This is a genomic window from Anaerolineales bacterium (genome assembly GCA_015075625.1).
In the GTDB taxonomy this organism is placed as follows: domain Bacteria; phylum Chloroflexota; class Anaerolineae; order Aggregatilineales; family UBA2796; genus UBA2796.
Genome location: JABTTZ010000002.1, coordinates 230,687 through 288,357, shown reverse-complemented (window position 1 = coordinate 288,357; position 57,671 = coordinate 230,687). Strand labels below are relative to the sequence as shown.

Sequence of the window (57,671 nt, the reverse complement as noted above, 5' to 3'; positions counted from 1 at the left end):
GATCCATCGCCTCTTGGACAATGCCTGGACACTCCGCGTAATAGGGATTGACCGTCTCCCGCGCTTGGAAGTAAACATCGGGGTTTTGCGCTGTCCCGCGCAGTACGGGGCGGTCGGGCGAGAGGGCGCGGGCGCGGTGCGCCAAAACAAGGGAATCATCGATCATTGCCCGCACGTCATCATCGTCGAGCAAATCGATTTTGGCAATCTCATGAGAGGTGCGAAAACCATCGAAGAAATGGATGAATGGCACACGCGCTTTGAGCGTCGCGGCATGGGCAATCAGGGCGAAATCCTGCGCCTCTTGGACAGAATTTGAGGCAAGCAAGGCAAAGCCAGTAGCACGTGCCGCCATAACATCACTGTGATCGCCAAAGATGGATAACCCCTGCGCTGCCAGCGAACGCGCCGCCACATGAAAGACGGTTGCCGTCAGTTCACCAGCAATCTTGTACATGTTGGGGATCATCAAGAGCAACCCTTGCGAGGCGGTGAAGGTCGTCGTGAGCGCCCCTGCCTGCAACGCGCCGTGAATAGCGCCGGCTGCGCCACCCTCGCTCTGCATTTCAACCACGCTTGGAACGGTGTTCCACAGGTTGCGCTGCCCGTTGGCTGCCCATTCATCTGCCCATTCGCCCATAGCCGATGAGGGCGTAATCGGGTAAATGGCAATCACTTCGTTCAGTTTAAAGGCAACCCTCGCCACAGCTTCATTCCCATCAAGGGTGATAAACGTTGGTTCACGCATCGAGCGACCCTCCTATAGCATTTTTTAGGGAGATTGCTCCCTTATTCGTTGATCGCATTTCTCATCAGGCTGTATGTGTTGATGCGGGAGATGGTGCTGGTCAGGCGACAAAAACCATTCAGCCCGCAGTCCTTGTAAGAAGGCTGATTGCAGTCCAATCAGCGAAGCTACTGCAATAATTCCGCCAACTCATCCATTTGCCGCAAATACTCGAACACGCGATTCGCTTCGGTTTCATCAATAATACTCAGGGCAAAGCCGACATGAACCAAGACATAATCACCGGGCTTCGCCTCTGGCACATAGGCAAGGTGAACATCCTTGAAAATGCCGCCAAAGTTGACTTTCCCCATGCGCATAAGCGGGGGATTTTCATCAACACTGATTAATTGACCGGGGACGGCTAAACACATGGTGTGATCCTTTGTCGCCCTGCCGCCACAATTTGCCCTAAGGCAATGCCTCCATCGTTGGGGGGGATGCACTGCGACCAATAGGGGCGAAAGCCATCGTTTTGTAAGCGGGCGATGCTGCTTTCGAGAAGTCGTTTGTTTTGGAAACACCCGCCGCTCATCACAACCTGCTCAATCTGGTTTTGCGCGGCGACGGTGGCGATCAAATCAACGAGCGTCCGGTGAAAGGCGACGGCAATCTCCCCTACGGGAACGCCCGCCTCCAAATCAGCAAGAACAGCCTTGATCATCGCGCCCCACTCCAAGATGGTTTCCTTTATAATGCGCCCACTATGCCCCTTTTCGATAGTGACAGGCGTCACAGGAAAGGGATACCATCTGTCAGTGGTTGTCCCCTCAGCGGCAAATTCCAACGCCATCGCTGCTTCCCCCTCAAAATGAGCGCGGCTGCACAAGCCAAGCAGCGCAGCAAGGGCATCAAAAAGCCGCCCCATGCTGGAAGTCTGTGGGGCGTTTAGCCCGCGTTCCCACGCTCTGTACAAAAGCCTTAGCTCAGACGGCGCAAAGCCAAGGATGCCTCCCCATCGGGCGCTCTGGGCGTCGGGGCGTGGTTCGCCATAAAGCGTAAAAAGCAGGCTCAGCGCGGCGCGGCGCGGCTCGCGGATTGCCCCTTCGCCCCCCAACAGTTTGAAGGGGCGCAGATAGGTGCGGCGTTCAAACGAATTTGGCGTGATCTGAAGGAATTCACTGCCCCAGATCGTACCATCCGTCCCATAGCCCGTCCCATCCCACGCCACGCCCAAAATCGGTGCAGATAAGCCATGTTCCGCCATGCACGCCACTATATGGGCGTAGTGGTGCTGCACATGAACGAGTGGTACCTGAAGCCGCTGTGCTATCTCTTGGGCAGCCTGTGTGGAGCGGTAATCAGGGTGTGCGTCACAGGCAATTTGGGTGGGGGGCTGCCCATAGAGGGTTTGCCAATCCTGCAAGGCGTGGTGGAAGACGGCAAGCGTTTCCGGCGTATCCAGATCGCCCAAATGTTGGCTCAGAAAAACCTGCTGACCGACGCTGAGCGCCACTGTATTTTTGAGATGCCCCCCCACCGCCAGCGTCACGGGCTGATCTTCTGGGAATTCAGGGAGTTCGATGGGCAGTGGGGCATAGCCCCGCGCCCGCCGCAAAACACACGGTGTTCCAGCCATGATACGTGCTACCGAATCATCGATTGGACGGGCAATGGCGCGGTTATGGACGAGGAAATAATCAGCGATTTCCTTCAGCCGTTGAAGTGCCTCGTATGCGTCGCTGCATAGCGGCTCGCCCGAAAGGTTTCCGCTGGTCGCCACAACGGGAAAGCCTAAATCCGCCAGCAGCAAATGATGTAGTGGTGTATAGGGGAGCATCACACCGAGGTATGGGTTGTGGGGGGCTAGACTAGGGGCAAGCTCATCGCAGTCTACCAGCTTCAAGCGCCGCAGCAGTACAATCGGCGCTTCGGCTGAGGTGAGCAAGCCTTCTTCGGCAGCCGACACCTCACAGAGCGCCTGAGTCTGCGCCAACGAGGGGATCATCACAGCGAAGGGTTTTGTGAGGCGTTGCTTCCGTTTGCGCAGCCGCCGCACAGCATCCTCATTGCGGGCATCGACCAGCAGTTGAAAGCCGCCCATCCCTTTCAGCGCCACCACCGCCCCCTTGCGGAGTGCCTCTGCCGCCATGCGCAGCGCCTCATCGTGAGTCGCCATGACCTCGCCCGCCCGATCCCAAAAACTGAGATGGGGTCCACAGTGGGGGCAAGCGTTCGGTTGGGCATGAAAGCGCCTATCCAGCGGGTTCTCATATTCGGCGCGGCACGCCTCGCACATGGTGAAGGCGCTCATCGTTGTGTAGGGGCGGTCATAGGGCAAGCCGCTGATGATGCTGTAGCGCGGTCCGCAGTGGGTGCAGTTCGTAAAGGGATAGCGGTAGCGGCGGTTCGCCGGATCGCTGATCTCCCGCAGGCAGTCAGGGCAGGTGGCAAGATCGGGCAGGATGATTGTGGATCGGTTCCCTTCGCTATGGCTCTCGTGGATTTCAAACAGCGCCACGCCTGTTTTGTCGCCCATCCCTAAGGGAGGGATATTTTCTACGGTGATGCGCTGGATGCTGCTATGGGGGGGCTTTTGCGCCTCAATCTGAGTAAGGAAGGTTGCTAGGATGTCGGGGGGCGCTTCTGCCTCAATCACTACGCCCTGTGAGGAGTTACTAACCCATCCCGCCAGCGCATAGGCGTTGGCAAGGCGGTAGATGAAGGGGCGAAAGCCCACCCCTTGCACCGCCCCCCGTACCAGCACTCGCCATCGTTCAGGCATGGTTACTATCAACGGCGTCCACCGTTTCCGCGATCACTTCCACCAGTTCAAGATCGTGCGCTTCGCTAATCTCGCGCACAGCCCCACACTGTGGGCAGATGAACATATGCCCCACCAGATCATCGCTGGTCACATCGCTGCGGTGACCGCAGCGACAGGTGACGTTCAGGACAGAAATATCTACCACTAGGTCTGCCCCTTCCAGTGGCGTGTTGGCGCTTAGAACGCTGAAGGTCTGGCGCAAAACATCCTCGGAAAAGGCACTGCTGCGGCGAAAACGAACCTTACCTACGCGGGTGACACCTTCCCGCTCAAGCTGGCTGAGAAGTCCTCGAAGGATGTTCTCGGTAACGCCAAATTCGTGCATTGGGATAGCCTCGCTTTCAGATGATCGATCAACGTCGGTAAAACAGACTCCACTGCGGCGGAAAAGGTCTGCCCTAAGGCAAAGGTTTCCCCCGTGACGGTGTACACATACGCCACCGGACGGCGCCCATAGAGAGACTGAGCGCTTTCCAACAGTGCCGCCGCATCAAGGTGGTGGGTAAAGGCGGCTGACGTTGTGCGGAGAGGTGGTGCGGTGGGGGGTAGTATCTGGCAGGTGAGCGTCCCGGGCGTTTCGCCAGCGCTATAGGCAGCATCAACAAAAATGACACATTCGGCGCGGCTGATTGGCTCGGCAAGTTCCGGTGTCAGTTGATAGACGATCTGGTAATCGACTTTATCTGCCAGTCTTTGCTCGGCTTGCGCTGCCAACTGCTCAACGGCATACGGACCAAGCCCATCGTCGCTGCTGAGGGGATTTCCATAGCCAATGACGAGGATCATCGTTTCACCTCATCAAGCACCTTGCCGTCTGCGCTCAAAAGTTGAAGGTGGAGCGGCATTTGCCCTATAGCGTGGGTGGAACAGCTAAGGCATGGATCAAATGCCCGGATCACCGCCTCCACGCGGTTGAGCATCCCTTCGTTCAGCCGTGCGCTGTCCACATAGCGCTGCGCCACTTGGAGTACCCCACGATTCATCGCGAGGTTGTTGTGTCCGGTGGCGATAATCAGGTTGGCGCGGGTGATCAGCCCGTTGTCATCAATTTCGTAGTGGTGAATCAGCGTCCCACGTGGCGCTTCGCTGACACCCACCCCATGATGACGATTGGGCGAGGCATACACCCGCACCCGACTATCCAAAATGTCATGCTCGCGCAGAAGGCGATCCATCGCCTCTAGGCTGTAGAGGATGTCGATCAGGCGGGCATAGTGATAATGAAACGAACTCGTGCGATCTTGTTGGCGGAATTCATCAAGGGCTTCATCGGCAAGAGGCGTTCCGCAGCGCTTGACAATATTCAACCGTGCCAACGGACCCACGCGGTACATCCCCTCTGGGTAGCCAAGCGGCTTGTAATAGGGCGATTTCAGATAGCTCTGCCGTTCAACGGCTTCGGCAATCACCGTTTGGTAGTCTTTACCGTCCACTTCGGCAACGAGGACGCCCGCTGAATCAACAAACCGCAAGCGCCCATCGTACATTTCAAGGGTGTCCTCCGCGTTTGCCAGCCCCAAAAAGAGGCTTGGAAAATTGGCGAAGTTCTCAATCTCATCATGGTAACGCGCCAGCGTCTCTTTGAACCATGCCAACGTTCGGCGGGCAATGAGCAGCACATCGGGGATCATCGCCAAGAGCGTCTCCCGCTTTTCGCTGGAGAGCGCCTCGCTGACGCCGCCCGGCACCACCCACCCCGGATGAATCCGTTTGCCGCCTAAGAGTTCGATCACCTGCTGCCCAAATTGGCGCATCCGCACACCATCGCGGGCAAGTTCGGGATGTAACGCCGCTACGCCAAAGAGGTTGCGCTGCTGTGGATCGGCATCCATCCCCAAAAGAAGGTCTGGCGAGGAAAGGTAAAAGAAACTGAGGGCGTGCGATTGGATAATTTGGGCAAGGTTCATAATCCGCCGCAAATGGATTGCTGGTCTGGGAATGGTGACCCGCATCAGAGCATCACACGCCTTTGCCGACGCCATCAAATGGCTGACGGGGCAAATCCCGCAGATACGTGCCATGAGTGCGGGCATCTCGTGAAAGGGTCGCCCCTCACAAAATTTCTCGAAGCCGCGCATCTGGGTGACATGGAAGTAGGCATCTTGCACCTTGCCGGCATCATCCAACTGAATGGTGATTTTTGAGTGACCTTCAATCCGGGTGACCGGATCAATAACAAGTTGACGACTCATAGGGGGTGATCTCCATGTGCCGCTTGGTGAGAGCGTTCGGTGTCATTTTCCAAATCGAGTACGGGTGCTTAGATCGGGCGTTCGTCCCGCCAAGACCTCGCTCAGGGCATAGTAAATGGTGTCCGCCGAGGGTGGGCAGCCGGGAACATATAAATCAACTTTCACAACGGCATGGACAGGGCGCACAAAGGGCAGCAATATTGGCACACCCTGATCGGGCAGCAGCGGATGAAGGAGATCGCTTTCAAGGTATGCCCGCTGGATAACTGCCCCCACACCAAGTGGATTGCGCAGCGAAGGGACATTGCCCGTCACGGCACAATCGCCAAGCGAGATGAGGTATCCGGTGTGCGCACGGACATGCTGAATTTTATGCAAGTCCTCCTCGCTGCTCACCGACCCTTCCACCAAGGTCACATCGACGTGATTGGGAAATACCTTGTGATCGACTAACGGGCTGTACACAATCTCCATGTGGGCGGTCAGTTCTAGCAGCCGCTCATCCAGATCAAGGAAGGACATATGGCAGCCGGAGCAACCATCCAGCCAGATTGTTGCCAAACGCTTTTTTGCTGTGGGCGGCGTCGCAAGAGGGGCGGTCATGGCTATTTCTTCCTTTCCCGCATACTGACCAAGTAGGGCAAAAAGTCCTTGCGCTTTGTCATTTCGGCAACGGCTTTGCCCTTTTGGAAAAGCGCTCCGGTGGGGCAGACTTGAACGCACTTTCCGCAGCTTGTGCAGGTATCCGATGTTCCCCATGGTTGGTTCAGATCGGTGATCATCTCGCTGTGAATGCCCCGTCCGGTGATGTCCCAGGTATGAGCGCCTTCAATCTCATCGCACACCCGCACGCAGCGCGTACAGAGAATGCAGCGGTTGCCATCAAAGGCAAAAAGATTGTGCGAGGCGTCTACACCCCGCTTGGGAGAGCGGTAGGCGAGATCGATATGGTCAAGCTGAACGGTCTGCGCCATGTCTTGCAGTTCGCAATGCCCGTTCGAGACGCATACAGAGCAAATGTGATTTCCTTCGACAAACAGCATTTGAACAATCAGCTTGCGGTACGTCGCTAGACGGGGGCTGTCCGTCTGAATGTCCATCCCCTCTTGAATCAGGGTGGCACAGGCGGGTTGCAATTTTGAACTCCCTTTGATTTCAACGAGACACAGCCGACACGCGCCAACGTCCCCCAACCCATCGAGGTGACATAAAGTGGGAATGAACATGCCGTTTTCGCGGGCAATGTCCAGGATTGTTTCATCATCACGCCCGCTGACATCCCGATCATTGATCTTCAGTGTGACAATCTTTGTCATGCCCTTGCCCCCTCCCGCGTCTTGATCTTGCAAACGCCTGCCGGACAGCGTTTTTCAACAATATGGGCGAGGTATTCCTCTCGAAAATAGCGCAGCGTGCTTTGAACAGGGCTTGGCGCACCTTGCCCCAACCCGCACAGACTGGTTGCCTTCACCATCTCACACAGCGTTTCGAGCATGGCAAGGTCATCAAGGGTTGCCTCGCCATGCGTAATCTTCAGGAGCAAATCGTACATTTGGGCTGTGCCGACGCGGCAGGGGATGCACTTGCCACAGGATTCTGTCATGCAAAATTCCATGAAATAGGTGGCAACATCGACCATGCAGGAGGTTTCATCCATGACGATCATGCCGCCCGATCCCATGTGCGATCCGGCTTGCTGAAGCGATTCATAATCGACGGGGCTATCCAAAAGGGCGGCAGGCATACAGCCGCCAGAGGGACCGCCCGTCTGCACGGCTTTGAAGGCGCGGTTATTAGGGATGCCGCCGCCAATCTCATAAATGATCTCGCGTAGGGTGATCCCCATAGGAACTTCGATGAGTCCGCTGTTGTTGATCTTCCCCGTCAGCGCAAAAATCTTTGTCCCTTTGCTTTTTTCCGTGCCAATCTGGGCAAACCAATCGCTACCATGCGTGATGATCTCTGCGATATTGGCAAAGGTTTCCACATTGTTGATCAGCGTGGGATAACCGAATAAGCCGGAGGTTGCCGGGTAGGGCGGGCGCGGACGCGGTGTCCCCCGCCCCCCTTCAATAGAGGCGATCAGCGCCGTTTCTTCCCCGCAGACGAACGCCCCTGCCCCCATCCGAATATCGAGATGGAAATTGAAGGGTGTGCCGCCGATGGCATTGCCAAGCAGCCCCAATTTTTGCGCTTGGCGAATTGCCAGCCCCAAACGCTTCACCGCCAAGGGGTATTCTGCCCGCACGTAGATGTAGCCGCTGTCTGCGCCGATGGCATAGGCGGCAATGGCAAGCCCCTCGATGATCCGGTGCGGATAATCTTCCATGACACTGCGATCCATGAAAGCGCCGGGATCGCCCTCATCGCCATTGCAAATAACGTATTTGTGTTCGCTGCGGGCTTTGGCAACCGTACTCCACTTGAGTCCGGTGGAATAGCCCGCCCCGCCGCGTCCGCGCAGCCCGCTGCGCGTGACTTGTTCAAGCACTTCGGCGGGCGTCATTTCCGTCAGGGCGTGGAGCAGAGCAGCATAGCCGCCAACGGCAATATAGGCTTCAATCCGTTCGGGGTCTATCTTGCCCTCAAGATTCAAGACAACTTTCTTTTGGCGTTGGAAAAACGCCGTGTTCTGCGTGTCAATAAGCCGTTCAAGCGGCGCTCGATCAAGGCGTTCGATGATTTCCGGCGCGTCGTCGGGCTGTACGTGCTGATAGAGTGTCCCCTGCGGCTCAACCACAACCATCGGACCAGAGGCGCACAAGCCCTGACAGCCCCCGCTGACAACGTGGCAGTGTGGTTTTTGATCCTGATTTTCCACTGCCTGTTCCAACGCAGCCTTCACCTGATCGCTGTGTGCCGAGAGACACCCTGTTCCCATGCAGACAAAGAGCCGGTGCTTCGCGCTTTGCAGCCGTTTGGTTTCTTCCGCTGCTAGTTGATGAAGGTCTTCTGTGTTCAAGGGGTAAGCCACTCCTCAATCTTGGATACCGCCTGTTGGGGGCTGATTTTGCCGATCACATCGCCATCAAAAGTGGCGACAGGGGCTATGCCACACGTCCCCAGACAGCGGGCAATGACCAACGACACTTTTTTATCTGGGGTGGTTTCGCCGGGGGCAAGGTGGTTGGTGCGTTGAATTTCCGCCAAGACCTCGGCGCTGCCTTTGATGTAGCAGGCTGTCCCTAAGCAGACTACACAGGTATGCTCCCCTTGCGGCTTCATAATGAAGACGTTATAGAAGGTTGCCACTCCATATACGCGGCTGAGAGGAATCCGCAAACTGGCTGCGACGAAACGCAGCGCCGTCGTATCTAAATAGCCAAAGGCGCTTTGAACAGCGTGTAAGGTTTCGATAAGGGCTTCTGGGGCAAATCCGTGATGGCGCATTTTCGCCACCACAAGCCGCCACCGTTTGTCGTCAGGGTTGGGAATGGGTATTTTGGGGTCCATACGGGTATTCCGTAAAGGTAATTCGTGGTAAACGCCAGCCGAATATGGCAAGGGCATCATGGCGCATGTGCTGAGGCGTCACATGCCTTTACGCTTTTAGTATGGAGGAACTAAGGCGGCGCACACAGTGCGGGTCATCATCACTTTAAACGCCAAATGTCATGACCCACCCGGAGTGGTTCAGAACAGGTCAGACTGGGGATTAGGGTTTCCAAGTCCCGCAGGGGTGGCTACTCATAGCCCGCTGCTTTAGCGGCGGGCGCTCACGGACGGCGATGGGCGCAAGGCATGGCGCCCCTACGGGAATTACAATGTCAACAGAGCCTAGTCGTCCGTCAGAAAGGTGATTTTATGAACCCCAAACCCTCTCTGCCCCCTTTCCTCGCAGACAGAGAAAGGGGGAGAATGCCTTCTCCTCAGATATTTACGGGAAAGGGGTTAGGGTTTTCACGCCCCATCGGGGTGGTCAAGCTTTAGCCCGACGATTTATAGCGTCGGGGTCACTCATCTCACCCCTTCACCGCACCGGACGACAGACCGCTAACGATCTGCGACTGCAAGGCGATGAATATTAAGATAATCGGCAGCGTCCCCAAAAGCGCCCCTGCCGCAAAAACCCCCCATTCCGTCGTGAAGCGCCCGGAGATGAAGTTTGCCAAGCCAACGGCGAGCGTGTAGCTCTCTTGATCGCTGATCAAAACACGCGGCAGCAGGTAATCGTTGAACGTTCCAATGAAACTCAAGATCGCCGTCACCGCCAAAATTGGGCGTACCAGTGGCAAGATCACTTGAGTGAAGGTCACCCAATGGGTTGCTCCGTCCACCTGTGCCGACTCATCCAGATCGCGGGGGACGGTATCGAAGTAGCCTTTCATCAGCCATGCGCCCGCTCCTAGCGCCCCCCCTGAATAAATCAGGATCAGCCCGCCGAGCGAATTTAAGCCCAGAAAGGGAATGAATTCCCCAATCTGCTGGAGCAGCAGGTAAAAGGCGACGAGCGCCACCACACTAGGGAACATTTGAATGATTAACGTCCCTAGCAAACTGGCTTGGCGATATTTGAAACGGTAGCGGGAGAAGGAATACGCGCCGAGTGTGGTCAGGGTGAGAGTAATCAATGTGCTTGTCCCTGAGACGAACACGGAATTCCCCAACCATTTTAGAATCGGTGTTTGTGGGCTGCTAAACAAGCGGGTGTAATTCCCTGTCGTGAAAAACTCTGGGTTGATTCCGGCGGTGACGCTGTTTCGCGAATCGACAGACGCCCACACCAAGAGGACGATTGGGTAGATGGCGAAAAGCACACCGATACTTAAGATGGCATAGCGCATCACCAAGCGCCAACCGCGCCCGGCGACAACCATGCCAGTCTTTGCCGGAGGCAGTTTTTGGGGGGCAGAACGGGCAAGGCTAGACATTTTTGGAGACCTCCTCCAACTGCCGCGTGAAGCGGAAATTGATAAAGGTGATCGAGGCGACGATCACGAAGATAAATATCCCAATAGCGGCAGCAAAGCCATACTGCGCCCCGCGACTTCCCCCAAACGCCAAACGGAAGGTATACGAGAGCAAAATATCCGTATGCCCTGCCACACCGCCGGCACTCATCGGAGGTCCGCCCCCGTTCAGCAGTTCGATCAGCGTAAAATTGTTGAAATTGAAGGCAAAGCTGGCGATGAGGAGCGGTCCTACCGCCAAAAGCAGCAAGGGCAGCGTGATGAATTGGAACTGCTGACGATCATCCGCCCCATCAATCACCGCTGCTTCGTACATATCCGAAGGGATGCTCTGAAGCGCCCCCAAGCAGATCAGCATCATGTAGGGGAAGCCTAAATAGAGATTCACAAACAAGACCACCAGTTTTGCCGCGGTGGGGTCGGCAAACAGGTTTACCGATCCCTGCGGACGCCCCATTAGCCCAACAACGATGTTGTTCACCGGGGCGTTGTTGCCCAATAACCCCTGCCACGTCCGTGCGCTGAGCCAAAAGGGAATAGCATAGGGCAAGATGAGCAGAGAACGGAAGATCACTCGGAAAGGGAGTTGTTTGGCATTCAGCAAAAGGGCAAAGAGCAGTCCTAAGGCAAAGGTGCTGACAACACTCCCTAGCGCAAAGCTAATCGTCCAAATGAAGATCATGAAGAATGGACCGCGAATTTGCGGATCGGTGACGACGCTTGTCAGATTATCCAACCCCAAGAAGATGTAAAAGCCGGGGCTAAGTTCCTTCTTCGTTTCCCCGACGCGGTTGATAAATGTGCCGCGCTCAGGGGTATAGACCTCGCCCGTTTGCCTATCGGTGATTGTATCTGCCGCTTCGTCATAGATGTAACGCTGTTCCAGACGCTTTGCTAAAAAGCGCTGTTGAAGGAGTTGGAGAGTCGTCAATTGGACTTGATAGGGTGGGTCGTTGAGCGTTAGCCCTTGCAGTGTTTGGCTGAAGGTCTGTGGCGGCACTTTCTTGAATTCGCCGGAAATCGTCGCTGGAACGCCATTGGCGTCTTTTTCGCCTAGCTCGACCTCAGCCGCTGGCGTCAGCTTTTCCTCATCGACCTTGCCCACAAAGGCATTGCCATCTTGGTCAATCAAGTAGAATCGGAAGTCCGTGAGGGCTGGTTTTTCCAACTGCCGCGTATAGATGTACGTTTGAAAGGTGCGCGGCTCAGCGGGTTCGATATACCCTTGTCCGGTGATAATCTGGATGGCACGCCCTTTATCGTAGGTGTGGTTGTCGCCATAGTTGGTGAAGGCTACGCTCAGGGAGTAGCCAATAGGGTACAAGACGAGTAACACCATGCCGGCAAAGGCTGGGACGATCCACCGCCAGGGAAACAACCGATCATCAATGAAAACAATATTCGTCACGAGCGCGAAGATGCCGATTAGAATACCTAAAAACACGCTCATCCGACTGCCAAGCGTGATAGCTAACCAAAGGGCAGACACATTGAAAAGACCGAGCAAGACCACGCGGGTGATCAATGCCGGGGTTGATAACGGTGACAGTTTCATAACTAAACCACCCTAACCTAGATATAAAAATGGGTCAGGTAAAGTTGCCTCTACCCGACCCATCGCTTTACAGAACCTTACATCAGATGGTCGTTACTTCGATTTTGCGATTTCTTCGCGGGCAGCGGTGGCAGCTTCTTTCATGATCTCTGCCGGGTCACCCTTCTGCTGGTAGATCAAGGTCACTGCGTTGCCTGCGGTTGACCAGAATGCTGCCATCTGGGGGATGGTCGGCATGGGCTGCCCATCGGCAACGGAAAGGGCGAACATGCTCAGATCATCGTCCTTCTTCGATTCGCGGGTCGCCAGCCAAGCACTGATCCCGGGTGCGGCATCAAAGAGCGCGTCTTGCACTTCGTCAGACGCCACAAACTCGGTCAGGAACGCCTGCGCCAAGAGCAAGTTCTTGCTGAAGGCGTTGACCATGAAGCCCTGCCCGCCGATGAACGGTGCAGCCGCTTGCGTGCCAGCGGGGATTTTCGCCACGCCGAAATTCACACCAGCAGTGCGCAGGTTGTTGAGTTCCCACGGACCGGTCACCCACATCGCCAGCTTACCCGCCTTGAACAGGTCAGACTGCTTGCCATAGTCCACACCGTCGCGCAGAACACCAGCCTTCACCAGTTCATCGATCTTCATCGCCCCGGCAATTGTCCCTTCGCTGTCGAGGAGGACATTCGTGGGGTCGTAGTTGCCTTCGGCGTCACGTCCGAAAACGCCGCCACCGTACATGCTGAAAAGCGGGAAGGTGTGGTACGGATCGGTGGGGAAGGCAATGCCTTGCTCAACCTTACCATCTTTCACCAACGCCTCGGAGAGCGCTACGGCTTCGTCAAGTGTCTCTGGGACTTCCGTCACAAGGTCTTTGTTGTAGTACATGGCAATTGCCTCCACTTGGTAGGGGAGACCAACCAACTTGCCATCGTAGTTGAACAACTCCAACGCGCCAGCGTCGAACTTCTCCGCCACTTCGGGGGTCAGTTCAATCGGGGCGAGCAAGCCATTTCCGTAAAGCTGCCCTACCCAGTCATGCGCACCGGCGATGATGTCGGGACCCTTGCCAGCCGGAGCAGCAATGTTGAAGTTGTTACGGACATCCCCGAAGCCCATCGTCTGGACGCGCACCGGAATGCCATACTTCTCCTCAAACGCCTTGCCCGCCGCTTCGATAATCGGAGCGCGTTCAAGGTTGACCCAAACCGTCAACACACCCTCGGTGGAGGGCAGCGGTTCTTCCGTTGGCGTGGGGTCTTGTGCCACAGCAACGTGGATGGGGGCAGCGATCATCGCTACCACCGCCAACAAAATAAAAGACAGGGTTAACACTTTCTTGGACATTTGCGGTTTGATCCTTCACTACAGGATTTGCACTGATTGGCGAGGAACGCCCTCGCCCACGACACAGGTAACCACTGTGCTGTGTTTGGGATGGAAAAATATCCCCACACAGGCAATGATCAGATTCAATTGTAACAACCTAGCACAGGGCGTCAAACCCTTGATGCATGTTGCACAAAAAAAAGGTGACATTCATTTAGGCAGGTTGTTTCAAATCCCCCTTAGCGTTTTATCTTTACACCTTAATAGAGCGCTTTGTGCCGGGCTTTGAGGCAGGGGTATTCCCTCCTGATTTGTGGTATAGTGAGTGGCGACGCCTTCGATACACAACACAGGACAGCCGGATGCCCTTCACGGATGCTGAACTTAGGGCGATCATCGCCCGTGCTGCGACGCCGCAAGAGCGGTTGACTGAAGCGTACTCCCCTCTTGACCATCAAGACGATGCCCTTCTTCCTGCGCGGCTAGAACGTTGGATTGCTTTTGCTGCCAACCACGATCTCGCCCGTTTTGAGCGCCGCCTGAGCCTTGATGGGCTAGATAAAGACACCGCCCAACGGATGATCCGTGATGTCCGCTTCAAAGACGATCAACCCCTCCCAGAATGGGCGATCCTTCTTAACGAAGCGCTTGCCGAAATGCCCTCGCTTGAGGCACTTCTCGATCCTGAATTCACGGAGACAAACCGTTTTCTCATTCCTGACGACCCCAAACCCTTTGAGGAAATCCTCGTCCCCTTCCTCTACGCCGGACGAAAGCGTATGAGAGCGGCACTCCCTGCCGAGGCGCTTGCCCGCTTCTCCGCTGTGGCGCTGGCACAGATGGAAAGCGGCTTGATCGACATGCTCAGCAGTGCGTGCGGGCAGACGCTCCTTCTGGAATTTTCCCTTTACCGCGCTCCACACATCACACGACTCGTCGGCTTTGCGCCGGGCGAACACCCCCGCGATCTCTATGATGCGTTTGTTCGGGAGTTTCACGGCGGACGCTTGGCGAGGTATCTCACCGAATATGCCGCCCTTGCCCGCCTTGTGGGGACGCTCACCCTTCAATGGGTGACGGCAACCACCGAATGCATCCGCCGTATCCATGAGGATTGGGACGCCATTCACGCCCTTTTCGGGCGGACCCTCCCCTCACCTAATGAAGTCCTTGCCGTGAAGGGCAGCGCCAGTGACCGCCACCGCGAAGGGCGGACGGTGAACATCCTTCGTTTTGATAACGGGCTGCGCGTTGTCTACAAGCCGAAATCTTTAGGGTTGGACGCCGCCTATGATGCACTTTTGGTTTGGCTGAATGATCGCGCCAAAGCTGATCCCTTCATCCACGCCGAATACCCCCCCTTGAAGGCGATCACCACCCTCGCCCGCGAGGATTATGGCTATGCCGAATTTGTTGAGTTCGCGCCCATCCGCGATGAAGACGCCGCCCGTCGCTATTACCGCCGCGCCGGAGCGCTTATGGCGATCCTCTATGCCATTGGGGGGACAGACTTCCACCGCGAAAATGTCATTGCTGCTGGCGAATACCCTACTCTCATCGATATGGAGCTATCGCTCTACCCCCATGTTCGCCCCTTTGAGGGGATTGAAGATGAAATCACCCTTCATGCCGCCGATTGGGTCTTTGGCGATTCAGTTTTGGGGTCGGGCTTGCTTACGGCGTGGGGGATGATCCCCGGCGGGAAAAGCGTCGATATTGCTGGTTTGGGTGGGGATACCGCTGAAGAACTTGCCTACCGCGCCCCCAAATGGTTTAACCCCAACCGCGACACAATTACCTACCAACCGGGGACACACCACGAGGCGCACCGCGAGAACGTTTTATTTTTGCTCCCACAGGGGGAAACCGTCGCCCAATATGCGCCTCCCTATCGCTATCGGGATGAGATTGAGAGCGGACTCCGCGCTGCCTATGCGCTCATTGTGCGCAACCGATCCCCCCTCACCGCCCCTGATGGTCCGTTGGCGCAGATGGCGGAACACCCTGCCCGCTATCTCTTACGGGCAACGCGCCTGTACAGCCTGATTTACCAACGTTCCACCCGCCCCGATTGCACCCGCGATGGGACGGATCGTGCCTTCATCATCGAACAACTAGCACGGGGGATGATCCTCCAATATTCCGTCCATCCCTTTTGGCGGGCGTTAGCGGAAGAATCCGCCTCGGTTATGCGCGGGGATATTCCGCTCTTTCCGTTTCATCCGGCGGCAAACGCGCTCCTCCTCTCCGATGATTCACCGATCATGTCCCCCTTTGCCGAGAGCGGCTTCGATCTCGCAATTCGGCGCATTTTGGCGATGAGCGGTGAGGATTTGGAACGCCAAGTCGGTCTGATGCGCGGCGCATTGGCACTGCGTTTCGCCGCCAAGATAACCCCCACAATCACTGCTGCTGAGGGGAGCAAACCGTTCGCTGTCGAGCCTGACAGCCTTGCCCCCTTAAAGGCAGAAACGCTTGTTGAACGCGCCCTTGAGATTGCCGATGCCCTCCGCGAAAGCGCCATTCCCATTGGGCGCGGGGTGGAATGGGTGCAGCCGCAGTTCGACGTGAATACCGGACGCTTTGACCTCGGCTTGATGAGCTATACGCTCTACGAAGGGAAAGCGGGCGTGGGAATTTTCCTCGCGGCAGTGGCAAAGCTGACCGGCGACCCGACGTGGCGTGATATGACGGTGGCTGCCGTGCGGAATTTGCGCGTCGATGTCCATCACCCCGAAAGCACCGTCATGCGCCGCTTTGGAATCGGCGGCATGGATGGCTTTGCCAGCGCCGTTTATGGGCTGACAAAAATGGCGATCCTTCTCGATGATTCAACCTTCCTTGCCGATGCCGCCGCCGCCGCACGGGGAATCACCCCACAGCGCATTGCGGCGGATCGTCGTTTGGATATTCTTGGTGGGGCAGCGGGGGCAATTTTAGGACTATTGGCACTCCAGCGCACCGCCCCCAACGATGAATGGATCGCCACCGCCAAAGCCTGTGGCGATCATCTCCTTGCCAACCGTACCGCCGGGGAGGACGGTTTGCGGGCGTGGGTCACTTTAGAGGGAACGCGCCTGATTGGTTTTTTGCATGGCTCTGCCGGAATCGGCATGGCGCTGATCAAACTCTACGAGGTGACGGGCGAGGCAAAATACCTAGAGGCAGCCCTTGAAGCGATTGCCTATGAAAGGACGAAATTCAATGCCGAGGCGAAAAATTTCCCCGATTTGCGCCCCTCTCAGCAACCCCCCGACGGAAGACCCTTCTTCATCGACAATTACTGTCACGGATCAGCGGGGATTGCCCTAGCGCGGTTGGTCTCGCTCACCGTTGTCGATGATCCCGAAGCGGCGCTCCTTGAAATTGACGCCTGCCTGACGGCAGCCAGCCAACCAGCCCTTGCCGAGCGCTTTGATTTTCTCTGCTGTGGGACGTTTGGGCGGATTGAGTCGCTGTTGGTGAATGGGGTCAAACTCCACCAGCCAGATTGGGTCGATACCGCCGGACGGCGGGCGGCGTATGTCTTGGCGCGGCGGAAGGCGCGGGGTTATTTTTACCTCGATGATGCACTCCCGCCCGGGATGCCTCTCTACAGCTTATTTCAGGGAGTCACCGGCATTGGCTATGGCTTGCTTCGCTTGGCATTCCCAAACCTGCTCCCTTCAGTGGCAATTTTAGATTAACCCCCATATAAACCATGCCCCTCTGTAGGGCTGAAGGCATTAACGTAAGGGAGCTAAAGGGGCATGACAGGCACTTTAAAATAGGTTCTAATCGACACCTAGTCTACAATGGTATGGTTGACGATACCGGATCGCAGTGAGGAACACGCCGCATGGAAAGCAAACTCTTTCGCAAGGTCGCGCTAGATCGTCTCTCCTCCCCGGAGCAGCTTGATGAGATGATGCGCATTACCAATCCGCGTGGCTGGATCGCTCTCGCTGCCATTGGCGCTTTGTTGGCTGCCCTTTTTCTATGGGGCTTGTTCGGCAATGTCCCCCTTGTTGTCACCGGAGAGGGATTGTTAACACGCGGCGGCGGCTTAATCACGGTTACTGCCTCAGCAGCGGGAACGGTGACCCTGCTTGTGGATGAAGGGGCGCTCACCCAAAAAGATCAAACCCTGGCGGTGGTGGGGACGACGAAAGCAGCCGCTGCGGTTACCGGGCGTGTGCTGCGCTTGTTCGTTGAAGAAGGCGCAGAGGTTGCCGCCGGAACGCCGCTTCTTGAAATGGAATCGACAGACGATGCCAGCAACCCCTTAGAGGCAGTTGTGTTTGTCCCGCCAGCAGAAGGGGCGCGGATTGCCGTCGGGATGACCGTCCAAATTTCGCCCGTCACCGTTCGGCGGGAGGAAAACGGCTACATGCTTGGAACCGTCAAGGCGATCAGCGAATCGCCCGCTTCTGCTGCCCGCATCACCCGTCTGACGGGTGATCCTGACTTTGCCGCCAGTGTTACAACGGGCGGCTCGCCAACGGAAATTCGGGTAACGCTCACCCTAGACGGGACAACTCCCAGCGGCTACCGTTGGTCGTCCTCACAGGGACCGGATTTCAAATTGCAAAGCGGAACATTCACCAACGCCACTGTTGTCATTGGGGATCGTCGCCCGCTGAGCTTGATCTTCGGCTATTTGCCCTTTTTCGCCTCGCTGACGGCGGATTTCTAGATTCAGTGATCTTGTGATTCCTATGAGGCACACATGACCGACCAACCCAATCCGCCGCAGAACCAGCCCGAACCAACAATCCCCGTCGAAAAGCCGACGGTTATTCCCACCGCGCCAACTACCCCTGTTGCTGCTCCCGCCGCCCCCAAAGCTGAGGAAAAAAAGCCGGAAGTCCCGCCCGATAAGCGCGTCCGCTGCCCCACCGTGTTGCAGATGGAGGCGGTAGAGTGTGGGGCGGCGGCACTCGGTGCTGTATTGGGCTATCACGGGCGTTTTGTGCCATTGGAAGAACTCCGCGTGGAGTGCGGCGTCTCCCGCGATGGGAGCAAAGCCAGCAATGTTCTGAAGGCTGCCCGTAAATATGGCTTAACGGCAAAGGGCTTTAAGAAAGAGCCCAAAGAACTTCGGCAGTACGATCTTCCTTTCATCGTCTTTTGGAACTTCAACCATTTCCTCGTGGTGGAGGGTTTCAAGGGCGATAAGGTTTATCTGATGGACCCTGGCGAGGGACCCCGCGTCGTCTCCAGCGCCGAATTTGACGAGAGTTTCACGGGGGTTGTCCTCATTTTTGAGCCAACCCCAGAGTTCAAAAAAGGTGGGCAACGACGCAGTATTTTCGGCAGTTTGGGGCGGCGGCTGCGCGGGGCGCGGACGGCGATCACCTTTGTCATGCTCGCCTCGCTTGCCCTGATCGTCCCCGGTTTTATCGTCCCCGCCTTCTTGCGCATCTTCGTGGACGATATTTTGATCAAAGGGCAAGATTGGCTGGCGGCGCTGCTCATTGCCATGGGGCTGGTTGCCATTCTACAGGCAGCCCTCATCTACATTCAACAGCATTACCTCCTTCGGTTGGAGACAAAACTCGCCCTCAGCGAATCAGGGCGCTTTTTCTGGCACATCTTGCGCCTGCCTATCGAGTTCTTCACACAGCGCTATGGCGGTGAGATCGGCTCTCGCGTTGAGATTAACGATAAAGTGGCACAGCTTCTCTCTGGCGAACTGGCGACGACTATCCTAAACCTGATCCTGATCCTGTTTTACGCGGTGATCATGCTTCAGTACGATGTGCTGCTGACATTTGTGGGGATTGGAATCGCCCTGATTAACCTTGCCGCGCTGCGCTATGTCTCTCGCCGCCGCACCGATGCCAACCAGAAAATGCTCCAAGAGCGAGGAAAAGCGCTGGGAACATCGATGCAGGGCTTGCAAATCATCGAAACCCTGAAGGCAACCGGCGCGGAATCAGACTTCTTCTCGCGTTGGGCAGGTTACATGGCAAAAGGCGTCAACGCCTCGCAGCAGATGGGCATGTCTACGGCGATGTTGGCAACCGTCCCCCCCTTTTTGCAAGGGCTGACCACCGTCGCTATCCTCGTCATTGGCGGATTGCGGGCGATGGATGGCTACCTCACGATGGGGCAGTTGATCGCCTTCCAAAGTCTGATGCTCACCTTCCTGAATCCGGTGAACGATCTGGTGAACCTCGCCGGGCGTTTGCAAGAGGTGCAGGGGGATATGAACCGCTTGGATGACGTGCTGCGCTACCGCATCGATCCCCGTGTGGGGATGGTTGCCCAACCCGACCCCACCGCGCCAGCAAAGCTGAGCGGTGGGGTAGACATTAAAAATCTGACCTTTGGCTACAGCCGCCTCGAAGAACCCCTGATCAAAGATTTTAACCTGACCCTTAAACCCGGAATGCGCGTTGCGCTGGTGGGCGGGTCGGGGTCAGGAAAATCGACTATTGCGCGGGTCGTCAGCGGCTTGTTTGATGCGTGGGAGGGGGAAGTCCTCTTTGACGGGAAAAAGCGCGAAGATATTCCCCGCGCCACCCTGACAAACTCGCTAGCGGTGGTGGATCAGGACATCTTCATGTTGCAGGGGTCGATCCGCGAAAACCTGACGATGTGGGACAGCACGATTACCGAGACGGATATTATTCAGGCGGCGAAAGATGCGGCAATTCACGAGAATATCGCAGAGCGTCAGGGCGGCTATGATCATCTGATTGAGGAAAGTGGGCGGAATTTTAGTGGTGGGCAGCGCCAGCGGCTTGAAATTGCCCGCGCCCTCGCCATTAATCCCTCTGTGTTGATCCTTGATGAGGCAACCAGCGCCCTTGACCCAATCACCGAAAAAGCGATTGATGATCACTTGCGGCGGCGGGGCTGCACGTGCCTGATCATCGCCCACCGCCTCAGCACGATCCGCGATGCTGATGAGATCATCGTCCTTGATAAGGGGAAGGTTGTCCAGCGCGGCACGCACGAGACGCTGATCAAGGAAAAGGGCTTGTATGCCACCCTGATCAAAGCCGAAACGGGGCAAAACGTGGAAAGCGCCCGTCCAAGCCGTGAAAAACTACTGGACAAATTGACGGGGTAATAGGAACAAAGAGCAACAAGCGGCGCACATCCCCGCCCTTGCCGCACCCTACTGCCTATGCTATACTACGGTTACTGACCACCCCGGAGGGATGGCAGAGCGGTTTATTGCGGTGCTCTTGAAAAGCATTGTGGCGAAAGTCACCGGGGGTTCGAATCCCTCTCCCTCCGCCTGAGCGCCGTGTTAACAAGCGAATAGCCTCACATTGGGGAGGTGCCAGAGTGGTTGAATGGGGCCGCCTGCTAAGTGGTTACTGGGTAAAACCAGTCGAGGGTTCGAATCCCTCCCTTCCCGCACAAAAAAACACCTCGGATCAAGACGATCTGAGGTGTTTTTTATTAGCTACAGACCTATTGAATTGAGTTCTACTCCCCCACACTTTGCCAAAAACACAGCACAAATGAACCCCAACGCATAAGCGCTAGTCTGCATGGTGGAGGATTCAAACAGCATCCAAACGTTGAATTGCTGTGACAATCTCCGGCGGCGCTTTATGGCGTGCCGTTTTATTCAGCCACACCCTGGTTTCCCCTCTCTGCCGCACAACAATCCCACTCAAGCGGCGGTAATACTTCAGGAAATCAGCGGCGCTCTCAAACCCACATCGGGTGAAGAAATCCTCGGCTTTGTGTCCCGCCAATTGGCAGAGCGTTGTTACGGCTTGGGTGAGGGCAGCCTCAGAGATAGGGCGTTCGGCAATCAGCCACAACAGGTTGATGATGCTCGCTGGCATTTGCCCCACTTTATCCCACAGCACCGCCATGAGCTTGCCCAGAGGGACTTCTGTTTCTGCCTCATCTAGCTCACTGTTTCGGATACGACGGACTTCAACATTAAAGGGGGTATGCGTCTTGAAGGTGACGGTGAAATCCGGTCCGCGCTCTTTGGTGGCGACATAGGTCTCGTAAGCAATAGCGAATCGTTTTTCGCGGAGCAAGAGTGCTGCCGTTTCCAATTCCGCCTGCACATCATTCACGCCGTTTTCGTCGCGGACGGTTCTCAGTTTTGCCCGTATTTTGGTCTGATAGCTGGTGACAAATGCCCTGAATCGGCGCGATCCCTTCAGCCACCCTTCAACCTCCGCATAAAGAGTAGGATGCTGCCCCTCAAAGAGATCAGTCAGCAGCACGTCAAGGGCGGTCATCTCTCAGATAGTTTCTTGGTTCTTCCTTACCCCAACACGCCGATTGCCCGCTCTAAACGGGCAAGAGTGACCTCCCGCCCCAAGATTTCCAGCGATTCCGTCAGCGGCGGCGACACTTTTGATCCACTAACCGCCACCCGAATCGCCCCGAACAAGCCACCCGCTTTCACGCCCAATGCCTCTGCCAGTGTCCGCAGTGCCGCCTCTTGTGCGGCGTGGTCAAAAGTGGGGAGGGTTTTCAGAGTCTCGTAGGCGCGGCGCAGCGCCTCGCGGGTTTGCTCAGCGGTCATCCCCTTCTGCACGACATCGGTGGTGCTGAGGGCGATTTCATCTTGGAAGAAAAAGCCGGCGATACCCACCACTTCCGTCAGTAGTTTAATCCGCTCTCGAATCAGGGGTGTGACCCTCAGCAGCACCTCGGTGTTTACCTCGTAGCCAGCGTCCTCAAGGTAGGGACGCAGCCGCCGTGCCAGTTCCGTATCATCCATGCGCCGGATGTGTTCACCATTCAGCCATTGCAACTTCACAATATCAAATTTCGTCCCCGTGTTCGTCATGTCCTCTAGGGCGAACACCTTTGCGGCATCTTCCTTGCTAAAGACTTGGATTTCCTCGCCTTTGGCATCCTCTGCGCCGTAGTTCCAGCCCACATTGCACAGGAAGTTCGTCACCGCCTCTGGAAGGTAGCCTCCCTTCATGAAGTAGGAAATAGACGCCTCCGGGTGTTTCCGCTTGCTGATTTTTCCCCCATCGGGGTGGAGGATCACCGGCGCATGGGCAAACTTCGGACGTTCCCACCCAAAGGCATCGTAGAGCAGGGCATGAAGCCCCGTACTGGGAATCCATTCCTCAGCGCGGATCACATGGGAGATTTCCATCAAGTGATCGTCAACGAGATGGGCAAGGTGATAGGTGGGGAAGCCATCCGCCTTCAGCAGGACGGCATCTTGCACAGACTCATTCTGGACACGCACCGCCCCCCGTACCATATCCTCCCAAACAGTTTCCCCCTCAAGGGGCACCTTGAAGCGAATCACATAGGGGCGACCTTCGGCGTCGAAGCGCTCCCAATCGGCGGGGGTCAGCGTGCGGGCGCGGCGGTCATAGCCCGGGGGGAGTTTGTTGGCGCGGCGGGCGGTGCTGATCAGTTCCAGTTCCTCGGCGGTTTCGTAGGCGCGGTATGCCTTCCCTTGCGCCAGAAGCCACCTTGCCCATTCTTGATAAAGGGCTAAGCGCTCACTCTGAATATACGGACCATACTCCCCGCCAAGGTCGGGACCTTCGTCCCAATCTAACCCCGCCCAACGCAAGCCCTCGGTGATCGTTTTGTAGGATTGCTCTTGGGTGCGTTTTTGATCGGTGTCTTCGATGCGTAGGATAAATTTCCCACCATGCCGACGGGCAAAGAGCCAATTGAACTGGGCGGTACGGATACCGCCAATGTGCAAATCACCTGTCGGGCTAGGGGCAAAACGGACGCGGACAGGCTTCGTATCGCTCACGCTAGATGCTATCTCCCGTTAAATCGGTAGCCGACCCCCCGCGAGGTCAGGATGTATTGCGGGTGCTGTGGATCATCTTCAATCTTTTGGCGCAGGTAGTGGATGTAGAGTTTTAAACTGTCCACCGCTTCAGAGAAATTGGGTCCCCACGCCTCGCGGACGAGTTCAATGCGCGTCAGAACACGCCCTGTATTGCGCACCAACACCGAAAGTAAGTTAAATTCCTTCGGTGTTAGGTGAATTTCTTTGTTGCGCACACGCAGTTCGCGGTTGAGGAAGTTCACACGGAATTCGCCGTTGTTAAAGACGATTTCCTCTGCCCCCGCCGGAGAGGGCGAGCGGCGCAGGTGCGCCCGTATTCGGGCGATTAGTTCCTCATTCTCAAAGGGCTTCACAATGTAATCGTCGGCGCCCAACTCCAACCCCTTGACAACATCCTTCACATCGCTTTTCGCCGTGATAAAGATGATCGGTACATCGGAGAGTTCGCGCAGCCGCCGACAAACCTCAAAGCCGTCCATCTCTGGCATCATAATATCGAGCAGCACCAGATCCGGGTGGCTGCGGTATGCCTTGCGCAAGCCGTCCTCGGCACGATAGGCGCGGATCACCTCGTATCCTTTTTTCTCCAACAGGTGAGCAATCAAATTGACCGTGAATTCTTCGTCATCGATGATTAAGATTTTTTCGCTCATGCCCCGTCCCTGTGCTTGTGGAGATGTGTTTTCATGCCAGCGCTATGCTTCAAACAAATGTATCATTCTTCACAACCCGACGCAAGCCAGATTCAAACGTTCGGAGGGAAAACGGCGGGTAGCTTATTTGTTCTCAGTTTGTTCTTTGTATATATCCCGTTTGTCCCGATGACCTGTGTTAGGATTAGCGATGAAGGTAATCGAACAAACAGGAATGTTCACTATGACCACACCGACACCCACCTTTGAACGAATTGATGAAACGCTGACTCTTGAACGCCTTCACGATGGTGAGATTCTGATCTTCACCTTTCACGCGCCCCCCTCAAAGGACGCCGTAGATCGCTGGTATGATACCATTGTCGATTATGTCACCATCCGCAATACAACAGATCGCTGGTTGGTTTATGATCTGACAAAACCCGGTATTGAGACACTCACACCTTATGGGCGGCAGCGCCTCCGCGAGGCAGCCAATAAATACCCAAATGCCACCGGACGTGCGGCGGTGATCGTCCCTCGTAATAACCCCACCTTTTTGCTGGTGCGTGGCTTTTTGCTGGTAAACTCCATCCGCCAATACCGCAAACTGATCATCCAAATGTACAACGAACGGGAAAACGGCTTAGCGTGGGTGCTTGATGGGCTGCAAAAACGTCGTCAAGAAAAGGCAAGAAAAGCCTAACCCACCCCTAAAAATGTGACGAGAGGACATGCCAATGACTGTTGATCCGGCAATTCGGCTAGAGGGAATCACGAAGAAATTCCGGCGCATCCATGCCTTAAAAGGAATCACCTTAGAGATTCCCACCGGACAAGTCTTTGGCTTTTTGGGTCCCAACGGCGCGGGCAAGACGACGGCAATCCGCATCATGCTTGATCTTGTCCGCCCCACCGCCGGAAACGTCTACCTTTTTGGGCAGCATGTCCGCCGTGAACACAATGTCTTGCGCCGCGTTGGGGCAATTGCCGAAGGTCCCGCCTTTTATCCCTACCTTAGCGCGTGGCGCAACTTGGAAGTGATCGCCCGCACCGCCAACCGCTATGATCCAGCCCAAATCAAGGCACTCTTGGATCGTGTCGGCTTGGCAAACCGCGCCCACCAGCGGGTGCGCACCTATTCCCTCGGCATGAAACAGCGCCTCGGCGTGGCGGCGGCGTTGATCACCAATCCCGACATTCTGATCCTCGATGAGCCGACGAACGGCTTAGACCCGGCGGGAATGCAAGAGATTCGCCAATTGATCCGCGAGGAATCAACACAGCGTGGGCGGACGGTGTTCCTTTCCAGCCACTTGCTCAACGAAGTGGAGCAAGTCTGTGATCGGGTGGCGATCATTCATCGCGGCGAAGTGCTGCGCGAAGGAGCGGTTTCGGCGCTGCTCTCCAGCGGAACGCGCCTGTACCTTGAGGGGACGCCGCATGACACACTGGTAGCCGCGCTCAGCGAACGGTGGCAGGTGGCCCCCGAAGGGAACGGGGTGACTCTCGCCGCCGCCCCTGAAGACGCCCCCGCCATAGTGCGCACCCTTGTTGAACGCGCTGTGGATGTCTATCAGGTTGTTGTCCAACGGCAGAGTTTGGAAGAATTCTTCCTTGATGTCACTGGCACAGGAAAGGGAATCAAGACGAATGTTTAGCGAGGCGTGGGCGCTCTTTCGCGCTGAATGGCTAAAAGTGACCGGCAACCGTCCAGTGGCGGTTGGGTTGGTGTGGATTTTTCCAGCAGCATCGCTTCTTGTGATTGTGATCAGCATCCTTGTCCTGATAAGCCTCCCGCCTGAATTCCGAGATGGGATGAACTGGTCAGAGGCGATGTTGGCGGCGTGGGTTGTTCCGGCAAGCCAGCTTGGACAACTGCTTATGTTGGGGCTGACGGCAACAGTCTTTGCCGGGGAATACATTTGGGGAACATGGAAAAACATCGTCCCCCGCAACCGTCGCTTTGCCCTTGTTCTGATGAAATTTCTCTCCGTGTGTGTGCTGATGCTCGTTGCCTTCACCGCTTCAGCAGTGATTCAGGCATTGGGGAGTGGGTTGTTGAACCTTATTGCCAACAAACCGGTGGCTCCCCCACCTGTGCCGAATTTCGAGTCACGCTACCTGCTCAACATGGGCTTGGCGCTGCTGACGACGATTGTTGGGGCGGGGTTTGCCGGAATTGCTGCCATCTTGACGCGCTCAATCACCGGTGGGCTAATCATTGGCTTCGCTTTCTCTGTCGCAGAGTTGTTCCTCATCCCCGTCTTGAGTCTCTTTGAACGGCTCTTGCGCATTCCGAACTTGACGCGCCTTTACCAACTCATGCCCGGCTATAACATCAACAACGCCAGCATATGGTTGCAAACAGGACACTCCTCGCCATCTATGGGCTTTGGCAGCACCTTTCCCCCCTTAACTCTGGAAACGTCCCTGCTCATTCTCACCCTGTGGATCATTGGTCTGATTGGGCTGACCGTCTACCTTTTTCACCGTCAAGACATCACCGCATGATCACGCCCCGTATAGAACGCCTTTTAACGGCGATTCAGGCGTGGGCAGGGGTGACTTCGGATATTCGCGCCGTTGCCCTTGTCGGCTCTTATGCACGCGGGACAGCCACCCCTGAGTCCGATCTTGATCTTGTGATTCTCTCAACAAATCCAACGCCATACATCGATCATCCAACATGGATCGAACAGCTTGGCGCGTTCGGGGCGGTGCAGTATGAGGATTACGGGCGGCTGATCTCCCTACGGGCGCGGGAGGGATCATGTGAGGTGGAGTTTGGGATCAGCGATCCAAGTTGGGCGGCGCTGCCCCTTGACCCTGGCACAGCGAAGGTGATCGGTGACGGTATGCGCATCCTTTATGACCCCGATGGCTTGTTGGCGGCGGCGATCCAAGCGTGCAGATTCCCATAGAACGCCGCTGCCCTCATCTCCCTAACTGCCTGCCGCTCCTTTAAAGCGCTCGGTAGGACATGAGGGATATAGCGCTACCATTCATTTGCCCCTTTTAGGGTGTGTTGACATTCTAACCCGCCACCCCGCCCGCACGCCCGTAGGGAGAACGCCCCAGGGGCGTCCGCACCCTGCGCCCTCTCATCCTGTCTATGGATGGTTATTAGTTCTGAACCAAAGATGCTAATATCATCTACTTGCCCATCTAACCCAACGCTATCTACACGTCATTTCAAAACCCCGCCCCTTGCCCCTCCCCATAAACAAACGGAGAGAGGTTGTTTACCCCCTTTCCCTGCAAGCGGGAAAAGGGGGATAGGATTTTTTAAAATACGCTCCAGTCATACGGACAATCTTCACCAATTTCTTGACAACCCTTCAAATTTCCCCTAAAGTTGATTGAGTTAGTAAATAAAGTTTCCTAACTAACCCGAAAGGGTATTTTCTTTTTTTGTTTTGGGAGGTCTCTCGTGCTGAAAAAGTTCCTATCCGCAAAGTCCGCTTTTCTCTGCTTCGCCACCCTCACAGTCGTCTTTAGTGCGTTGTTTTTCTGGCAGACCACACACACCGATGCACAAGGCAATCCCCCCACATGGCAGCCCAATACAGCTTACGCCGTCAACCAGCTTGTCACCTATAACAACAGTGTTTACCGCTGCCGTCAGGCGCATACCTCCCTCACCGGATGGGAGCCGCCCAACGTTCCCGCTCTGTGGGAACTGACGCAAAGCAACCCAACAAGTGTCCCGACAAACACAAGCATCCCGACGAATACCCTTCCTCCAACAAACACAAGCATCCCGACGAATACCCTTCCTCCAACAAACACGAGCGTCCCAACCACCACCGCCACAAACACACCGACGCGCACCCCCACGAATACGAATACGCCTCTCGGTCCGCCCACAAACACACCAAGCATCGCTGCATGGCAGCCGAACACCCCTTACGCCGCCGGTGCGTTGGTCTCCTATCAAGGGCAGACCTACCGCTGCTTGCAAGCGCACACCTCACTTGTTGGGTGGGAGCCAGCAACGACACTCGCGCTCTGGCAGGTTTACGGTGGCGGCAACCCAACGCAACCTCCGCTGACGGCGACCTTCACGCGCACCTTCACCCCGACGGTCACCCCAAGCATTTCGGCAACACCTTCACGCACATTTACGCCCTCTCCCACCTTCACCGCCTCCCCAACGCTCCCACCAGGGAACACCAGTAAACTGCTAATCGGCTATTGGCACAACTTCATCAACCAAGCGGGCGGGGTGCGTCTGCGCAATGTCTCAGCAGATTGGGATATTGTGAACATCGCCTTCGCCGTGCCAGTGGGCAACACGGGAACGCTTTCCTTTGACCCCGATCCAGCGATTCAGAGCGTCGATGATTTCCGCGCCGATGTTGCCTTCCTCCACAGCCGAGGGCAAAAGGTCGTCCTCTCCATCGGCGGGGCAGAAGGGCAAGTCTCCCTTGATAACGTCACGATGCGCAATAACTTCATCACCTCTGTTCTCAACATCATGCAGAATTACGGGTTCGATGGCATTGATATTGACCTTGAGGGGCGTTCAGTGGCGCTTGGGGCGGGTGATTCTGATCTTCGTAATCCCACATCAGCACCTGTTGTCAACCTGATTTACGCCATTCGCCAAATTCGTGCGCAGTTCGGGGCAAATTTCATCTTGACGATGGCGCCGGAAACGGCGAATGTACAAGGTGCGTTCAGTGTCTACGGCGGCATTTGGGGATCGTACCTTCCGCTCTTGCACGCCACGCGGGACATTCTGACCCTCGTCCACGTTCAGCATTACAACTCAGGGAGCATGTTGGGCTTGGATGGGCGCGGATACTCGCAAGGCACGGCTGATTTCCAAGTAGCAATGGCAGAGATGCTGCTCTATGGGTTCAGCGCCCCTAGCGGCAGCAACAACGTGTTCGCCGCCCTACGTCCCGATCAGGTAGCCATTGGCTTGCCCGCCGCGCCGGGCGCGGCTGGTGGCGGGTACACTTCCAGTGCCGATATTGAGCGTGCCTTACGCTATCTGGTCAAAGGGCAGTCCTACGGCGGGGCGTATGTCTTGCGCACACCAGCGGGCTATCCAGCCTTCCGGGGCTTGATGACTTGGTCGATCAACTGGGATGTCTACAACAACCGCGTGTTCTCTACAAACAGCCGGACGCTGTTGAACAGCTTGCGCTAAGCGCAAAAAAGCCCCCTCGCTGGTTACGGCGAGGGGGCTAGACGGTGAAAGGTTCACCAAAACGACGTTTCTAATCCGCTGCTACGCTTGTGCCGTTCGCGCTTTGAACAGCGGTTGATCTTTCCACATGTTCGCCAAGATAACCCCACCAATGATCAGCACCGCCCCGATGATCAGGCGAATGTCGAAGCGTTCGCTGCCAAACAGCAAGCCAAGCGCGATGCTGAAGGGCGGGGCAATATAAGTGACCATCGTCGCCCGTGTGGCGCTCCACGCTTTGATCACCCGGAAGAACAAGACATAGGCAATGTAGGTGTTCAACACACCGAGGATGATCACCGCCAGCAGCGCCCCGGTAGAGACAAGGCTCAAATTGGGGAGGGGACGAACGGCGAGCAGCATGAACAAGACAGATGCCCCCCCGCCGACCATCAGCGTGACCCCCGCCACTGTCATCGGCTCAACGTTCTTCAGCGTCTTTTTGATGATCACCGAGGAAATGCCATAACTGGCAGACGCGCCTAAGATTGCCACCTGCCCCAAAATGGAATTCTGCCCATCTCCGGCGGTACGCGTCGCCAAGAGGACGATCCCTGTAAAGCCAGCGATCAAACCGAGCAGTTTTCCCAGTGTGATTTTATCATCGGCAAGAGCAAGGTGAGCAATGACAAGGCTGAACAGCGGTGTTGTTGCCACCAACACGCCAGCAATGGCGCTGTCGATGTATTTCTCTCCCCATGTGATCAGGATGAAGGGTAGTGCCGTATTCGTGATTCCCACCAGCGCCAAAATGCCCAATGTGCGCGGATCACGCGGGAAGCGGCGGCGGGTGACGAGGAACATCACGGCAAAACAGACTGCGGCAATACCGAGGCGTAAAGCAACGAGCGCGATTGGGTCGAACTCATTCACGCCGATCTTGATTAACAGGTATGACGATCCCCAGATCGCCCCGACGGAGAGGAACATAAGCCAGACGAACATAAGTGAGGAAATCCTATTTGTGTGGATAGCTTTAGACGTGCTTCAGAGGGAGATTCTTACACAAAATATACACGTTTAGAATGAAAAGGCATAAAACCGTAGTGGCGGTTCGTCCCGTGAGCGTTTTGTCGGGGCGACCCCGTGTGGTCGCCCGCCCCATGAGGTTCGGCTGTACGGCAGCTTATGGCGTTGGCTGTTTCTCAAAACGATAGCCAACGCGGTGTTCGGTCAAAATATAGACCGGGTTGGCGGCGTCCGGCTCGATCTTCTTCCGCAGTTGGGCGATATAGACGCGGGGATAGTAAATTTCGTCGGCATATTGCTCCCCCCAGACCTGCTCCAAAAGCTCCCGCTGTGTCACCACCCGTCCGGCGTTTTCCATCAGGACGATCAAGAGCTTGAACTCGGTTGGCGTCAGGTGGACGCGATCCCCAGAGATATAGACATGACGACGGCGCATATCGACGCTGAGGTAGCCATCGTTGTAGCTTGTTGCCGTCTCCCCGCCCGTCATCCGGGCGCGGCGGAGAAGCGCCTGCACCCGCGCCACAAATTCGTTCAGGCGCAAGGGTTTAACAAGGTATTCATCGGCGCCGGCATTCAACCCCCGAATAATATCGTCCTCGCTAATCGCATTGGCAGAGAGCATCATCACAGGCGTATCGGCAACCTCTCGAATCCGCTGGCAGACAGTTAATCCATCCATCTCTGGCATGACAATATCCAGTACAACGAGATCGGGGCGTTCGGCATGGAAAAGGCGCAGCCCCTCTATGCCGTTGGCGGCAAGGGATACGGTGTACCCATCGCGGCGCAGTTTCCGCCCTAAGGCATCGCGGATCGTCTGTTCATCATCCACTACGAGGATTTTCATATCGACTGTCTCTTTCCCATCGACACCCATTGCCACCCGGTGGGCAGTTCCCTACCCAAATGAGGCTAAGTATACGATAGATGTGCGATTGGCACGAACGGGAAACGAAAGGGGATGTGCATCACCCCGCGCTCACTTGCTATAATCCTCACCGAAAAGATGTCCTTGCCTGTTCTGCCGCCCATCACAAAGGATGTTGCCCACTATGCTCAATCTTTTGTTCGTCCTTGCCACGCTTATCCCAATCCCGTTTTGGCTGGCGATGGTTGTTGCCCCCCATCGGGAGTTCACCAACCGCCTTCTAAAAAGTCACCTGGCATTGATTGCCCTCGGCACAATCTACCTTCTGCTTGCCGTTGGGTCTGTCCTTTCCAGCATTGGGCAAGTGAGCCTCGGCAATTTGTTCTCATTGGAGGGATTGCCCGTCGTCTTCAGCCGGACGCCCTTTGCCCTAACGGTATGGGTTCATTTGCTGTGTATGGATTTGGCGGGCTGCTATTGGGTATACCACGAGGCGCCCAAGAGTGACATGCCCAACAGCGTTCTGCGCCTTTGCCTCATCCTGACGTTTCTTTTGGCGCCGTTCGGCATTCTCTGCTTCGTTATTTGGCGCGTCTTGCGCAGCGCCCAACACGCCGCAGCGTTGAATACCGACACGCTCACCACCACCGATTGAGCCATGCCACCTTCTGATCTGGCAGCAGCGCGGGGTGAGCCGAGTTACGTGTGGCGCAGCGGGCAAGAGCGGCGTTTGAAGATGGTTGCCGCACACGCCCCGCTGAAAGATGCCCTGATTTTAGATCACGGCTGCGGGCTGGGACTCTATGCCTATGAGTTTCAGCGCCGCTACAGCCCGTCCGTCTATGGTTTTGATACAGAGGGTGTGCGGGTGAGCGATGCCGCCGCCGCAGAGGGACTTCAGCCAGGGTTTTGTGTTGCTGTCGCAGAGCGTCTGCCTTACCCCGATAATGCCTTTGATCTGGTGTTCTCCAATGAGGTTATTGAACACGTTACGAATGATCACCAAACTGCCCGCGAGATGATCCGCGTGACGCGCCCCGGCGGGCGGGTTATCCTTTTTTGCCCCAACCGCTGGTATCCCTTTGAAACGCACGGGCATTACTGGAGGGGCGTTTACCATTTCGGCAACACACCATTGATCAATTATCTTCCCAATGCGCTGCGCAACAGGCTTGCTCCCCATGTGCGGGTATATACAGCACATGGCTTGCGCCACTTGTTTCGCCATTTACCTGCTCGTGTCGTCCATCACCGGCGCATTTTTGGCGGCTACGACAACATTGTGCGCCGTGCGCCCGCCCTCGGTAAGGCGCTGCGGGCAATCCTCTATACGGCGGAAAAGACACCCTTTCGGGTGTTCGGCTTATCTCATGTTCTGGTGCTGGAAAAAACGGGTGAAGGATAATTCCCATGGCAACGACAAAAGCGCACGACATCAACGCGCTCGGTCAATCAATTTGGTATGACAACATTCGGCGGTTGTTCCTTGAAAATGGTGAGATTGCGCGGCTCATTGAGGCGGGCGTCCTCGGCATGACCTCGAATCCGACCATCTTTGAGAAGGCAATTGCCGGCAGCACCGATTACGATGCCGACATGCGTCGTTTGGTTGAAGCAGGGGAGACGCCCAATGCCATTTATGAAGCGCTCGCCGTTGGCGATATTCGTCGTGCGGCTGACCTGTTGCAGCCTGTCTATGAGGAAACAAACGGGGTTGATGGCTATATCAGCCTAGAGGTTAACCCGCTTTTGGCGCACGACACCGAAGGGACCATTCGTGAGGCACAGCGGCTTTTTGCTCTTGTTGGGCGTCCCAATGTGATGATCAAAGTCCCCGCCACGCCGGAGGGTATCCCCGCCATCGCCACCCTGATTGCCGGCGGGATCAACATCAATGTAACCCTGATTTTCGCCCTCGATAAGTACCGCGAGGTCATGGATGCTTATCTAGCAGGCTTGGAGAAGCGCCTCGCCGTCGGCGGTGACCTAACCCGCATTGCATCGGTGGCATCCTTCTTTGTCAGCCGCGTCGATTCGGCGGTGGATAAACTTCTTGCTGCTAAGGGGAATACCGATCTTCAGGGAAAAGTTGCCATTGCCAATGCAAAGGTTGCCTATGCCCTGTTCCAGACCGTTTTCAGCGGCACACGATGGGCAAAACTGACCGAAGCCGGAGCGCGGGTGCAGCGCCCACTCTGGGCAAGCACGGGGACGAAAAACCCCGCCTACCCAGACACCCATTATGTCGATACGCTGATCGGACCTGACACGGTGAACACCATGCCTCCCGCCACCCTAGAGGCAACGCTCGATCATGGCGTCCCCGCCGCCACGATCATGCAGGGGATGGATACTGCCCACGCTCAGCTTGCCCAGTTGGGCGCATTAGGGATCGATATTGACGGTGTGACCCAAACCCTTCTTGAAGAAGGCGTCGAGGCATTCAAAAAATCCTTCGAGTCCCTTATGGGGAGCATCACGGTAAAACGGCGACACCTCATTGCCGAGATTCAGGGGCGTTCCGCCGTGCTAGGAATGTATGAAGGGGCAGTAGCGGCGGCGCTTGAACGGATGGACACCGAACGTATTCCCGCCCGCATTACTCTGAAAGATCACACCGTTTGGGGCAGCGACCCCGCCGAGATCAGCAACCGGCTTGGTTGGTTGGACAGCCCCACTGTCATGAAACCCGTCACCGATGCCATTTATGACATTGCCGATGAGGTGTGGTCGGATGGCATTACGAAGGCGCTTGTCTTGGGGATGGGCGGCAGCAGCCTTGCCCCAGAAGTCTTTGCCAAAACCTTTGGGGTGAACACGGCGCACCTTGAATTGGGCGTTCTGGACAGCACCGATGCTGATACCGTGCGCGATTTTGCCTACCGTTTCCCCCCCGAAGATACGCTCTATATCGTTTCCTCCAAGTCGGGCGGGACGGTGGAGATGGTGTCCTTCTTCCGCTACTTCTACAACCTGACGGCAGAAACCTTTGGGGCGGAGAACAAAGCGAAAATCGGGGAGCATTTCATCGCCATTACCGATCCGGGCAGCGGCTTGCAAAAAATGGCGGAGGATTATCTGTTTCGTTCGGTCTTTCTGAACGATCCGAACATTGGTGGACGTTATTCAGCGCTCTCCTACTTTGGCTTGTTCCCGGCAGCGCTCGATGGCGTTGACCTCTACAAACTCTTGGATCGGGCGTCCCTGATGGTGGATCGCTGTGGGGCAACCCTGCCCGCAGCGGATAACTATGGGGCATGGTTGGGGGCGATCTTGGGCGTTTTGGCAACACAAGGGCGCGACAAAGCAACCTTCATCCTCTCCCCAACAATTGCCAGCTTTGGCGATTGGGTAGAGCAGTTGATCGCTGAATCAACAGGGAAAAATGGGAAGGGCATTCTGCCCGTTGTGGGAGAAAGTGTCGGTGCGCCAGAAGTCTATGGGACAGATCGCGCCTTTTTCTACCTGAAGACTGCCGGCGATTCAACGCATGACGCAGCGGTGGACGCCCTCCAAGCGGCGGGACACCCCGTCATCCGTCTCCACCTGAGCGATCCTTATGACCTCGGCGGGATGTACTACCTGTGGGAATACGCTGTCGCCGCTGCCGGATGGGTACTGAGCATCCAGCCCTTTGACCAGCCAAACGTGGAGAGCGCGAAAATTCTGGCGCGGCAGATGGTTGCCACCTACCGTGAACAGGGGACACTCCCCACCCAAACAGCGATCCTCACCGAGGGCAAGATTGCCGTATATGGCAATGTCAGTGGGGCGACGGTGAGCGAGGCGTTTCAGGCATTCGGGCGGCTTGCCAAAGCAGGCGATTACATGGCGATTCAAGCCTATGTGAACCCCACCGAATATCGTGTTGCCGAAACGCTGGAAAAACTGCGGAACACGCTGCGCGATCATACCAAACTACCCGTGACGCTTGGCTACGGACCGCGCTTTTTGCACAGCACGGGTCAGCTTCACAAAGGGGACGGAAACAACGGACTGTTTGTGATCCTGACCAGTGACCCCCTTCAAGATGCCGCCATTCCCGATGAGGCAGGGGCGACGACGGCGGCGCTCAGTTTTGGCGTGCTGAAGTTGGCGCAGGCGTTGGGAGATATGCAAGCGTTGGTGGCGAATGGTCGGCGGGTGATCCGCTTCCATTTGGGGAACGATGTGTTGGGCGGGATCAAAGCGCTGATGGGCGGAATGTGACGAAAATCGCGCCCAACGCGAAAGCAGCGGGCTGAAATCAGCCACCCCTGCGGGGCTTGAAGGCAAAGCGACCTTCCTCTAGGGGCGACCACACAAGGCTGCCCCTGCCTCTGCCTTCGGCAACGTCATAGGGTCATATCCCCCTTCTCAGTCGCACGTGCGCGGCGCATCCCCCGCCGCGCAACGAGGGCAAATCCGGCGGCGGCGATCCCAATCATAACGAGGATGGCAATGAATTTGAACTGCCGACTCGTCGTTGTGAAGGCGATAATCCCAAACGCAGCGCAAAACAGGTAATAACCTAGCGCCAAGACACGAGGGGACATGCCCGCATCAATCAGGCGGAAATGGATATGCCCGCGATCCCCAACCAGCGGGTTTTTCCCCACCCACAAGCGCCGTGCAATCTGCCACGCCACATCCAACAGGGGCAGCCCCATCACCAGCAGAATCGTCGCCATTTTCGCCCCGCCAATGATGCTCAGAGCGCCCGTCGTAAAGCCGAGATAAATGGCACCCCCACCAAGATAGATCGACGCCGGAAACCAATTCGAGCGCATGAATCCTGCCAACGCACCAATCAAGGCCATGGGGAGCAAGCTCACACTCAGCTGCCCCTCCCGAATGGTGTGGATGAGCAGCAACCCCGCCGCAATCAGATTCACCCCTGCCGAAAGTCCGTCCACGCCGTCCAGCCAGTTTACCGTGTTCATCATCATGAGCAGCCAAAACAAGCTGATCAAAATCGTCAGCAAGTAGGGAAAGCGCTCTGTCGTGATCCCTGTCAGCGGGTTGTTGAACTGCTCAATGAAAATGAGAAAGAGGATGGCAATTCCAGCGGCGATGAATTGTCCGATGAATTGGGGGATGGGCGGGAGATCGAAGCGATCATCCAAAATAGCGAATACAAATGCCACAAACCCACCAAGCAATAACCCTGTGACGCGGATGATCTCTTTGGGATCAGCCCGTTCAACGGGCAGAAACTGGGCAAAAATGACGGCAGCACTGAACGCCCCCCACAGAGGCAGCGCCCCAAACTTGGGAATATCGCCGCTATGTTTGCGCCGCCCGCCCGGTTTTGCCACCATCCCCCAGCGGGGTGAGATTCGCTTAGCGACCTCTGTCAACAACAAAGAGGCGACAAAAGCAGCCGCAAATACAGCCAACAGAGACAACCAATAGCTAGGAGGCAAGAAACACCTGTAGGGATTGGTACACTAGGTAGGGCGTCCGCCGCGAGAGAATCATGCCCCTAGCGTACCCTTCAGATAGCAAATCCATCAAATTTCGGTCAGCCCAATCCCGGCATCACCGCCAGCTTGATTGCCTCACTGCGCTGCATTCGCTCCAACCCTTCGGCTACTTCAGAGAGGCGAATTGTTCCATCGATCATCGGCTTCACATTCACCGCCCCCGAACGGAGCATAAACACGGCTTGTTCTACCGCACGGGGGGTATGGTGGAAAATGCCCTTCGTGGTGATCTCTCCATAATGGAGATGAGCGGCGTCAAAAGTGACCTGAGTTCCATTAGGCAACCCGCTAAAGAGGATTGCCGTCCCGCCGGGTCGCGTCATATTCACCGCTTGCGCCCATGTCTCTGCGCTGCCCGCCGCCTCAATGACGACATCCGCACCGCGTCCTTCGGTAAGTGCTTTCACCCCCACCACAGGGTCGCCCTCCAGCGAACTCAGGGTGAGATCAGCCCCTAACTGCTTTGCTCGTTCGATGCGCCCCGCTGCCCGTCCAATGGCGATTACCCGCGCTGCACCAAGGTGTTTTGCCAATTGAATCTGCATCAAGCCCTGTGCGCCCACGCCGAGGATCGCCACCGTATCCCCCAATTGGATTCCGGCATTTGTTGTGCAGAGGACGGCACACGCCAGCGGTTCGGCAAAAGCAGCTTCGGCAAAACTAAGCGTTATTGGAATAGCGTGCATATTCTGGGCGACAATGTGTGCTGGAATACGGACATAATCGGCATACGTCCCCCAATTAAAACGAGACTCAAGGCTGAGGCACTGTTGTTGGCGTCCCTTGCGACAGTAAAAACAGCCGTTGCAGGGGGCAGAATTCGCCCCCGTGACCCGATCCCCCTCCCGCCACGCGCTCACCCCCTCACCAACAGCCTGAATGTAGCCCGCCCATTCGTGACCAAACGGCATGGGCGGCTTGAACAGCTTGTGTCCGCGCCGATAGGCCTTTAGATCTGTGCCGCAGGTCGTCGCTGCTTCCACTTTGACAACCACTTCCCCCGCCCCCGGTTCGGGGATAGCAACTTCACGCAGTTCAAGCGCTCCGGGTCCAAGGAAAAACACACCGCGCATCATCGGGGGCATTCTAGGTACATCCTCTACAAATTACATCGTCACGACAATTTTCAACGAATCGCCGGCGGCACGGGTCATCTCCCACGCGGTCTGCGCCTCTGCCAGTGGAAAGCGGTGAGTGATCAGATCATCGGGGTGAATGACGCCATCGCTCAGCAAAGAGAGCGCCCGCCGTGTATCGTAGGGACTTGCCGAATAGGAACTTGTGATGGTGATCTCTTTGAAAAAGGCATCGTTCATATCTAGCGCCCATGATTCCGCCGGTGCAGGCGGTCCGTAAAGCATGAGCGTCCCCCCAGGCGCAACATAGCGCAGCGCCTTATCAATCACAGGGATTTTCGAGGGTGTACAAAGGACGACGCCTGCTCCATCGCCGCCGCTCCATGCTTTGATCTGATCGTCTACATCGCTATTATCAACATTGAACGTTCCCAACCCTAACCGTCGGGCGCGATCCAGACGGGCGGGCGTCCGATCCGTGATCGCTACCCGATCCGCCCCCCATGAACGGGCAAGCAGCCCAAAGACGATGCCATTAAAGCCCGCCCCAATGACGAGGACGGAATCGCCGCCCTTCACCCGCGCCCGATCCAGCGCCCGCACACAGCAAGCAATCGGTTCGATCAGCGACCCCGCCTCGTAAGAGAGCGAAGCGGGCAGTTTCAAGACATCGCCGTTCACAATCTCGCGGGGGACGCGCACATATTCCGCCATTCCTGCCGGATACAAGCGCGTATTCTTGAACTGTAGGCAGTTTGTATATGCCCCCCGACGGCAGCGTTCGCAAACCATACAGGGCATATGATGGTGAAGGGCAACGCGATCCCCAACGGCAAACGCCGTCACGCCATTCCCAACGGCGACGACTTCGCCAGCGGGTTCATGCCCCAAGACCACCGGAGCGCGGGGCGTCATGTACCAATCCGTCACGTCGCTACCGCACACCCCGCAGACGCGAATTTTCACCAAAAGTTCACCCTCGGCGGGCGCTTCGGGGTGGGGGCGTTCCTCCAGCCGCACTGTGCCGGGGGCGGTATAGACCAATGCACGCATGACAAGCACCCTTCATCTAAACAGTTATAGTTTTCAATGACAGATCATGACGTATGATTGTACCGTGCTTGGGCGGGAACTATCCTCCCCGCTGAGCGTTCAAGGCTTACACCCCCCTTCTGTATTGACACATTGTCTCATTTAAACTATCATCGTAAATGATACGCGATCTCAATATCAACAATTTACCTAGAGGAATTTCGTCCAATGGCTCGAATCGTCGTTCGATCTGTCTGTCTATCTACGTTGATATTCACTATGATCGTGAGCCTTGCTGCGCCCCGTTTCACCTTAAAGGCGCACGCGCCGATCAAGGCGATAGTGACCTTCAGCATTTTGACCGATTTTGTCAAAGAGGTTGGCGGAGAGCGTGTTTCAGTGGAGACGCTCGTCTCTGCCGGGGCAGACGCGCATACCTTTGACCCCACGCCCGCCGATACGGTTAAACTGATTGAGGCGGACGTGATCATTGCCAACGGCTTGGGGTTTGAGACATGGCTTCCCGACCTGATCACCGCCAGCCGGACGAAGGCGAAGTTGATCACTGCGACTGAAGGGATCACCCCACTGCCTCTTGTTGAGGGAGAGAATCACGAGATAGAGGATAATCACGGTGAGGGCGATCCGCATGTGTGGCACGATGTGAGGAATGTCATGCACATGGTGACGACCATCCGCGATGCTCTGATCGTCCTTGACCCCGACGGAGAAGCGATCTATACGGCGAACGCCGCAGCATACCTAGCCGACTTGGAGGCGCTAGACGAGCGCATCCTCGCGTTGGTGGAAACCCTTCCCGAAGGGCGGCGCATCGTATTCACCAGCCATGATGCGCTCGCCTATTTTGGCGCTCGGTATGGACTCAAGGTGGAGGCGGTGCTTGGTGTCAGCACGGAAGCCGCCGACCCATCTGCTGGGGAGATTGCCGCGCTGATCATTGCCATCCGCGAATCCGGTGTTCCGGCGATTTTTGTCGAAAGTCAGGTAAATCCGACTCTGATCGAACAGATTGCACGGGAAGCACGGGTGAAAGTTGCCCCCCCTCTCTACACGGATAGCCTCGGTGAGGCGGGGACAGAGGGTGAAACCTACCTCAGCATGATGGATCACAACAGCTTAACGATTGTAGAGGCGCTGCACGGTACGAATTAGCGCGTAGTCATTGGGAAGTGCGGGGTATGGTTTGTTAGGATGGGCGACCACAGAGGGTCGCCCCTACGAGGTAGACGAAGTTGCCTAACTCTTTAAGGTTGGGTCGAAGGCATCGCGCAGCCCATCTCCAATGACATACAAGCACAAGACGGTGATTGTGATCAGCAGTCCGGGCACAATAACAAGGTGAACCCCTTTGGTGAAGAACGTCTGCGAGTTGGAGAGCATATTGCCCCAACTGGGCGTCGGGGGGTTGATCCCAAAACCGAGGTAGCTCAGCGCCGATTCGGTCAAAATCAGTCCGCCAACGTTGATCGCCACGCCGATCATGACAACGCTGAGCAAGTTCGGCAGGATGTGAACGAGCATGATCCGGCTGACCGGTGCGCCAATCGAGCGGGCGCTGGTGACATATTCACGGGCGCGGATGGAGAAGGTTTCCCCCCGCACCAAACGCGCCGTCCCAAACCACCCCAACAACCCCAACACCATGATCAGCACCGCCGGACCGGGTTTTGTCACCGAGATGATGATCAACAAAAGCAGCAGCGTGGGCAGTGAACTTACAGTGGTGATGATCCAATTCACCGAATCATCGATCAGACCGCCGTAATAGCCCGTCAGAATCCCTAAGGTGACGCCGATGAAAATGGAGATACTCGCCGCCAGAAACGCGATTCCCAAACTCACCTGCCCGCCATAGAGCAGCCGTGCCAGTTGATCCCGCCCCAAGTCATCCGTCCCCAGAACGCGGCGGCGGGCATCCACTGGCGATGTGCCGAGGGTTGTCGTTTGGCGCGGCATGTCGTAGAGGATTTCCTCCTCATAGCTGATGTCTTGAGCGATTAGGTTGTCATTGCCAAGCAAGACGTTCAGCGGGGGGGAATCAGGCGAGACTTGAATCAGTTGGAGGCGTGCTTCGGTCAGACCTATCGTTGCCAAATCGGTGGGGTACAGCTTCAGTTCAAGCGGTAAGCCGGAATCACCACCGCCCGCCGCCACCGACATGGTGAGCCAGCCCGCCTTCACTTCTACATCGGGCAAGACAAGCGTTGGGGGGGCTTCTTTCGACCCTGTTGATTCGCGTAAAGTGAGCGTGTACGTGCCGGGGGGGAGTTGAATCAGAGGGCTGCCCTCGCCCACCTTGATGCTGCGGGCAGAGGGGGATGTTCCCGCTTCGTCGCCGCCCGTCACATAAATATCCAAGCCCTTCCCAAGCAGGGCGGCATTAAATAGTTTGAGTCCGGCATTGCCTTCTTGAAGGTCATTGAAATTCGTATCAATGACTTTCGATTTTGCCTTTGCCCTGTAATCGTAGACGACTGCCGTACTCACGGTGCGAGGGCGAAAGCGATAATCGGTGTCCACCGTCAGGCGGTCTTGCCCGCCAACAGGGATGAAGGCGTTCGGACCGTCCGTCCGCGAGTAATTAATGTCCAATACGCCTGTGATCTGCGGGGCAAAAATAGCAGAGAGGGTGATCACGGCAATGACTGCCATTGCCATGAGCGTCAGGTTATCGCGGCGGAGGCGGCGCAGTGCCAACCCAAGCAGCGAACGCCCTAGCGCCTCATCGCGCTCTTCTTTTTCGTCTTTTAATTTCATTACCATGTCGCGTGCGGTCATGGGTGTGCTATCTCCTTAACTAAAGCGAATACGCGGATCGATCATCGCGTAGAGGATGTCCGAGAGAATAAAACCCAAGATCGTCGTGATCGCTGAGAAGACTGCCACCGCCATGAGCATGGAGAAATCTTGCGCTGTGATCGATTGAAAGGTCAGAAAGCCAATGCCGGGCCACGAGAAGATTTGCTCGGTGATGAACGCCCCGCCCCAAATCCCCGTAATGGCTGGACCGAGGAAGGTTGCCAGCGGAATGAGCGCGTTGCGTGCGCCATGCGCAAACCACACAGCACGCTGCTTCAAACCCTTTGATTTCGCCGTGCGGATGTAATCTTGCCCGATCACATCCAGCATCGAGGCGCGTAGGTAGCGCGAGTAGCCCGCCACACCGCCCGCCCCCAAGACAATGGTCGGCAGGATGAGGAACTGCAAGCGGTTGGGCAAATCGGGACAGCCAATCAACTGCGTACTGGGGCAGCGCCCCCCCATCGGCAAGACCTTGAGCGATGCCCCAAAAATGAGCAGTAAAATCAGCCCTAGCCAAAAGACAGGGACGGCATTGACAATGACGGAGAGAACCCGTGTGGCATTATCAAAGAGGGATCCCCGCGCCACCGCCGCCAAAATCCCGATAGGGACACCCAATAACAGCCCAAAGAGTAAGGAGGAAATGCCCAGTTCAAGCGTTGCCCCAAGCCGTTCGCCAAAAAGGGGCAGAACAGAACGACGGGCAGTGAAGGAATAGCCCCAATCACCGCGTAAGACGCCCAACCGCGCCCCTTGCCTATCGCCCACGCCGTCATCGTTTGTGTCGTAGTAATGCCAATCGTCCCCGATGAGCCAACGAAGATATTGCACCGGCAGCGGGTCATCCAACCCCAAACGCTTTTTCGCTTCTTGCCGCTGTTGAGGCGTAAGGCTTGGATCGAGCAGCAGAGCGCCGGTTGGTCCGCCGGGAGAGAGTGCCAGAATAAGGAAGGTAAAGATGGTCACCCCAAAAACAGTGGGGATTGCTTGAATAAGTCGCCGTGCAATGTACTTAATCATTGGTTAGATCTATCCGCGAACTCTTGCCCACAAGGGTAGAAAATGCCCCCTCCGCTGCCGAACGGGTGGTTCGGATGGAGGGGGCGAGTGACTCGTTCATCACAGGGCGCGTTCGGTTACCCCAACGCGCCGCAATGAAACCCTTAGCCGACTACTCCACCGACCAAGCGTCGATGTTCCACAGCATCTGCGATTGATAGGGTGCAAACCCTTTCACATTGCTGCGTGCTGCGTACATACCGTTCTGAACGAACAGCGGCACATAGGGCAGATCGTCTTGGAAGACCTTCTGCGCCTGGCGATACAGTTCGATCCGCTTTTCCTGATCGCAGCCCGCCGCTGAGCGTGCTTCTTTGGTCAGGCGGTTGAATTCCTCGTTGTTCCACGAGATGAAATTCGAGCCGCTGCCCACAACATCGCTTTCGGGGAGGAAGAGCTGCGTCTGATCGGGACGATCCGGGTAGCCATTCCGCCAGCCGAGAACAATCGCATCAAACGTTTGCGCTTGGAGGCGCTCTACGGCGAGGTTGAAGTCGATCAACTCAACAGTCACTTCCACGCCGATCTGCGCCAACTGATCCTTGATCAAGGTCACAATCGCCTCACGACGGGTGTTGCCCGCGTTCGTGTTGAGCGTGAAGGCAAGGCGAACGCCGTCCTTCTCACGGATACCATCAGCGCCGACAACCCAGCCAGCATCGTCCAACAACTTGGCAGCGGCTGCCGTGTCGTAGGGGATGGGGGCGAGGTCAGGATCAATGGCATAGGAGGTCGGGATCAGGTTCGCCGCCATGCGCGTACCTTCGCCAAAGACCGCCGTCTTTGCCATCGCATCGACATCCAAGCCGAGGGCAATAGCGCGACGCACCATGACATCACCGAAGATCGGGTGTTTGCCCTGATCAATTGCCTTGCCGTCAGCATCCAAACCATTTTGCGGGTTCGTCGGGTCAGCGAGGTTCAACGCCACATAGTCCCACGAATTACCGGCATAGTTGAAGACCTGCGCATCGCCTGCATCGCCAGCCGCTTTGATGTCGGCACGGCGGTTGAGGGCGGGGTTGTCGATGATGCTCGTCTCACCAGCAAGGAACTGCTCGATGAGGACGGTCTGATCTGGTACAACCTTATAGAGGAAGCCAGCCGATTTTGTGCTGCCGTCAATGGCATCGGGCCACGTCTTGTCCGCCAGCAAGCTGGTGCGCTCGCCGGGGCGGAATTCGCCGAAGCTGAACGGTCCAAAGGAAACCGTCGGGGCGGTGGCGAAGGAGTGATCCTTCAGCGCAGTCGGCGCAGTGTCGGCAAAGACATGCGAGGGTGCAACGGGGAAGGAAGCATCCCACAACGCATCGCAGGATCCTTCAACGAGAGTGATGATCAGGGTGTAATCATCCGGTGCTTCAACCGTGGCGATACGCCCCGCTACGAAGCTGTAGGGAGAGGCTGCCTCTTCATTCTTAATAATTTCCCACGAATACAGGAAATCTTTTGTTGTAATGGGCGTTCCGTCCGACCACTTGGCATCTTCGCGGAGTTTGAAGGTCAGTGTTTTCTGATCTTCTGCCAGCGACCATTCTTTTGCCAATGAGCCGGGGGCGGCGGGCTTAAAGGTTGCCGCAGCCGGGTCGGTGCCGATCAAACCGGGGAACATCAACCCAACGACACGCCCGCAGGTCGTGTCCAAGCAAAACAAGGGGTTCAGGTTCGCGGGACCACTGCCGAACGTCGCTTCGACAATAATGCCGCCATCATCTTGCGCCGTTGCCACCGGGGATACCGGAGCAGCCGTGACAGCAAGGGCGAGGGCGACGGTTAGAAAACCGATCTTGAGCGCCTTCTTCATAGAGCTTTTCCTCAATTGAAACATGAAACGATCTTTTGCTCATCCATTTTTGCGGACGAAGCTAAGCGCCATTGTAACGAACCCTCTGTCAAGTTTCAAATTCCAACGAAACATCAAGTATGTCAGAATTTTTTAGGGAGTGTTCTTGTGGAAGGCGCTGAAAGGGGAAAAGAGAAGGATACTGCCTCCCCCTTCTAATCGGGTTTACCTGCAAGGGGAGGGAGAAAATCCCTTTTTAGGGAGGTATCACTTCTAGAGCAGTCACCCTCATAGGAACCCGCGATATCCCATTAGACAAAGATTAAAAATTCGTGAAAATCGCCATTCTCTGCCTCACTCCGTCCGCACGTCTTTTGCCCATGCCTGATTCTCCCGATACCAATCAACTAGGTTACGCAGCCCCTGAAGGTAATCCGTCTGAGGCTGCCAACCGAGCAGTTCCCGCGCACGGCTGATGTCTGCCCAACTCGCCGTGATGTCTGCTGGATGGCGCGGCTGGTAATCGACCTGCGCTGTCTTGCCAAGCAGTTCCTCAAGGATATGCACCATCTCCATGAGGACAACGGGGCGATCTGACCCCAAATTGATCGTCTGGTAGCCAAGCGGTTTCAAGCCGAGGATCGTCCCCTTTGCAATGTCATCAACGTAGGTGAAATCGCGGGATTGCTTGCCATCGCCAAAGACATGGACAGGCTTCCCCTCGTTGATCCACTGGACAAAGCGAAAGAGGCTCATATCAGGTCTACCGCCTGGACCATACACCGTGAAATAACGAAAGACGGTCACATCCAGCCCGGTCAGCGCATGGTAGGAATAGCAGAGCGCCTCCGCCGCCTTTTTCGTTGCCGCATAGGGAGAGATCGGTCGGCTGGTATCAGCATCCTCGCGATAGGGCATAGGGTTGTTCTGCCCATACAGGCTGGAGGTAGAGGCTAAGACAAATTTTCCAATACCGCGCCGTTTGCATAGTTCCAAGAGATTCAACGTACCGGTCACGTTTGTATCGACATACAGCCAGGGGTTCTCGGTGGATTGACGCACCCCGGCACGAGCAGCAAGGTTGATCACGGCGGCGCAGTCGGGGAGCGCCGTATCCAAACCCTCCACTGTTGGGCGGTGGGCAATATCGCCCTCAATGAGCGTGAAGCCGGGAAGCCCGCGCAGGCGGTTCAAGCGCCAGTGTTTTAGCCGAATATCATAAGCGTCGTTCAGGTTGTCAATGCCTGTGACGGTGTGTCCTGCCGCACAGAGCATTTCGGTGACTTTACTGGCAATGAATCCGGCTGCGCCGGTGACGAGATAATGAGCCATAGCAGGTGTGATTGATCCTTTGGTTCGTGTAGCTATTGGATATACAGTGTCCCTAATAGCCCTTCAGGAAGGTAACCATAGAATGAGACAGTCCTCATCCCCCTCGCCCACAGAATTTCTCCCCCTTTCCCCGCACGCGGGGAAAGGGGATTGGGGTTCTTTTAGAAATTTTCCTGACGGACTACTCGTTAGAGTACCTAGAAAGGGAGAACACCATAGCGCATGGCGTAGTAGATCATCTTTAGGTATTCCATGCCGACGGCGAGAAACGTATCATGATCATACCATGCCATCTCGGTAAGGTCGTAGCGGTCTACCGACACAAAGGTCAAAACAAGGGGCGGATTCGGCTGCAAGGCACGGTAGACGGCGCGGGCGCGGCGGGTGTGTGTGTTATCGGTGACGATCAGGGCGGAATGAGCGCCTTCCGCCTGAAGTAGGGCATAGACCTTCTCGGCTTCGTCCCATGTTGCCTCAGCGTTTTCGATCAGGCGGCGCACATCGCGGGGGACGCCCAGATGATCAAGCCAAAATGTGCCGAGCCGCAAACTTTTTGTCGTCCCGCTGAAGATGATTATGGGGGCATAGCCCTCCTGCCACAGACGAGCGGCTGTTTCCGCCCGCCCGCCAACATCACCGCCCAAAATGACGATGACATCGGCGCGTTGGGGCGCTTCGCCAACAACAGTGAAGGCATAGAAAGGGGGCAGCCATATGCCGCGCGTCAGCCAGAGCAACAGGGGAGCGATGATGAAGAACACGATTCCCCATAAGCAGCCCTGACAGCCGAGGCGTCGACAGCCGCGTAGGGGACGAAGGCGGGTGGTGGGAGATGGTAGCGTTGCCATTGGCGGGAATTATACGCCACTCTCGTGCGGGAGGGGTAGCGCCGTATCCTCTGAGTCCCTTGCAGGGGAGAGCATCTGTGGTCTCCCGCCGCTAAACTACACTCACCCCTGTGCTGTCCCCTCACACCATCATTTTCTATCGTTTCCCTCTATCGTATCGGGCGTTATACTTCCCACCTTCAGGTAGCTTCAAGGACATAGAAGAAAGCACCCATGTGCGGAATCGCCGGATTTTGGGGTGAGGTGGGGCAAACTGAGGACGCCGCCGCGATCTTAGCACGGATGACGCGGGCAGTTGCCCACCGCGGACCCGACGGGCTAGATTATTGGCGCGATCAGCGTGTTGGCTTGGGTCATGCGCGGCTGGCAATCATCGACCTCTCAACGGGCGATCAACCCATGTGGGATGCCCACCGACGACGGGTGATCGTCTTTAACGGGGAGATTTACAACTACCGCGAACTGCGGGCAGCTCTAGAACAACGCGGCTACCACTTCCTGACGAACAGCGATACCGAGGTAATCGCCGCCGCACTAGACGCTTACGGCATTGACGATGGGCTGCTCGCTCTGCGCGGGATGTTTGCCTTTGCCCTCTATGATACAACGGATGGCAGCCTCCTCTTGGCGCGTGATCGTGTCGGGATCAAGCCCTTGTTCCTCGCCCGCACAGCATTGGGGGTCTTTTTTGGCTCAGAGCCAAAAGCCGTCCTTGCCTCTGGCTGTGTGCCGATCCGCGCCAACAGTGCTGCTCTGCACGATTACCTCTCGCAAGGTCACACAATCACCCCCATGACCTGTTTCCAAGACATTGAACAGCTCCCGCCGGGGTCGTGGCTGCGCCTCTCGCCAGAGGGTGAGCGGCACGGGACGTACTATACATGGCAGCCCGCCGTTGAACCGCAACTTGACTCGGCAGGGGCAATCGAACGGGCGGAAGAGACGCTTCAAGAGGCGCTCAAAGGGCATTTGATTGCCGATGTGCCGATTGGCATGTTCCTATCGGGAGGCATTGATTCCTCGCTCATCGCCGCGCTTTTGGCAGGGGGACTAAAGCCCGATATTCAGGCATTCACGATGGGCTTTGACGACGCCGCCTATGATGAGAGCGCTCAAGCGCGGGAGATTGCCGAAAGCTGCCGGATCGCCCTCCACGAAACACAGATGAGTCTCGGCGCAGAGCGTCTGGAAACCTTCCAGCGTGTTGTGAATCAGTATGACGAACCCTTCGGGGATAGTTCTGCGCTCCCCACCTATTTGGTCTGCCGTGAGATTCGCAAGCATGTTACGGTTGCTCTTTCCGGTGATGGCGGGGATGAAGTGTTCGGTGGCTATGTCCGCTACCGCTTGGCGCGGCGACTCTCCCAATGGGGTGCGGCTGTCTCTGGGGGGAGAATTCTGAACCCTGTGATGGGCGTTGTGCGGCACATGGGGCGACGCGGACACCAAGCAGCGAAGGCATGGCGGCTGGCGGGGCTTTCCCGTCCGGCGCTGTTTGCCGCCCTCACCGAATATTTCACCGAGGACGAGCGGTTATCGGGATACACAGCCGAATTGGGGCGGATGGTACGGGCGGGGGGGACAACAGCACAACGTATGACGCCCTTTGTCAGCATGGCGGGCGACCCGATCACCGCCCTCATTGAATCCGAAATGCGCCTCCGTCTGCACGCCGACTACCTCCGCAAAGTCGATGTGGCGAGTGGGGCGCATGGCTTAGAAGTGCGCGTCCCCTACCTTGATAATGAAATGCTTCGACTAGGGGCGGCGCTGCCGGCTGCCTTGAAAGTCTCGCCGCAAGGGACGTTGAAGGTTGTCACGCGGGGGCTGGCGGCAAAACTGCTGCCGGAATCGGTCTCCAAACGAAAGAAACAAGGCTTTTCCGTCCCCTTGGATCGCTGGATTGTGGGCGACCTGCGCGAGTACGTCCGCGACCTGATTTTGAGTACGGCATCCCCCCTGCGCGAGATGTTCCAATCCACCTTTTTGCAAACAGCGTGGGATCGCTTTGAGGGCGTCGTCGTTGGCGAGGCGGTCAGCCGCTACCAAAGTTTTCAACGGGTGTATATGCTGGCATCGCTGGCAATGTGGCTTGGACGGTTTAAGGTGAGTGTGGGAGGATGAGGCACAACGCTAGGGCGACTCCTGCACAGAGCATAATAAATCTACTCCGCTAATGGTGTGTAAGGTGGCACTGTACAAGCCTCCTATTGGTTAGCTATGCGATGAGGTGTTCGCGCTTATGGACGATGAGCCGCCCAATAGTCAGCGAATTGGTGCAGCCGCATGCGCTGCCGAGCGGAGAGGTGAATCACTGGGCGGCGCTCAGCCACGAAGATGATCGCATCCTCCACGCCAAACCCACAAGCAATGAGATAGGCAACAACTTGCGAGGGTCCTCGCCCAAAGCCCGCCGCACAATGGACGTACACCCCATGCCCAGCGCTGATCTGCTCACCAATAAAGCATACCCCCTGATAAAGCTGTTCTACCGTCGCCGCTGTGCCATCAATCACGGGAAGCCAAAGGGCATGGGGGGTATCGATCCCAAAACGGCGATCATCCCATTCCACGCGCATGTTCACGATAGCGCTGACCCCCCGCTCTGTCAGCCGTCGCCAGTCGTTCGCGCCGATCTGCCCACCGAGGTACAGCTGATCGGTGATCTCGATCAGGCGCAGCAACGGGGGCAGTCGCCCGTGATCACCGAGGCGCGAACGGACATAATAGAGCAGGTAGGGTATACCGTGCCTCGCCCACCGCCGAAAAGGAGGGGCAGCGTGAGCGCGGATCATCTCTGGCGAGGGGAAGCCCGTCATTACCACGCACCTTTCGCATCCCGCGTCGGAAGCGTCCGCAAGGGGTGTCCGCGCAGCGCCGCCCGCAGCGCCTCACGGTCATCCCACGCATATTCCACCGTCCCAAAACACATGCTTTGCTCATGCCCTTTGCCACAGGCAATCACGACATCGCCAGGGTTCGCCAGCGCACAGGCAAAGGCAAGCGCTGCGCCGCGATCCGGGACGCGGTAGAAGGTATGCCCTTCCTTGCCGCCTTTGCTCAGCGCCCCCGCCGCCATCATCGCCAATATCTCATCTAAGGACTCGGTGCGCGGGTCTTCGGCGGTCAGGATACACAGATCGGCATGTTCCACCCCAATTTCCGCCATCATCCGCCGTTTTTCCACATCGCGCAGTCCGGCGCTACCAAAGACGGCGATTACCTGCCCACTGGTCATGCGCCGCGCTGCCGTGAGCGCCCGCAGCAGAGCGTTGGGGGTATGGGCAAAATCGACCAATGCCAGAAAATCCTGCCCTTCATCAAGGCGTTCCATTCGTCCCGAAATGGGGGGGAGGCTTGTTATGCCACGTTGGATCGTCGCTGGCGCAATGCCCAACATTGCGCCAACATTGGCGGCGGCAAGGATGTTCTGAACATTGAATTCACCGATCAGCGCCGTTTGCATCGGCACGCGAATGGTGTGATCCTGAGCAGAATCCTTTATGTTGAGTGTGAAAGTCGTCCGATCTGGAAAAAACGATAGGTCTTGAACGTCGTTTAGGCTATAAATGACCCGACGCCCCACAGGAAACGCCTCGAAGTAGGCACGGTTCGGATCATCGCCGTTGATGACCAGCGCCTTCATGATTCCTGCTTTGGCAGATGATTCGCTGACATTTTTGAACAGCAGACCCTTCGCCGCACGGTATGCCTCGAACGTGCCATGATAATCAAGGTGTTCATGGGTGACATTCGTCAATACGGCAATGTCAAAGCTGACGCCATTCACCCGCCCTTGCGCCAAGCCGTGTGAGGTTGTCTCTAAAATGGCGTGGGTCAAGCCCGCCTCAACCATCCGCCGCAAATAGGAATGCACTTCAGGGGCGGTGGGGGTCGTCACATGAAGTCCCGTCGGAATGTCCTCATCGCCAATCACAGCGCTGATTGTGCTGATCATCCCAACGCGGATGCCCGCTGCCTTCAAAATGTGGTAGATCAGGTTCGTCGTGGTCGTTTTGCCATCCGTCCCCGTGACACCGATCACCGTGAGGCGATCTGAGGGGAAGCCTTCATAGGCGGCGGCAAGGTAGCCAAGCGCTGTGGCTGAGTTTGCCACCTGTACATAGGGAGTGGGCAGCGTGCCGAGGGCAGTGCGGGGCTGTTCCCCGATGATTGCCGCCGCACCCGCCGCCGCCGCTGTGCCGATGAAGGCGTGCGAATCGACCTGTGTACCGCGCCGCGCAAGGAATACGCCCCCCGCTTGGACGGCGCGGCTATCCTCTGTGATGGGGGCTGTGATCCGAGGGTTTTCCGTAGGGATATCGATCACACCGGGGACGCGAGCAAGAAGGGTTTGAAGATGAATCATGGGTTGTGTCGTCTGTCTTGGTCTGTTTGAGGCACTTGGCGCATGAAAGCGCTCCAAGAAGGATCATTAATCCCTCTACTATACCCCGCTTGCTGGTGATCGGTGAGGAAGGTGAGGTGGTTTGTCAAAGACTGAAAGGGGTCATAAGGGGAATGGGGTAGGGGCGACCCTGTGTGGTCGCCCGCGCTATGGATGAAGAACCTTTGCGGCATGATCGTGCTGATCACGCCGTCGTAGGCGCTCTATGCCCCCGCCTGATCGCGTACACCGCGCATCAGAATACGGCTTACTTCGGGGCGGGTGAATTCCGTAGGCAAATCCTGACCGTTCGCCAGCATCTCCCGCACTTGAGTCCCGCTGAGGACGATGTGGGCGCTGGAATCGTGTGGGCAGGTTTTGGAACTGACCACCGCACCGCATGTCTTGCAGTAGAAGGTATGCTCAAAGAACAGCGGCGTGATGCCGATTTCTTCTGGAGTGAACTCATCGAAAATCCAGTGGGCGTCATATGTTCCGTAGTGCTTACCGACTCCGGCGTGGTCGCGCCCGACGATGAAATGGGAACACCCGTAATTTTTACGGGCAATGGCGTGGAAGATCGCCTCACGCGGACCGGCGTAGCGCATCGCAGCCGGAAAGACCCCAAGCAGCACCCGTGACGCCGGATAATAGGCGCTCAGGATTGCCTTGTAGCTTTCTACACGAAGCGAGGCCGGAATATCATCGGATTTCGTCTCGCCCACAAGGGGGTGGAGCAGCAGCCCATCAACGACTTCGAGTGCCGTCTTTTGGATGTATTCATGGGCGCGGTGAATCGGGTTGCGCGTTTGAAAGCCGACGATCCGCCGCCACTGGCGCTCTAAGAAGATTGCCCGCGTTTGGGTGGGCGTGTAACGGAGCGCGGCGAACTCTGTTGTGGCGCGTTCGGGCTGTTCGACCAGCCACACATCCCCACCAAGCAGGACATCGCCCTGTTTGTAGAGCCGCGCTACACCCGGATGTGCCGTCTCCGTCGTGCGATAGACCTTTTGCGCCTCAACTTCGCGGTCATAGGTGTATTTGTCGCTCACCGTGAGCAGAGCAATGACTGTCTCGCCCGTCGTTCGCCCTTCGACAAGGGCAACCTCATCGCCAATGGCGACGCGCTCAGCATCTTCGGCGCTCACCGCAAAGGTGACCGGGATCGACCAGGGCAAACCATTTGCCAAGCGCAGGTCATGGACAATGGTACGGTAATCCTCGCGCCCAACAAATCCTGTCAGTGGGCTGAGAGCGCCGCTGCCGATCATCTCCAAATCGGCAAGGTTCACTTCGCTAAGGGGAAGTCGAACCAAACGGGCAGCGCGTTCAAGCGCCTCGGCACGGACATCGCCCGTCAGGATGCGGTTGACTAACGTCCCCCCATGGGGAGCAATCAAGGTGGCGGGCTTGTTGGGGTTAAAGGGGGAAGGGCTAGGCATGGGTGACCTCCCCAACCGACTCCCGCTGCGGGATTAACCCGCGCCCTTCAAGGTAGGCGAGAATCTTCGCCACGCTCTCCGCCACTGTCTCTTGATCGGTGCGCACAACGATCTCAGCCGCTTCCGGTGCTTCGTAAGGATCGTTCACACCGGTGAAGTTCAGAATCTCGCCCGCGATTGCCTTTTTGTAATGCCCCTTCACGTCGCGCTCAATGACTGTTTCCAGCGGGGCGCTGACGTACACTTCGATGAAATTCGTCGTCTCTGCCCGCGCTTTTGCCCGTGCCTCTTTGTAGGGGGAGATGAACGAGGCGAGGACACCCACCCCATTGCGGGAGAGCAGTTTTGCCACAAAGGTGACCCGCTCAATGTTCTTGTCGCGGTCTTCCTTGCTAAAGCCAAGATCACGGGTGAGTCCCTCACGGACGACATCGCCATCCAAGCGCTCAACGCGCACGCTCCGCGCCCGAAGGTCGGCTTCTAAGGCAAGGGCAATAGTCGTCTTGCCTGCGCCGGAAAGCCCGGTCATCCATAAAGTAAAGCCGTCGCTGTCAACCGTCATGATTCGTGTTGTCCTTTTGTATTTGTTTCTTCTGAGATGGTCTTATCAATGTGGATTCCACATTCCGTCTTTGCCGACCCCGCCCAACGCCCCGCCCGCTTATCGCCCGACGCCGGATCGACGGCGCGGGTGCAGGGATAACAACCAATGCTTGGGTAGCCCTGATCGTGGAGGGTGTTGTAGGGGAGTTCGTAGGCATGGAGATACGTCCACACCATCGATTCTGTCCATGTGGCAAAAGGGGCAATTTTCAGGTTGTTATGCTTGCGATCCCACGCAAAGATGGGCGTCTCTGCCCGCCCTTCTGATTGATCGCGGCGCAAACCGGTGAGCCATGCCCCATACCCACCCAAAACGCGATCTAGGAGGTCGGTCTTGCGCAGGGCGCAGCACTGATCAGGGTCACGCAGCCAGAGCGCCTCCCCATGGGTTGCCGCTTGCTCAGCGACGGTCTGTGCGGGGCGCAGGCGAAGCAGGTTCAACGCCAGCCGTTTTTCGAGATCGTTCATGAGGGCGTAGGTTTCCGAAAACAACAGCCCCGTATCAAGCGTCAGAACGGGTGTGTTCGGGGCGAACTCGCTGAGCATATGGAGGGTGACAATCCCCGTTGGCTGGAAACTGGTGACGGTGGCAAGGCGCTGCCCAAATTCGCCCACCGCCCAACGAAGTATCTCGGCGGGGTGAGCATCGGCAAAGCGGGCGTTCAGAGTCTCGACCAATGCCCCTGTCGCCACTGTATCGGAGGTATTTGGGGTGGGTTGGGTCATGGAACTCCTCAAAAAAAAGCCCCGGCGGCGTCCGGGGCGTGCAAGCAAGGGTCGGTCTGCCAAAAGGCACGATACTACCAGCCGCCGGGCGGGTGAGTGGGTATACACATGGCGCACGGACAACAGGTTGATAGGCGAAGCATGGCAATCACAAAAAAACCACCGAAAAATCAAGAGTGACCCGATAAAGATCGTAGCATAATAATCGCAGCGAGGCAAGAGCAGTTATGCATGTTTGTGAAAAACGCTGAGAGCGTGGGTTTAGGCGGTTAAGGCTTCGAGTCTTGTCAACCACATATGACGTAAAACGTGCCAGGATCAGTCATTATTTCAAGCACGTTAAAGAAGTAAATCACACCTCTTTTCGAAATTTCGCAGGTCAAATAGGGCTGAATATGGGATTGAAATAGACAAACTGGTTCGTTTCGGGCTTTAGCTCAAAGCGATATGTTATGATACGTTTTGGTGTAGGTCTTTAACAAAAGGTTTTACCTCTCTTTGCGTAGTGAGTAGCCCGTCCCGATGGTGATTTTCGCCATTTGCGCGGGTTGTTCAATGAAGGCATGCGTCTTCACGCCCTTGCCAAAGGAGAGACAATATGAAGCGGGTAGATACTGAAAAGCTACAGGAATTCGATGTCATGGTTGGGCAACTGAGTAATGCGCAATACGAGTTACAAGACCCACATAATCTTCGTACCGCCTTACCACAAGTTCTAAAACTGGCAAAGCTTTGTCGGTTATACCTTGAAGGTATCTCAGAACTTACCGAAGAGGAAATTGAGGTGCTTCAAATTGGCAAGTATGGGAAATACCTAAATGATGAATAAGCTCTAGTGACGGCTGCAAACTAACAAGTAGTGCATTGCATATCACACCGTACTCATAAAACACTGCCGTTCGGTAGTGTTTTGTTCTGTCAGCTCAGTGGATATATTTAACCATTTCACTGGTTGTTGCTAAGCAATTGATATAATTTGCCTTTATTACAGTTTTTACTATCTCAGCTTTCGTGGGATCATCATTCATAAGCCATACTTGCCGTCGTCTCTTCCCTGTAACCATTGTACGTAAGGTGTCAATCGGAATGGAGTAGATAACGGAGAGGTTGAGTTATTGGAGGGAGCATCGAGACTTGTTTCCTCGTATCCCGTCGCAAAGTCGCTTCAACCGACGTCGTCGCAACCTGATGGATGCCTTTGACCTGATCCGTCAGGCGGTACTGCGCGTTTTAGACTTGGCAGCCGATAGGGACTGCACGATTGATAGTCTGCCCGTTCCGGTGGTGCAGGTTCATTTGGTTCCCAGTTCGACGGCAGATGCAAATCAAGGCTCTGGCTTTCCCGATCTAGGTTGTGTTGACATTTCACCGAAGCCAGATCAAGGTACTGGTGAGTTGTAAGAAACCAAGATAGCACCGAGCGAGCTTGTCAAAACGAGAGAAGACCCGGCGAAAATGCTTGATTTTGCCGATAAAACACGCGATCAAATACCGTTCTCGATAACGCCATTCATCGTATTGGCGGGGTATTTGGGCATTTTTGTTGGGCGGAATAACCACTTCAATACCTCTGATGCGAAGTGCATCGACAAAATCCTGCACGCCATAGCTGCGATCTGCAATCAGGTAGTCAAAGTCCAGATCGACAGTCAGATCATGCGCCTTGATGATGTCATGACGTTGTCCGGCGGTCAGGTGCAATCGCAGCGGATAGCCCAACCCGTCCACCGTGACATGAATTTTGGTGCTGAAGCCGCCACGACTACGCCCCAGTGCCTGTTCAGCCTGCCCACCGTTTTTTTGTGGCTCTGGCAGCACTGGCATGGGCACGCACAATCGTGCTGTCCACCATCCCATGTTCCATATCCGGGTCATCGGCAAAATATTCCAGCATCCGATCCCACACGCCTTGGTCACACCAACGACCAAAACGCTTATACACACTGTTCCACTTCCCGTACTCGCTCGGTAGCAAGCACCATCGCATGGTTGTCATCTGACAACCTTAGCTCGTTTGATTCAAATGCCAACACAACCTAAGTTGCCTTATCCGTAACGAACCCCAACCGTTCCTCAGGGCGAGTATTGAGGTATTCCAAACTCTGATGGCGGAAGTATGTGTTATAAAGTTCTGCATAGTGACCGCCGCTGCTCATCAGCGAGTCGTGGCTGCCTTCTTCGATGATCTCGCCCTTCTTGATCACGATGATCCGATCCGCGCCCTTAATCGTGCTGAGGCGGTGGGCAATGACAATGCTCGTGCGCCCCTTCAGAACGACATCCAACCCCTCTTGGATCAACGCCTCGGTAAGCGGGTCTACACTTGCTGTTGCCTCGTCTAGGATAATGATCGAGGGATTTTGGAGCATGATCCGCGCTAGGGCGACAAGCTGCCGCTGTCCCATCGAGAGGCTGCTGCCGCGTTCGCCCACTTGTGTATTTAAACCTTCAGGGAGCATCCGCACCCAGTCGCCTCCGGCAATCTGGTTGGCGGCAGCGGCAACCTCGGCATTCGTCGCTTCCCGCTTGCCGTAGCGAATGTTATCCGCCACCGTCCCATCAAAGAGGAACGGCGTTTGAGTGACCACCCCCAAATGGACGCGATAGGCGGGGAGATCAAGAGTGCGAATATCGACACCATCAATCAGAATACGCCCCGACTGAAATTCATAGAAACGGGCGATTAATTTTCCGATGCTTGATTTCCCCGCCCCTGTATGCCCCACAAAGGCAATCGTCTGTCCGGCGGGGATATGTAGGTTGAAGTTTTCGAGGACTTGCTCTTTATCTGTGTAACGGAAGTTCACCCCTTCAAAGCGAATTTCGCCGCGTACATCCTTAAGGGTGACGTTTCCTTTTTGGATCACTTTCGGCTCGTCATCAATCAGGGCAAAGACGCGCTCCCCTGCCGCCAAACCCAATTGGAACTGACTCCAAAACGAGGCGATGCTTGTCAGAGGAAACCAGAACAACATCATCCCCTGAATAAAGAGATACCAATCCCCTGCTGTCATGCCGCCTGTTGTGACGGTGCGCCCGCCAAAAAACACCAGCGATGCCGTCCCAACGCCGGCAACGATGTTCAAAATTGGGAAAATGCCGCTAAAGACATACCCCGTCCGCAGGTTGATCCAAAACGAACGGCGGTTCAAAACGCGGAAATCATCGTACATGGCGCGTTCTTGGCGGAACGTTTTCGCCACACCAATTCCGGCGACGCTCTCTTGGATCAGGCTGGTGACCTCAGCACGGACGCGCCGCGACTGGATAATTGTTTTGCGGGCAATAACGCGGAACAAGAGCGCTACCCCGATAATCACTGGCATCAACAGCAGCAGCACCAGAGTCAGCGAGCGATTCACAATAAACAGAAAGCCTAGCAAGAGAAGGATCAGCAAAAATTGGCTGACCAAATCACGGATGAGTGTGACCACCTGTGAAAAGGCGGCGGTATCGGACATCACCCGGCTGACGATCTTCCCAGAAGGAAACTCATCATAGAAGCTGAGATCGCGGCGCAAGACGGCGGCGGCGGCGTCTTCCCGCAGTTTTAAGACGACATCCCCAATAGCCTGCGAGGAAAACCATCGTTGAAGGAAGTTGATCCCCCACCCTAAAACCCCTAAGCCCACCGCAAGAACGGCGATGGTGGCAACCAGCGTCGTTGACGGATCAACCTGCATCTGATCCAGCCCGCGTGAGATCACAACAGGCGAGAGGGTGGCTGCCAATGAACTGCCCACCACCAAAAGGGCGATAAACGCCATTTTTCGGGCATGGGGGCGGAAATAGGAGAGAATACGACGAACAAGCTGCTGATCAGAGTAACTGCGGTCATAGCCTTCGGCGTCCAGACCGTCCATGAGGAAACCCATAGCGATTGCTCCTCGCTGTATTAGCCTTTTTTCATCTTCTTTGGCGCTTTTTTCGGCGCGGCTAAGGGGGTCACGGCTTGCTGGAGGGCTGCTTTTTCTTCTGCCGTCAGAAAAAGCAGATTTACCCCCTTCACCGCCCCCTCAAGCGCGTAGAGAATCATGAGATGCTTGGGATAGCCCATCGCCACCAGCCGTAAGTAGGCATTCACTGCGCCGATCTCGCGCAGATCGTCCGCCGTCATGATCCCAATATCTTTCAACATTTGTTC

General features: G+C 56.2%; 49 protein-coding genes and 2 tRNA genes (2 of these 51 running past the window's edge). 16 read left to right on the top strand and 35 right to left on the bottom strand.

Going from position 1 to position 57,671, the window contains the following annotated elements:
- The 13 genes from nifJ to HS103_09880 all read right to left on the bottom strand — a co-directional run.
- Window positions 1-748, bottom strand: partial view of a pyruvate:ferredoxin (flavodoxin) oxidoreductase gene (gene nifJ, locus HS103_09940; GenBank protein ID MBE7513120.1) — the 5' portion only. The gene continues 2,789 nt to the left of window position 1, outside the view; only the first 748 of its 3,537 coding nucleotides appear in the window; the start codon lies at window positions 746-748; its stop codon lies beyond the left edge, outside the window.
- A gap of 167 nt (window positions 749-915) precedes the next feature.
- Window positions 916-1,161, bottom strand: a complete 246-nt coding sequence (locus HS103_09935; GenBank protein ID MBE7513119.1) for a HypC/HybG/HupF family hydrogenase formation chaperone — start codon at window positions 1,159-1,161, stop codon at window positions 916-918.
- The gene (gene hypF / locus HS103_09930; protein ID MBE7513118.1) at window positions 1,152-3,512 is read right to left on the bottom strand and encodes a carbamoyltransferase HypF; all 2,361 of its coding nucleotides are present in this window, start codon (window positions 3,510-3,512) and stop codon (window positions 1,152-1,154) included. The genes HS103_09935 and hypF overlap by 10 nt, the downstream gene beginning before the upstream one ends.
- Window positions 3,505-3,879, bottom strand: a complete 375-nt coding sequence (locus HS103_09925) for a hydrogenase maturation nickel metallochaperone HypA (protein MBE7513117.1) — start codon at window positions 3,877-3,879, stop codon at window positions 3,505-3,507. The genes hypF and HS103_09925 overlap by 8 nt, the downstream gene beginning before the upstream one ends.
- A complete protein-coding gene (locus HS103_09920; GenBank protein ID MBE7513116.1) occupies window positions 3,801-4,340 on the bottom strand; it encodes a hydrogenase maturation protease in 540 nt (179 codons plus the stop codon). Before HS103_09920 ends, HS103_09925 begins: the two co-directional genes overlap by 79 nt.
- Entirely contained in the window at window positions 4,337-5,746 is a 1,410-nt protein-coding gene (locus tag HS103_09915) for a Ni/Fe hydrogenase subunit alpha (protein ID MBE7513115.1), read from the bottom strand. Before HS103_09915 ends, HS103_09920 begins: the two co-directional genes overlap by 4 nt.
- Before the next feature lie 42 nt (window positions 5,747-5,788).
- A complete protein-coding gene (locus HS103_09910) occupies window positions 5,789-6,349 on the bottom strand; it encodes an NADP oxidoreductase (protein MBE7513114.1) in 561 nt (186 codons plus the stop codon).
- Between the two features lie 2 nt (window positions 6,350-6,351).
- Complete coding sequence (gene hoxU / locus HS103_09905; protein ID MBE7513113.1) at window positions 6,352-7,062, bottom strand: bidirectional hydrogenase complex protein HoxU; 711 nt, start codon at window positions 7,060-7,062, stop codon at window positions 6,352-6,354.
- Window positions 7,059-8,708 carry an NAD(P)H-dependent oxidoreductase subunit E gene (locus HS103_09900; GenBank protein MBE7513112.1) on the bottom strand — a complete coding sequence of 550 codons (1,650 nt, stop codon included), beginning with the start codon at window positions 8,706-8,708 and terminating at the stop codon, window positions 7,059-7,061. The genes hoxU and HS103_09900 overlap by 4 nt, the downstream gene beginning before the upstream one ends.
- The gene (locus HS103_09895; GenBank protein ID MBE7513111.1) at window positions 8,705-9,199 is read right to left on the bottom strand and encodes an NAD(P)H-dependent oxidoreductase subunit E; all 495 of its coding nucleotides are present in this window, start codon (window positions 9,197-9,199) and stop codon (window positions 8,705-8,707) included. Before HS103_09895 ends, HS103_09900 begins: the two co-directional genes overlap by 4 nt.
- A gap of 509 nt (window positions 9,200-9,708) precedes the next feature.
- Entirely contained in the window at window positions 9,709-10,530 is an 822-nt protein-coding gene (locus HS103_09890) for a sugar ABC transporter permease (GenBank protein MBE7513110.1), read from the bottom strand.
- Between the two features lie 79 nt (window positions 10,531-10,609).
- Complete coding sequence (locus HS103_09885; protein ID MBE7513109.1) at window positions 10,610-12,211, bottom strand: ABC transporter permease subunit; 1,602 nt, start codon at window positions 12,209-12,211, stop codon at window positions 10,610-10,612.
- A gap of 93 nt (window positions 12,212-12,304) precedes the next feature.
- Window positions 12,305-13,549, bottom strand: coding sequence for a maltose ABC transporter substrate-binding protein (locus HS103_09880; protein ID MBE7513108.1), 1,245 nt, complete (start codon window positions 13,547-13,549; stop codon window positions 12,305-12,307).
- 344 nt (window positions 13,550-13,893) lie between these two features.
- Between HS103_09880 and lanM the strand changes: the two genes are divergently transcribed.
- The 5 genes from lanM (at window position 13,894) to HS103_09855 (ending at window position 20,885) form a co-directional block, all read left to right on the top strand.
- Entirely contained in the window at window positions 13,894-17,217 is a 3,324-nt protein-coding gene (gene lanM, locus HS103_09875; GenBank protein ID MBE7513107.1) for a type 2 lantipeptide synthetase LanM, read from the top strand.
- A 152-nt stretch (window positions 17,218-17,369) separates the two neighbouring features.
- On the top strand, window positions 17,370-18,206 hold the full coding sequence (locus HS103_09870) for an NHLP bacteriocin system secretion protein (GenBank protein ID MBE7513106.1): 837 nt from the start codon (window positions 17,370-17,372) through the stop codon (window positions 18,204-18,206).
- Between the two features lie 33 nt (window positions 18,207-18,239).
- Entirely contained in the window at window positions 18,240-20,591 is a 2,352-nt protein-coding gene (locus tag HS103_09865; protein ID MBE7513105.1) for an NHLP family bacteriocin export ABC transporter peptidase/permease/ATPase subunit, read from the top strand.
- A gap of 85 nt (window positions 20,592-20,676) precedes the next feature.
- Window positions 20,677-20,761 (top strand) — tRNA-Ser (locus HS103_09860).
- Window positions 20,762-20,798: 37 nt separating this feature from the next.
- Window positions 20,799-20,885, top strand: a tRNA-Ser gene (locus HS103_09855).
- Window positions 20,886-21,033: 148 nt separating this feature from the next.
- Here the strand turns inward: HS103_09855 and HS103_09850 are convergent.
- From HS103_09850 to HS103_09840, 3 genes are read right to left on the bottom strand one after another with little or no spacing between them, the layout of a single operon-like run.
- Entirely contained in the window at window positions 21,034-21,735 is a 702-nt protein-coding gene (locus tag HS103_09850; GenBank protein MBE7513104.1) for a hypothetical protein, read from the bottom strand.
- A gap of 26 nt (window positions 21,736-21,761) precedes the next feature.
- The gene (locus tag HS103_09845; GenBank protein MBE7513103.1) at window positions 21,762-23,237 is read right to left on the bottom strand and encodes a glutamate--tRNA ligase; all 1,476 of its coding nucleotides are present in this window, start codon (window positions 23,235-23,237) and stop codon (window positions 21,762-21,764) included.
- 8 nt (window positions 23,238-23,245) lie between these two features.
- Window positions 23,246-23,932, bottom strand: coding sequence for a response regulator transcription factor (locus HS103_09840; GenBank protein ID MBE7513102.1), 687 nt, complete (start codon window positions 23,930-23,932; stop codon window positions 23,246-23,248).
- Between the two features lie 223 nt (window positions 23,933-24,155).
- On the opposite strand from HS103_09840, the gene HS103_09835 reads away from it, so the two are divergent.
- The 5 genes from HS103_09835 to HS103_09815 all read left to right on the top strand — a co-directional run bounded on the left by HS103_09835 (window position 24,156) and on the right by HS103_09815 (window position 29,072).
- Window positions 24,156-24,617: a hypothetical protein gene (locus HS103_09835; protein ID MBE7513101.1), complete on the top strand. Its 462-nt coding sequence runs from the start codon at window positions 24,156-24,158 to the stop codon at window positions 24,615-24,617.
- Window positions 24,618-24,645: 28 nt separating this feature from the next.
- Complete coding sequence (locus HS103_09830; protein ID MBE7513100.1) at window positions 24,646-25,572, top strand: ABC transporter ATP-binding protein; 927 nt, start codon at window positions 24,646-24,648, stop codon at window positions 25,570-25,572.
- Window positions 25,565-26,425, top strand: coding sequence for an ABC transporter permease (locus HS103_09825; GenBank protein ID MBE7513099.1), 861 nt, complete (start codon window positions 25,565-25,567; stop codon window positions 26,423-26,425). Before HS103_09830 ends, HS103_09825 begins: the two co-directional genes overlap by 8 nt.
- A complete protein-coding gene (locus HS103_09820) occupies window positions 26,422-26,835 on the top strand; it encodes a nucleotidyltransferase domain-containing protein (GenBank protein ID MBE7513098.1) in 414 nt (137 codons plus the stop codon). The genes HS103_09825 and HS103_09820 overlap by 4 nt, the downstream gene beginning before the upstream one ends.
- Before the next feature lie 512 nt (window positions 26,836-27,347).
- Window positions 27,348-29,072: a chitinase gene (locus HS103_09815; GenBank protein MBE7513097.1), complete on the top strand. Its 1,725-nt coding sequence runs from the start codon at window positions 27,348-27,350 to the stop codon at window positions 29,070-29,072.
- An 81-nt stretch (window positions 29,073-29,153) separates the two neighbouring features.
- On the opposite strand, the gene HS103_09810 is transcribed toward HS103_09815, so the two are convergent.
- Window positions 29,154-30,056, bottom strand: a complete 903-nt coding sequence (locus HS103_09810) for a DMT family transporter (protein ID MBE7513096.1) — start codon at window positions 30,054-30,056, stop codon at window positions 29,154-29,156.
- 181 nt (window positions 30,057-30,237) lie between these two features.
- Window positions 30,238-30,930, bottom strand: a complete 693-nt coding sequence (locus tag HS103_09805) for a response regulator transcription factor (protein ID MBE7513095.1) — start codon at window positions 30,928-30,930, stop codon at window positions 30,238-30,240.
- A gap of 205 nt (window positions 30,931-31,135) precedes the next feature.
- On the opposite strand from HS103_09805, the gene HS103_09800 reads away from it, so the two are divergent.
- The 3 genes from HS103_09800 to HS103_09790 are packed head-to-tail and all read left to right on the top strand — an operon-like array spanning window position 31,136 to window position 35,160.
- Window positions 31,136-31,606, top strand: a complete 471-nt coding sequence (locus HS103_09800; protein MBE7513094.1) for a DUF4281 domain-containing protein — start codon at window positions 31,136-31,138, stop codon at window positions 31,604-31,606.
- Between the two features lie 3 nt (window positions 31,607-31,609).
- On the top strand, window positions 31,610-32,356 hold the full coding sequence (locus tag HS103_09795) for a class I SAM-dependent methyltransferase (protein MBE7513093.1): 747 nt from the start codon (window positions 31,610-31,612) through the stop codon (window positions 32,354-32,356).
- Between the two features lie 5 nt (window positions 32,357-32,361).
- Entirely contained in the window at window positions 32,362-35,160 is a 2,799-nt protein-coding gene (locus HS103_09790) for a bifunctional transaldolase/phosoglucose isomerase (protein ID MBE7513092.1), read from the top strand.
- Window positions 35,161-35,285: 125 nt separating this feature from the next.
- On the opposite strand, the gene HS103_09785 is transcribed toward HS103_09790, so the two are convergent.
- The 3 genes from HS103_09785 to HS103_09775 form a co-directional block, all read right to left on the bottom strand.
- Window positions 35,286-36,251 (bottom strand): undecaprenyl/decaprenyl-phosphate alpha-N-acetylglucosaminyl 1-phosphate transferase, encoded by a 966-nt coding sequence (locus HS103_09785; protein ID MBE7513091.1) that lies wholly within the window; start codon window positions 36,249-36,251, stop codon window positions 35,286-35,288.
- A gap of 203 nt (window positions 36,252-36,454) precedes the next feature.
- On the bottom strand, window positions 36,455-37,501 hold the full coding sequence (locus tag HS103_09780; protein ID MBE7513090.1) for a zinc-binding dehydrogenase: 1,047 nt from the start codon (window positions 37,499-37,501) through the stop codon (window positions 36,455-36,457).
- A gap of 21 nt (window positions 37,502-37,522) precedes the next feature.
- Window positions 37,523-38,545: an alcohol dehydrogenase catalytic domain-containing protein gene (locus tag HS103_09775; protein ID MBE7513089.1), complete on the bottom strand. Its 1,023-nt coding sequence runs from the start codon at window positions 38,543-38,545 to the stop codon at window positions 37,523-37,525.
- A gap of 258 nt (window positions 38,546-38,803) precedes the next feature.
- On the opposite strand from HS103_09775, the gene HS103_09770 reads away from it, so the two are divergent.
- Window positions 38,804-39,697 (top strand): zinc ABC transporter substrate-binding protein, encoded by an 894-nt coding sequence (locus HS103_09770; protein MBE7513088.1) that lies wholly within the window; start codon window positions 38,804-38,806, stop codon window positions 39,695-39,697.
- An 84-nt stretch (window positions 39,698-39,781) separates the two neighbouring features.
- Here HS103_09770 and HS103_09765 read toward each other — a convergent pair whose 3' ends face one another.
- The 5 genes from HS103_09765 to HS103_09745 all read right to left on the bottom strand — a co-directional run bounded on the left by HS103_09765 (window position 39,782) and on the right by HS103_09745 (window position 46,369).
- Complete coding sequence (locus tag HS103_09765) at window positions 39,782-41,323, bottom strand: ABC transporter permease subunit (protein MBE7513087.1); 1,542 nt, start codon at window positions 41,321-41,323, stop codon at window positions 39,782-39,784.
- Window positions 41,324-41,338: 15 nt separating this feature from the next.
- A complete protein-coding gene (locus HS103_09760) occupies window positions 41,339-42,367 on the bottom strand; it encodes an ABC transporter permease (GenBank protein MBE7513086.1) in 1,029 nt (342 codons plus the stop codon).
- Window positions 42,368-42,518: 151 nt separating this feature from the next.
- Window positions 42,519-44,210, bottom strand: coding sequence for a hypothetical protein (locus HS103_09755; protein ID MBE7513085.1), 1,692 nt, complete (start codon window positions 44,208-44,210; stop codon window positions 42,519-42,521).
- A 333-nt stretch (window positions 44,211-44,543) separates the two neighbouring features.
- Window positions 44,544-45,521 (bottom strand): GDP-mannose 4,6-dehydratase, encoded by a 978-nt coding sequence (locus tag HS103_09750; protein MBE7513084.1) that lies wholly within the window; start codon window positions 45,519-45,521, stop codon window positions 44,544-44,546.
- 197 nt (window positions 45,522-45,718) lie between these two features.
- On the bottom strand, window positions 45,719-46,369 hold the full coding sequence (locus HS103_09745; protein ID MBE7513083.1) for a YdcF family protein: 651 nt from the start codon (window positions 46,367-46,369) through the stop codon (window positions 45,719-45,721).
- Between the two features lie 213 nt (window positions 46,370-46,582).
- Here HS103_09745 and asnB point away from each other — a divergent pair, with 213 nt between their 5' ends.
- On the top strand, window positions 46,583-48,493 hold the full coding sequence (asnB, locus tag HS103_09740; GenBank protein MBE7513082.1) for an asparagine synthase (glutamine-hydrolyzing): 1,911 nt from the start codon (window positions 46,583-46,585) through the stop codon (window positions 48,491-48,493).
- A gap of 116 nt (window positions 48,494-48,609) precedes the next feature.
- On the opposite strand, the gene HS103_09735 is transcribed toward asnB, so the two are convergent.
- The 5 genes from HS103_09735 to HS103_09715 all read right to left on the bottom strand — a co-directional run bounded on the left by HS103_09735 (window position 48,610) and on the right by HS103_09715 (window position 53,527).
- Window positions 48,610-49,188 (bottom strand): dual specificity protein phosphatase family protein, encoded by a 579-nt coding sequence (locus tag HS103_09735; protein MBE7513081.1) that lies wholly within the window; start codon window positions 49,186-49,188, stop codon window positions 48,610-48,612.
- Window positions 49,188-50,738, bottom strand: coding sequence for a UDP-N-acetylmuramoyl-L-alanyl-D-glutamate--2,6-diaminopimelate ligase (locus tag HS103_09730; GenBank protein MBE7513080.1), 1,551 nt, complete (start codon window positions 50,736-50,738; stop codon window positions 49,188-49,190). The genes HS103_09735 and HS103_09730 overlap by 1 nt, the downstream gene beginning before the upstream one ends.
- A gap of 242 nt (window positions 50,739-50,980) precedes the next feature.
- Window positions 50,981-52,198 (bottom strand): sulfate adenylyltransferase, encoded by a 1,218-nt coding sequence (sat, locus tag HS103_09725; GenBank protein ID MBE7513079.1) that lies wholly within the window; start codon window positions 52,196-52,198, stop codon window positions 50,981-50,983.
- Window positions 52,191-52,760 (bottom strand): adenylyl-sulfate kinase, encoded by a 570-nt coding sequence (gene cysC, locus HS103_09720; GenBank protein MBE7513078.1) that lies wholly within the window; start codon window positions 52,758-52,760, stop codon window positions 52,191-52,193. The genes sat and cysC overlap by 8 nt, the downstream gene beginning before the upstream one ends.
- On the bottom strand, window positions 52,757-53,527 hold the full coding sequence (locus HS103_09715; protein ID MBE7513077.1) for a phosphoadenylyl-sulfate reductase: 771 nt from the start codon (window positions 53,525-53,527) through the stop codon (window positions 52,757-52,759). The genes cysC and HS103_09715 overlap by 4 nt, the downstream gene beginning before the upstream one ends.
- Before the next feature lie 598 nt (window positions 53,528-54,125).
- Between HS103_09715 and HS103_09710 the strand changes: the two genes are divergently transcribed.
- Window positions 54,126-54,356 carry a hypothetical protein gene (locus HS103_09710; protein ID MBE7513076.1) on the top strand — a complete coding sequence of 77 codons (231 nt, stop codon included), beginning with the start codon at window positions 54,126-54,128 and terminating at the stop codon, window positions 54,354-54,356.
- 536 nt (window positions 54,357-54,892) lie between these two features.
- Here the strand turns inward: HS103_09710 and HS103_09705 are convergent.
- The 4 genes in view from HS103_09705 to HS103_09690 are tightly spaced (at most 40 nt apart) and all read right to left on the bottom strand, a layout consistent with a single transcriptional unit that may run on beyond the window.
- Window positions 54,893-55,351: an IS5 family transposase gene (locus HS103_09705; GenBank protein ID MBE7513075.1), complete on the bottom strand. Its 459-nt coding sequence runs from the start codon at window positions 55,349-55,351 to the stop codon at window positions 54,893-54,895.
- Window positions 55,308-55,523 (bottom strand): transposase, encoded by a 216-nt coding sequence (locus HS103_09700; GenBank protein ID MBE7513074.1) that lies wholly within the window; start codon window positions 55,521-55,523, stop codon window positions 55,308-55,310. The genes HS103_09705 and HS103_09700 overlap by 44 nt, the downstream gene beginning before the upstream one ends.
- A 40-nt stretch (window positions 55,524-55,563) precedes the next feature.
- The gene (locus HS103_09695; protein ID MBE7513073.1) at window positions 55,564-57,402 is read right to left on the bottom strand and encodes an ABC transporter ATP-binding protein; all 1,839 of its coding nucleotides are present in this window, start codon (window positions 57,400-57,402) and stop codon (window positions 55,564-55,566) included.
- 20 nt (window positions 57,403-57,422) lie between these two features.
- On the bottom strand, window positions 57,423-57,671 hold the 3' portion of the coding sequence (locus HS103_09690) for a TfoX/Sxy family protein (GenBank protein MBE7513072.1). It continues 69 nt past the right edge of the window; the window shows 249 of its 318 coding nt (coding positions 70-318); its start codon lies off the right edge, out of view; it ends in the stop codon at window positions 57,423-57,425.

Coding starts and splice junctions, on each gene's coding strand:
- HS103_09935 (MBE7513119.1), bottom strand. CDS start 1,161: ATGTGTTTAGCCGTCCCCGGTCAATTAATCAGTGTTGATGAAAATCCC.
- hypF (MBE7513118.1), bottom strand. CDS start 3,512: ATGCCTGAACGATGGCGAGTGCTGGTACGGGGGGCGGTGCAAGGGGTG.
- HS103_09925 (MBE7513117.1), bottom strand. CDS start 3,879: ATGCACGAATTTGGCGTTACCGAGAACATCCTTCGAGGACTTCTCAGC.
- HS103_09920 (MBE7513116.1), bottom strand. CDS start 4,340: ATGATCCTCGTCATTGGCTATGGAAATCCCCTCAGCAGCGACGATGGG.
- HS103_09915 (MBE7513115.1), bottom strand. CDS start 5,746: ATGAGTCGTCAACTTGTTATTGATCCGGTCACCCGGATTGAAGGTCAC.
- HS103_09910 (MBE7513114.1), bottom strand. CDS start 6,349: ATGACCGCCCCTCTTGCGACGCCGCCCACAGCAAAAAAGCGTTTGGCA.
- hoxU (MBE7513113.1), bottom strand. CDS start 7,062: ATGACAAAGATTGTCACACTGAAGATCAATGATCGGGATGTCAGCGGG.
- HS103_09895 (MBE7513111.1), bottom strand. CDS start 9,199: ATGGACCCCAAAATACCCATTCCCAACCCTGACGACAAACGGTGGCGG.
- HS103_09890 (MBE7513110.1), bottom strand. CDS start 10,530: ATGCGCTATGCCATCTTAAGTATCGGTGTGCTTTTCGCCATCTACCCA.
- HS103_09885 (MBE7513109.1), bottom strand. CDS start 12,211: ATGAAACTGTCACCGTTATCAACCCCGGCATTGATCACCCGCGTGGTC.
- HS103_09880 (MBE7513108.1), bottom strand. CDS start 13,549: ATGTCCAAGAAAGTGTTAACCCTGTCTTTTATTTTGTTGGCGGTGGTA.
- lanM (MBE7513107.1), top strand. CDS start 13,894: ATGCCCTTCACGGATGCTGAACTTAGGGCGATCATCGCCCGTGCTGCG.
- HS103_09870 (MBE7513106.1), top strand. CDS start 17,370: ATGGAAAGCAAACTCTTTCGCAAGGTCGCGCTAGATCGTCTCTCCTCC.
- HS103_09865 (MBE7513105.1), top strand. CDS start 18,240: ATGACCGACCAACCCAATCCGCCGCAGAACCAGCCCGAACCAACAATC.
- HS103_09850 (MBE7513104.1), bottom strand. CDS start 21,735: ATGACCGCCCTTGACGTGCTGCTGACTGATCTCTTTGAGGGGCAGCAT.
- HS103_09840 (MBE7513102.1), bottom strand. CDS start 23,932: ATGAGCGAAAAAATCTTAATCATCGATGACGAAGAATTCACGGTCAAT.
- HS103_09835 (MBE7513101.1), top strand. CDS start 24,156: ATGACCACACCGACACCCACCTTTGAACGAATTGATGAAACGCTGACT.
- HS103_09830 (MBE7513100.1), top strand. CDS start 24,646: ATGCCAATGACTGTTGATCCGGCAATTCGGCTAGAGGGAATCACGAAG.
- HS103_09825 (MBE7513099.1), top strand. CDS start 25,565: ATGTTTAGCGAGGCGTGGGCGCTCTTTCGCGCTGAATGGCTAAAAGTG.
- HS103_09820 (MBE7513098.1), top strand. CDS start 26,422: ATGATCACGCCCCGTATAGAACGCCTTTTAACGGCGATTCAGGCGTGG.
- HS103_09810 (MBE7513096.1), bottom strand. CDS start 30,056: ATGTTCGTCTGGCTTATGTTCCTCTCCGTCGGGGCGATCTGGGGATCG.
- HS103_09805 (MBE7513095.1), bottom strand. CDS start 30,930: ATGAAAATCCTCGTAGTGGATGATGAACAGACGATCCGCGATGCCTTA.
- HS103_09800 (MBE7513094.1), top strand. CDS start 31,136: ATGCTCAATCTTTTGTTCGTCCTTGCCACGCTTATCCCAATCCCGTTT.
- HS103_09795 (MBE7513093.1), top strand. CDS start 31,610: ATGCCACCTTCTGATCTGGCAGCAGCGCGGGGTGAGCCGAGTTACGTG.
- HS103_09790 (MBE7513092.1), top strand. CDS start 32,362: ATGGCAACGACAAAAGCGCACGACATCAACGCGCTCGGTCAATCAATT.
- HS103_09785 (MBE7513091.1), bottom strand. CDS start 36,251: ATGGTGGCAAAACCGGGCGGGCGGCGCAAACATAGCGGCGATATTCCC.
- HS103_09780 (MBE7513090.1), bottom strand. CDS start 37,501: ATGCCCCCGATGATGCGCGGTGTGTTTTTCCTTGGACCCGGAGCGCTT.
- HS103_09775 (MBE7513089.1), bottom strand. CDS start 38,545: ATGCGTGCATTGGTCTATACCGCCCCCGGCACAGTGCGGCTGGAGGAA.
- HS103_09770 (MBE7513088.1), top strand. CDS start 38,804: ATGATCGTGAGCCTTGCTGCGCCCCGTTTCACCTTAAAGGCGCACGCG.
- HS103_09765 (MBE7513087.1), bottom strand. CDS start 41,323: ATGACCGCACGCGACATGGTAATGAAATTAAAAGACGAAAAAGAAGAG.
- HS103_09760 (MBE7513086.1), bottom strand. CDS start 42,367: ATGATTAAGTACATTGCACGGCGACTTATTCAAGCAATCCCCACTGTT.
- HS103_09755 (MBE7513085.1), bottom strand. CDS start 44,210: ATGAAGAAGGCGCTCAAGATCGGTTTTCTAACCGTCGCCCTCGCCCTT.
- HS103_09750 (MBE7513084.1), bottom strand. CDS start 45,521: ATGGCTCATTATCTCGTCACCGGCGCAGCCGGATTCATTGCCAGTAAA.
- HS103_09745 (MBE7513083.1), bottom strand. CDS start 46,369: ATGGCAACGCTACCATCTCCCACCACCCGCCTTCGTCCCCTACGCGGC.
- asnB (MBE7513082.1), top strand. CDS start 46,583: ATGTGCGGAATCGCCGGATTTTGGGGTGAGGTGGGGCAAACTGAGGAC.
- HS103_09735 (MBE7513081.1), bottom strand. CDS start 49,188: ATGACGGGCTTCCCCTCGCCAGAGATGATCCGCGCTCACGCTGCCCCT.
- HS103_09730 (MBE7513080.1), bottom strand. CDS start 50,738: ATGATTCATCTTCAAACCCTTCTTGCTCGCGTCCCCGGTGTGATCGAT.
- sat (MBE7513079.1), bottom strand. CDS start 52,198: ATGCCTAGCCCTTCCCCCTTTAACCCCAACAAGCCCGCCACCTTGATT.
- cysC (MBE7513078.1), bottom strand. CDS start 52,760: ATGACGGTTGACAGCGACGGCTTTACTTTATGGATGACCGGGCTTTCC.
- HS103_09715 (MBE7513077.1), bottom strand. CDS start 53,527: ATGACCCAACCCACCCCAAATACCTCCGATACAGTGGCGACAGGGGCA.
- HS103_09710 (MBE7513076.1), top strand. CDS start 54,126: ATGAAGCGGGTAGATACTGAAAAGCTACAGGAATTCGATGTCATGGTT.
- HS103_09705 (MBE7513075.1), bottom strand. CDS start 55,351: ATGCCAGTGCTGCCAGAGCCACAAAAAAACGGTGGGCAGGCTGAACAG.
- HS103_09700 (MBE7513074.1), bottom strand. CDS start 55,523: ATGACAACCATGCGATGGTGCTTGCTACCGAGCGAGTACGGGAAGTGG.
- HS103_09695 (MBE7513073.1), bottom strand. CDS start 57,402: ATGGGTTTCCTCATGGACGGTCTGGACGCCGAAGGCTATGACCGCAGT.